Annotated in this window: 50 protein-coding genes (2 of these 50 only partly in view); 21 read left to right on the top strand and 29 right to left on the bottom strand. The window is 59.5% G+C overall.

Translation table 11 applies throughout. The features are described from left to right. From KEHDKFFH_RS07375 to KEHDKFFH_RS07345, 7 genes are all read left to right on the top strand, one after another. Positions 1–1,002, top strand: partial view of a flavin-containing monooxygenase gene (locus KEHDKFFH_RS07375; protein ID WP_104321319.1) — the 3' portion only. The gene continues 582 nt to the left of window position 1, outside the view; only the last 1,002 of its 1,584 coding nucleotides appear in the window; the start codon falls outside the window, past its left edge; its stop codon occupies positions 1,000–1,002. A 116-nt stretch (positions 1,003–1,118) separates the two neighbouring features. Beyond that, positions 1,119–2,180: a zinc-binding metallopeptidase family protein gene (locus KEHDKFFH_RS07370; RefSeq protein WP_104321318.1), complete on the top strand. Its 1,062-nt coding sequence runs from the start codon at positions 1,119–1,121 to the stop codon at positions 2,178–2,180. Positions 2,181–2,194: 14 nt separating this feature from the next. Then, positions 2,195–3,655 (top strand): circularly permuted type 2 ATP-grasp protein, encoded by a 1,461-nt coding sequence (locus KEHDKFFH_RS07365; protein ID WP_104321317.1) that lies wholly within the window; start codon positions 2,195–2,197, stop codon positions 3,653–3,655. Position 3,656: 1 nt separating this feature from the next. Then, the gene (locus KEHDKFFH_RS07360; RefSeq protein ID WP_064229547.1) at positions 3,657–4,595 is read left to right on the top strand and encodes an alpha-E domain-containing protein; all 939 of its coding nucleotides are present in this window, start codon (positions 3,657–3,659) and stop codon (positions 4,593–4,595) included. Positions 4,596–4,630: 35 nt separating this feature from the next. After that, positions 4,631–7,933, top strand: coding sequence for a transglutaminase family protein (locus tag KEHDKFFH_RS07355; protein ID WP_104321316.1), 3,303 nt, complete (start codon positions 4,631–4,633; stop codon positions 7,931–7,933). Positions 7,934–8,022: 89 nt separating this feature from the next. Continuing rightward, complete coding sequence (locus tag KEHDKFFH_RS07350) at positions 8,023–10,527, top strand: circularly permuted type 2 ATP-grasp protein (protein WP_104321315.1); 2,505 nt, start codon at positions 8,023–8,025, stop codon at positions 10,525–10,527. 10 nt (positions 10,528–10,537) lie between these two features. Next, positions 10,538–11,494, top strand: a complete 957-nt coding sequence (locus tag KEHDKFFH_RS07345) for a transglutaminase family protein (RefSeq protein WP_104321314.1) — start codon at positions 10,538–10,540, stop codon at positions 11,492–11,494. Between the two features lie 21 nt (positions 11,495–11,515). Here the strand turns inward: KEHDKFFH_RS07345 and KEHDKFFH_RS07340 are convergent, their stop codons facing one another. Continuing rightward, a complete protein-coding gene (locus KEHDKFFH_RS07340; protein WP_104321313.1) occupies positions 11,516–12,412 on the bottom strand; it encodes an alpha/beta hydrolase in 897 nt (298 codons plus the stop codon). Positions 12,413–12,525: 113 nt separating this feature from the next. Between KEHDKFFH_RS07340 and KEHDKFFH_RS07335 the strand changes: the two genes are divergently transcribed. The 4 genes from KEHDKFFH_RS07335 (at position 12,526) to KEHDKFFH_RS20060 (ending at position 15,472) form a co-directional block, all read left to right on the top strand. Then, positions 12,526–13,530 (top strand): GlxA family transcriptional regulator, encoded by a 1,005-nt coding sequence (locus KEHDKFFH_RS07335; protein ID WP_104321312.1) that lies wholly within the window; start codon positions 12,526–12,528, stop codon positions 13,528–13,530. A gap of 93 nt (positions 13,531–13,623) precedes the next feature. Continuing rightward, entirely contained in the window at positions 13,624–14,247 is a 624-nt protein-coding gene (locus tag KEHDKFFH_RS07330) for a MarC family protein (protein ID WP_104321311.1), read from the top strand. Between the two features lie 36 nt (positions 14,248–14,283). Continuing rightward, positions 14,284–14,868 carry a gamma-glutamylcyclotransferase gene (locus tag KEHDKFFH_RS07325; protein ID WP_104321310.1) on the top strand — a complete coding sequence of 195 codons (585 nt, stop codon included), beginning with the start codon at positions 14,284–14,286 and terminating at the stop codon, positions 14,866–14,868. A 151-nt stretch (positions 14,869–15,019) separates the two neighbouring features. Then, positions 15,020–15,472: a hypothetical protein gene (locus KEHDKFFH_RS20060; protein WP_146084196.1), complete on the top strand. Its 453-nt coding sequence runs from the start codon at positions 15,020–15,022 to the stop codon at positions 15,470–15,472. On the opposite strand, the gene KEHDKFFH_RS07315 is transcribed toward KEHDKFFH_RS20060, so the two are convergent. Next, complete coding sequence (locus tag KEHDKFFH_RS07315; RefSeq protein ID WP_104321308.1) at positions 15,429–16,379, bottom strand: DMT family transporter; 951 nt, start codon at positions 16,377–16,379, stop codon at positions 15,429–15,431. The two genes, KEHDKFFH_RS20060 and KEHDKFFH_RS07315, sit on opposite strands and share 44 nt — an antisense overlap. Positions 16,380–16,607: 228 nt before the next feature. Between KEHDKFFH_RS07315 and KEHDKFFH_RS07310 the strand changes: the two genes are divergently transcribed. Beyond that, on the top strand, positions 16,608–17,567 hold the full coding sequence (locus tag KEHDKFFH_RS07310; protein WP_104321307.1) for a LysR family transcriptional regulator: 960 nt from the start codon (positions 16,608–16,610) through the stop codon (positions 17,565–17,567). 134 nt (positions 17,568–17,701) lie between these two features. Further along, positions 17,702–18,007: a hypothetical protein gene (locus KEHDKFFH_RS07305; RefSeq protein WP_104321306.1), complete on the top strand. Its 306-nt coding sequence runs from the start codon at positions 17,702–17,704 to the stop codon at positions 18,005–18,007. Positions 18,008–18,022: 15 nt separating this feature from the next. Here the strand turns inward: KEHDKFFH_RS07305 and tsaA are convergent, their stop codons facing one another. Together tsaA and KEHDKFFH_RS07295 are read right to left on the bottom strand one after the other, a co-directional pair. Continuing rightward, the gene (tsaA, locus tag KEHDKFFH_RS07300) at positions 18,023–18,508 is read right to left on the bottom strand and encodes a tRNA (N6-threonylcarbamoyladenosine(37)-N6)-methyltransferase TrmO (protein ID WP_104321305.1); all 486 of its coding nucleotides are present in this window, start codon (positions 18,506–18,508) and stop codon (positions 18,023–18,025) included. A 15-nt stretch (positions 18,509–18,523) separates the two neighbouring features. Then, positions 18,524–21,031, bottom strand: a complete 2,508-nt coding sequence (locus KEHDKFFH_RS07295) for an acyl-CoA dehydrogenase (RefSeq protein ID WP_104321304.1) — start codon at positions 21,029–21,031, stop codon at positions 18,524–18,526. Positions 21,032–21,253: 222 nt separating this feature from the next. On the opposite strand from KEHDKFFH_RS07295, the gene KEHDKFFH_RS07290 reads away from it, so the two are divergent. Next, on the top strand, positions 21,254–22,897 hold the full coding sequence (locus tag KEHDKFFH_RS07290; RefSeq protein WP_104321303.1) for a methyl-accepting chemotaxis protein: 1,644 nt from the start codon (positions 21,254–21,256) through the stop codon (positions 22,895–22,897). On the opposite strand, the gene KEHDKFFH_RS07285 is transcribed toward KEHDKFFH_RS07290, so the two are convergent. Then, positions 22,887–23,777 carry a prenyltransferase gene (locus tag KEHDKFFH_RS07285; RefSeq protein ID WP_104321302.1) on the bottom strand — a complete coding sequence of 297 codons (891 nt, stop codon included), beginning with the start codon at positions 23,775–23,777 and terminating at the stop codon, positions 22,887–22,889. The two genes, KEHDKFFH_RS07290 and KEHDKFFH_RS07285, sit on opposite strands and share 11 nt — an antisense overlap. Positions 23,778–23,820: 43 nt before the next feature. After that, on the bottom strand, positions 23,821–24,708 hold the full coding sequence (locus tag KEHDKFFH_RS07280; RefSeq protein ID WP_104321301.1) for an AEC family transporter: 888 nt from the start codon (positions 24,706–24,708) through the stop codon (positions 23,821–23,823). A gap of 212 nt (positions 24,709–24,920) precedes the next feature. On the opposite strand from KEHDKFFH_RS07280, the gene KEHDKFFH_RS07275 reads away from it, so the two are divergent. Beyond that, a complete protein-coding gene (locus KEHDKFFH_RS07275) occupies positions 24,921–26,105 on the top strand; it encodes a MalY/PatB family protein (RefSeq protein ID WP_104321300.1) in 1,185 nt (394 codons plus the stop codon). 17 nt (positions 26,106–26,122) lie between these two features. Here KEHDKFFH_RS07275 and KEHDKFFH_RS07270 read toward each other — a convergent pair whose 3' ends face one another. The 4 genes from KEHDKFFH_RS07270 to KEHDKFFH_RS07255 form a co-directional block, all read right to left on the bottom strand. Further along, positions 26,123–26,668 carry a carbohydrate-binding protein gene (locus KEHDKFFH_RS07270; protein WP_104321299.1) on the bottom strand — a complete coding sequence of 182 codons (546 nt, stop codon included), beginning with the start codon at positions 26,666–26,668 and terminating at the stop codon, positions 26,123–26,125. Then, positions 26,661–27,629 carry a DMT family transporter gene (locus KEHDKFFH_RS07265; RefSeq protein ID WP_104321298.1) on the bottom strand — a complete coding sequence of 323 codons (969 nt, stop codon included), beginning with the start codon at positions 27,627–27,629 and terminating at the stop codon, positions 26,661–26,663. The genes KEHDKFFH_RS07270 and KEHDKFFH_RS07265 overlap by 8 nt, the downstream gene beginning before the upstream one ends. 45 nt (positions 27,630–27,674) lie before the next feature. Then, positions 27,675–29,060, bottom strand: a complete 1,386-nt coding sequence (locus KEHDKFFH_RS07260) for a succinylglutamate desuccinylase/aspartoacylase family protein (RefSeq protein WP_104321297.1) — start codon at positions 29,058–29,060, stop codon at positions 27,675–27,677. Between the two features lie 191 nt (positions 29,061–29,251). After that, positions 29,252–30,889 carry an MBL fold metallo-hydrolase gene (locus tag KEHDKFFH_RS07255; RefSeq protein WP_104321296.1) on the bottom strand — a complete coding sequence of 546 codons (1,638 nt, stop codon included), beginning with the start codon at positions 30,887–30,889 and terminating at the stop codon, positions 29,252–29,254. A 292-nt stretch (positions 30,890–31,181) separates the two neighbouring features. Between KEHDKFFH_RS07255 and KEHDKFFH_RS07250 the strand changes: the two genes are divergently transcribed. After that, positions 31,182–31,607 (top strand): thioesterase family protein, encoded by a 426-nt coding sequence (locus KEHDKFFH_RS07250; protein WP_008172718.1) that lies wholly within the window; start codon positions 31,182–31,184, stop codon positions 31,605–31,607. Here the strand turns inward: KEHDKFFH_RS07250 and KEHDKFFH_RS07245 are convergent. From KEHDKFFH_RS07245 to KEHDKFFH_RS07225, 5 genes are all read right to left on the bottom strand, one after another. After that, positions 31,593–32,930: an MATE family efflux transporter gene (locus KEHDKFFH_RS07245; protein ID WP_241956449.1), complete on the bottom strand. Its 1,338-nt coding sequence runs from the start codon at positions 32,928–32,930 to the stop codon at positions 31,593–31,595. The genes KEHDKFFH_RS07250 and KEHDKFFH_RS07245 overlap by 15 nt on opposite strands. A gap of 224 nt (positions 32,931–33,154) precedes the next feature. Next, positions 33,155–33,652: a thiol peroxidase gene (tpx, locus tag KEHDKFFH_RS07240; protein ID WP_104321295.1), complete on the bottom strand. Its 498-nt coding sequence runs from the start codon at positions 33,650–33,652 to the stop codon at positions 33,155–33,157. Between the two features lie 70 nt (positions 33,653–33,722). Further along, complete coding sequence (locus KEHDKFFH_RS07235) at positions 33,723–34,943, bottom strand: Bcr/CflA family multidrug efflux MFS transporter (RefSeq protein WP_104321294.1); 1,221 nt, start codon at positions 34,941–34,943, stop codon at positions 33,723–33,725. Positions 34,944–35,186: 243 nt separating this feature from the next. After that, positions 35,187–36,098, bottom strand: a complete 912-nt coding sequence (locus tag KEHDKFFH_RS07230) for a LysR family transcriptional regulator (RefSeq protein WP_104321293.1) — start codon at positions 36,096–36,098, stop codon at positions 35,187–35,189. Positions 36,099–36,131: 33 nt separating this feature from the next. Continuing rightward, positions 36,132–37,355 carry an alpha/beta hydrolase gene (locus KEHDKFFH_RS07225; protein ID WP_104321292.1) on the bottom strand — a complete coding sequence of 408 codons (1,224 nt, stop codon included), beginning with the start codon at positions 37,353–37,355 and terminating at the stop codon, positions 36,132–36,134. A 133-nt stretch (positions 37,356–37,488) separates the two neighbouring features. On the opposite strand from KEHDKFFH_RS07225, the gene KEHDKFFH_RS07220 reads away from it, so the two are divergent. Further along, positions 37,489–38,160, top strand: a complete 672-nt coding sequence (locus tag KEHDKFFH_RS07220) for a haloacid dehalogenase type II (protein ID WP_104321291.1) — start codon at positions 37,489–37,491, stop codon at positions 38,158–38,160. Positions 38,161–38,304: 144 nt separating this feature from the next. Here KEHDKFFH_RS07220 and KEHDKFFH_RS07215 read toward each other — a convergent pair whose 3' ends face one another. Continuing rightward, positions 38,305–39,456: an alpha/beta fold hydrolase gene (locus KEHDKFFH_RS07215; RefSeq protein ID WP_104321290.1), complete on the bottom strand. Its 1,152-nt coding sequence runs from the start codon at positions 39,454–39,456 to the stop codon at positions 38,305–38,307. A 227-nt stretch (positions 39,457–39,683) separates the two neighbouring features. Between KEHDKFFH_RS07215 and KEHDKFFH_RS07210 the strand changes: the two genes are divergently transcribed. Next, positions 39,684–40,577 (top strand): acyltransferase, encoded by an 894-nt coding sequence (locus KEHDKFFH_RS07210; protein ID WP_104321289.1) that lies wholly within the window; start codon positions 39,684–39,686, stop codon positions 40,575–40,577. 10 nt (positions 40,578–40,587) lie between these two features. On the opposite strand, the gene KEHDKFFH_RS07205 is transcribed toward KEHDKFFH_RS07210, so the two are convergent. The 11 genes from KEHDKFFH_RS07205 to folE all read right to left on the bottom strand — a co-directional run bounded on the left by KEHDKFFH_RS07205 (position 40,588) and on the right by folE (position 52,721). Further along, complete coding sequence (locus KEHDKFFH_RS07205) at positions 40,588–40,791, bottom strand: hypothetical protein (protein WP_104321288.1); 204 nt, start codon at positions 40,789–40,791, stop codon at positions 40,588–40,590. A gap of 61 nt (positions 40,792–40,852) precedes the next feature. After that, positions 40,853–42,838 (bottom strand): ribonuclease R family protein, encoded by a 1,986-nt coding sequence (locus KEHDKFFH_RS07200; RefSeq protein WP_104321287.1) that lies wholly within the window; start codon positions 42,836–42,838, stop codon positions 40,853–40,855. Between the two features lie 71 nt (positions 42,839–42,909). Further along, entirely contained in the window at positions 42,910–44,628 is a 1,719-nt protein-coding gene (locus tag KEHDKFFH_RS07195; protein ID WP_104321286.1) for a diguanylate cyclase, read from the bottom strand. 156 nt (positions 44,629–44,784) lie between these two features. Further along, on the bottom strand, positions 44,785–45,234 hold the full coding sequence (locus tag KEHDKFFH_RS07190; RefSeq protein WP_104321285.1) for a DUF411 domain-containing protein: 450 nt from the start codon (positions 45,232–45,234) through the stop codon (positions 44,785–44,787). A gap of 126 nt (positions 45,235–45,360) precedes the next feature. Further along, positions 45,361–47,982, bottom strand: coding sequence for a heavy metal translocating P-type ATPase (locus KEHDKFFH_RS07185; RefSeq protein WP_104321284.1), 2,622 nt, complete (start codon positions 47,980–47,982; stop codon positions 45,361–45,363). A gap of 6 nt (positions 47,983–47,988) precedes the next feature. Then, the gene (locus KEHDKFFH_RS07180; protein ID WP_104321345.1) at positions 47,989–48,432 is read right to left on the bottom strand and encodes a MerR family transcriptional regulator; all 444 of its coding nucleotides are present in this window, start codon (positions 48,430–48,432) and stop codon (positions 47,989–47,991) included. Positions 48,433–48,554: 122 nt separating this feature from the next. Then, positions 48,555–48,866, bottom strand: a complete 312-nt coding sequence (locus tag KEHDKFFH_RS07175) for a hypothetical protein (protein WP_104321283.1) — start codon at positions 48,864–48,866, stop codon at positions 48,555–48,557. 50 nt (positions 48,867–48,916) lie between these two features. Then, a complete protein-coding gene (locus tag KEHDKFFH_RS07170; RefSeq protein ID WP_104321282.1) occupies positions 48,917–51,184 on the bottom strand; it encodes a putative bifunctional diguanylate cyclase/phosphodiesterase in 2,268 nt (755 codons plus the stop codon). Between the two features lie 107 nt (positions 51,185–51,291). Next, entirely contained in the window at positions 51,292–51,729 is a 438-nt protein-coding gene (locus KEHDKFFH_RS07165) for a CoA-binding protein (RefSeq protein WP_104321281.1), read from the bottom strand. 23 nt (positions 51,730–51,752) lie between these two features. Next, positions 51,753–52,127 carry a dihydroneopterin triphosphate 2'-epimerase gene (folX, locus tag KEHDKFFH_RS07160; RefSeq protein ID WP_104321280.1) on the bottom strand — a complete coding sequence of 125 codons (375 nt, stop codon included), beginning with the start codon at positions 52,125–52,127 and terminating at the stop codon, positions 51,753–51,755. 24 nt (positions 52,128–52,151) lie between these two features. Beyond that, positions 52,152–52,721 carry a GTP cyclohydrolase I FolE gene (gene folE / locus KEHDKFFH_RS07155; RefSeq protein WP_104321279.1) on the bottom strand — a complete coding sequence of 190 codons (570 nt, stop codon included), beginning with the start codon at positions 52,719–52,721 and terminating at the stop codon, positions 52,152–52,154. A 195-nt stretch (positions 52,722–52,916) separates the two neighbouring features. Here folE and KEHDKFFH_RS07150 point away from each other — a divergent pair, with 195 nt between their 5' ends. Continuing rightward, positions 52,917–53,837: an alpha/beta fold hydrolase gene (locus KEHDKFFH_RS07150; protein ID WP_104321278.1), complete on the top strand. Its 921-nt coding sequence runs from the start codon at positions 52,917–52,919 to the stop codon at positions 53,835–53,837. Between the two features lie 19 nt (positions 53,838–53,856). Here the strand turns inward: KEHDKFFH_RS07150 and KEHDKFFH_RS07145 are convergent, their stop codons facing one another. Further along, on the bottom strand, positions 53,857–54,924 hold the full coding sequence (locus tag KEHDKFFH_RS07145) for a GGDEF domain-containing protein (RefSeq protein WP_104321277.1): 1,068 nt from the start codon (positions 54,922–54,924) through the stop codon (positions 53,857–53,859). Between the two features lie 195 nt (positions 54,925–55,119). Between KEHDKFFH_RS07145 and KEHDKFFH_RS07140 the strand changes: the two genes are divergently transcribed. Together KEHDKFFH_RS07140 and KEHDKFFH_RS07135 are read left to right on the top strand one after the other, a co-directional pair. Next, on the top strand, positions 55,120–56,202 hold the full coding sequence (locus KEHDKFFH_RS07140) for a patatin-like phospholipase family protein (RefSeq protein WP_104321276.1): 1,083 nt from the start codon (positions 55,120–55,122) through the stop codon (positions 56,200–56,202). 63 nt (positions 56,203–56,265) lie between these two features. After that, positions 56,266–56,514: a CDGSH iron-sulfur domain-containing protein gene (locus KEHDKFFH_RS07135; protein WP_104321275.1), complete on the top strand. Its 249-nt coding sequence runs from the start codon at positions 56,266–56,268 to the stop codon at positions 56,512–56,514. On the opposite strand, the gene KEHDKFFH_RS07130 is transcribed toward KEHDKFFH_RS07135, so the two are convergent. Beyond that, positions 56,511–57,225, bottom strand: partial view of a PAS domain-containing protein gene (locus tag KEHDKFFH_RS07130; RefSeq protein WP_104321274.1) — the 3' portion only. Its footprint extends 293 nt past the window's final position; the window shows 715 of its 1,008 coding nt (coding positions 294–1,008); the start codon falls outside the window, past its right edge — the gene reads right to left on this strand; its stop codon occupies positions 56,511–56,513. The two genes, KEHDKFFH_RS07135 and KEHDKFFH_RS07130, sit on opposite strands and share 4 nt — an antisense overlap.

Here is a 57,225-nt window from a genome sequence, read left to right as displayed (position 1 = left end):
GATTTACGCGGCAAGCGGGTGGCGGTGATCGGCACCGGTGCTTCGGCCATCCAGTTTGTTCCGGAAGTGGCAAAGCAGGCCGCAAGGGTGGACCTGTACCAGCGCACACCGCCCTGGATCATGCCCAAACCGGATCGGGCTATCAGGCCGCTGGAAAGGCGGCTGTTCCGGGTGTTCCCGCAAACACTCAATGCCTTTCGGCAGAGTATTTACTGGTCACTCGAGGCCCGGGTGCTGGGCTTTGTGGGTAACCCCCGTATTCTGAAGCTTGGTGAACTGCAGGCCCGCCGGCATATTCGCAACCAGATTCCGGACATGGCGCTGCGCAAAAAAGTTACCCCGGATTTCCACTTTGGCTGCAAGCGGGTGCTGATCTCCGACAACTACTATCCGGCGCTGGCGCAGGATCATGTGGACGTTGTGACTGAGGGTATCCGTGAGGTGCAGGGCAACACCGTGATCGACGGCCAGGGCAATGAGCGGCAGGTGGATTGCATCATCTACGGAACCGGCTTCAGGGCCCAGAATCCGATCCCCGCAGGCATGATCTTTGGCCGCAATGGCCAGGACCTGCTGGATGCCTGGAAGGATGGCGCCGAGGCCTATAAAGGCACCACCGTCAGTGGCTTTCCGAACTTCTTCATGCTGATGGGACCGAACACGGGTCTCGGCCACAGCTCCATGGTGTATATGATCGAAAGTCAGATCCAGTATGTGCTGGATGCCCTGCAACAGATGCGCCGGCAGCAATGGACCAGTGTGGAAGTGAAGTCGGACGCCCAGAGCAGTTACAACGCTTCCATTCACGCCAAGCTGGGTGACTCGGTATGGCAGACCGGTTGCAAGAGTTGGTATGTCAACGAAAACGGCAGGAACACCACCCTGTGGCCGGGTTTTACCTGGCAGTTCCGGCACCAGACGCGGCGCTTCGACGCAGAGCAGTACCTGTGTAAAGGCGCCAGTGACAGCGTTGCCGGAGTTGATCCTGCCATGGCCGTCTAGCATCGAATCAGCGGGGGCATGCAGCCGGGTTTTAACGGTGGATAAGTTGCGTTTTGGCCCGGATGGCCAATACTTGAAGCAACGGTCTTGCCGGTATCGGCCAAGGATGTCCCCCAATGAAGCTGTTTCACTGCGGCCGATGCGCCAATCTGCTTTATTTCGAAAACAGCTGCTGTACTAGTTGCGGAGCGAGCCTTGGCTTCGCACCGGATGTGATGGATCTGGTGGCCATTGATCCGAAGGGTAACAATACCTGGGAAGAGGTCACCGCCGGCGATCAATACCGTCTATGTGGCAACTACCAGAACCAGGGCGCCTGCAACTGGCTGGTGCCTGTCTCTGATTCACACGCCTTCTGCGTTGCCTGCCGTCTTAATCGCACCATTCCCGACCTGAGCACCTTCCGGAACCACGATCTGTGGGTGCGCCTGGAAAAAGAGAAACGTCGCCTGGTCTATTCACTGCTGCGCCTGAAGCTGCCTTGCGAGCCCCGGCAGGAAGACCAATACGGCCTGAACTTCGATTTTCTTGCCGACCAGCCGGCGATTTTTGACGAGCGGTCGAAGGTAAAAACCGGCCACGCCAATGGTGTGATCACCATGAACATTGCCGAGGCCGACCCGGTGGAGCGGGAGCGGATGCGCAGCCAGATGGCAGAACCCTATCGCACTGTTTTGGGGCATTTCCGTCACGAGTCCGGTCATTATTATTGGGATCTGCTGGTGCGGTCCGGGCCCTGGCTGGGGTCGGTTCGGGAGATGTTTGGTGACGACACCAGAGACTACAGGCAGGCGATGGACCAGCATTACCAGTACGGCCCGCCCGGTGACTGGCAAAGCTGGTACATCAGTGCCTATGCCAGCAGCCATGCCTGGGAAGACTGGGCAGAGACCTGGGCACATTACCTGCATATGGTGGATACATTGGAAACAGCCTGGCAGTTCGGGATGCGAGTCAACGCCCGCCAGAGCCCGATGATGAACAGCGAACCAGACCCTGCGTTTGATCCCTACCAGGCCGACGATTTTGATGCACTGATCAAGCACTGGTTGCCCCTGACGCTTGCGCTCAACAGCCTGAACCGAAGCATGGGGCATGACGATGCCTACCCCTTCGTGCTTGCGGCTCCGGTGGTGGAGAAGCTTCGCCTGGTACACCGAATAGCTCACGGTGGTTAACGAAAGGACCCCAAATGAAAAAGAACAAAGCGATAGACTGGAAAAACTACGACCCGAACGACTTCTTCGATGAGCTGATTGCCGCCAAGGGCAAGCCCCGGCCTGTGGCCACGGCGATTACCGACTACCTGGGCAACCTTGGTTCCGAGGAAATCCAGGCGCGCCAGCAAGCGGCTGAACTGGCGATACTGGAGATGGGGATCAGCTTCACCATCTACAGTGAGGGCGAAAATATCGACCGGGCCTGGCCCTTCGACATCATTCCCCGGGTGATCTCGCTTCGGGAGTGGGAAACCATCGAGCAGGGCCTCGCGCAGCGTCTGACGGCCCTCAACATGTTCATCAACGACATCTACAACGACCAGAACATCGTCAAGGACAAGGTCATCCCCAAGTACGTGTTCGCCAACTCCAAGAACTTCCGCGAGCAGTGCCGGGGTTTTACGCCGCCGTTGGGAGTCTGGGCGCACATCTGCGGATCGGACCTGGTGCGGGACAAAGACGGCACCGTGTATGTGCTTGAGGACAACCTGCGGGTTCCCTCGGGCGTCTCCTACATGCTGGAGAACCGCCAGCTGACCAAGCGGGTGTTCCCGGAGCTGTTCGATAACACCAGCATTCTGCCGGTGGATGATTACACCAACCAGTTGTTCGACATGCTGGCGTCGATTTCGCCCCGGCCACAGGACCATCCGAAAATTGCGGTGCTGACCCCGGGTATTTTCAACTCTGCCTATTTCGAGCATTCCTTCCTGGCCCAGCGCATGGGCGCCGAACTGGTGGAAGGGGCCGACCTGGTGGTTGGCGAGGATGACTGTGTCTACATGCGCACGGTTGAGGGGCTTGAGCGGGTGGATGTGATCTACCGGCGCATTGATGACGATTTCCTGGACCCGGAGGAGTTCCGCGCCGATTCCACCCTGGGCGTACCGGGCCTGATGCGGGCCTGGCGCAACGGCAAGGTTGGTCTGGCCAATGCGCCCGGTGCCGGCGTGGCCGACGACAAGGTCATCTATGCGTTCGTCCCGGACATGATTCGCTATTACCTCGATGAAGAGCCCATCATCCCGAACGTGCCCACCTGGATGTGTGTGAACAAGCAGGACCAGGAGTATGTGCTCGAACACCTCGATGAACTGGTGGTCAAACCGGCGAATGAGTCCGGGGGCTACGGCATGCTGGTGGGGCCGCATTCCACCAAGAAGCAGCGCGCCGAGTTTGCCCGCCTGATCAAGAAAAACCCGCGCAACTACATCGCCCAACCCACCCTGAATCTGTCCGTGGCGCCGACCCTGTGCGACGAGGGCCTGGCGCCCCGTCACCTGGATCTCAGGCCCTTCGTCTTGCAGGGCGTCAGAACCTACGTAACGGCCGGTGGGCTTACACGGGTGGCGATGCGCAAAGGCTCCCTGGTGGTGAACTCTTCCCAGGGCGGTGGAAGCAAGGATACCTGGATTGTGGACGAGGAGAACTGATGTGCTGTCACGTGTAGCGGAACGACTGTACTGGATGGCCAGATACCTTGAGCGGGCCGAGAACAACGCCCGGATGATCATGGCCTTCAATTCCCTGGCGCTGGACATGCCCCGGGAAACCCAGCTGTCCTGGAAGGGACTGGTGGCGGTTACCGGCATGGGCGCGTTGTTTGATCAGCACCATCAGAAGGCCGATGAACGCAACTGCGTGAAGTTTCTGATGGCGGATGGTTACAACCCGAGTTCCATAGCCTCCTGTATCAAGGCCGCCCGGGAGAACGTGCGCACAACCCGGGACCAGATCCCCACCGACGCCTGGGAGGTGATCAACGAGCTGTACCGGTACATTCTGGAGCACATAGACCAGGGGATCGGTAAACGGGCGAGATACGAATTTCTGAACGAGATTGTGGGTCGCTGCCAGATGCTCAATGGCTTGCTGGCCGGATGTATGAGTCACGATACGGGGTACGACTTTATCCGGGTTGGGCGCAATCTCGAGCGGGCGGACATGGCCACGCGGCAGATTGAAGTCGGCGCCCTGCAGTTCCTGGATGGCTGGGATGGCACCGAAACCTATGGCGGGCTGTTGTGGACCAGCGTGCTGCGTTATCAGAGTGCTTTCCAGATGTACCGTCACAACGTGCGGCGCAAGGTCAGCGGGCCTCTGGTCATTCGCTTCCTGCTGCAGAACGAGCCGTTTCCGCGGTCAGTGCTGCACAGCCTCAGCGAGGTGGCTGGCGCCCTGGGCCGTCTGCCAAGGAACGAGATTCCGTTACGCACGGCATTGCAGGCAGTACGTCACACCCGGGAGGGCGACGTGGATGCACTGATCCGGAAGGAAGACGTGATCCTGTTCCTGGAAAACCTGCAACTGGAGATCGGTGAGCTTCACGACGACATTGCAGAGACCTGGTTTCCTGTCTACGAGACAGCCTGAAACTCCCAATTCTATTCGCCCGCGAGATAGGTTCCATGTCGATTCATGTTGCCCTGAGCCATACCACCCACTATCGCTATGAGCGCCCGATCACCCTGGGGCCCCAGATCGTTCGTTTGCGCCCCTGTCCGCACGCGAGAACCCGCATCCTCAGCTACTCCCTGAAGGTGGAACCAGAAGGTTACTTCCTTAACTGGCAACAGGACCCGCAGGCCAATTATCTGGCCCGTCTGGTGTTCCCGGAAAAAACGGGCGAGCTGAAGATCACGGTGGATCTTGTTGCCGAGATGGCCGTGATCAACCCGTTCGATTTCTTCCTGGAACCCCGGGCGGAGACCATTCCCTTCGACTACGAAGAATGGCAGACCGCAGAGCTTGCACCCTATTTGCAGAAACTGCCGGAGACACCGGAGTTCCGGAAATGGGTGGCCACTATCGACCGCACGGAAACCCCCAGCGTGGATTTCCTGGTGGGTGTGAACCAGCGTGTTGCCGATCGAATCGACTACCTGATCCGGATGGAGCCGGGTGTACAGACCCCGGAAGAAACCCTGAAAAAAGGCTCCGGCTCCTGTCGGGATTCCACCTGGTTGCTGGTCCAGACGCTCCGGCATCTGGGTCTGGCGGCGCGGTTCGTGTCTGGTTACCTGATTCAGCTCAAAGCGGACCAGAAAGCACTGGATGGTCCCTCGGGCGCTGAGGAAGACTTCACCGATCTGCACGCCTGGTGCGAGGTCTTTCTGCCCGGCGCGGGTTGGGTCGGCCTGGATCCGACCTCCGGCCTGTTTGCCGGGGAAGGGCACATTCCGTTGGCCTGCAGCCCGGATCCCTCTTCCGCGGCACCGATTACCGGCATGGTGGAGGAGTCCGGGGTCGAGTTCGAGCACCAGATGAGTGTCCAGCGTATCTGGGAAGCACCAAGGGTAACCAAGCCCTATACCGAAGCCCAGTGGCAACGCATCGTCGGGCTTGGCCATGACGTCGACCAGCGTTTGACGGAGCTGGATGTGCGTCTGACCCAGGGCGGCGAACCCACGTTCGTGGCCAATCATGACCGGGACGAACCGGAGTGGAACACCGAGGCGATGGGCCCCACCAAGCGCAAGAAGGCCATCGAGCTCTACCACCGGATGCGGGACCGCTACGGCGCTGGCGGGCTGGTGCACTTCGGCCAGGGCAAGTGGTATCCGGGAGAGCCTCTGCCCCGTTGGTCCCTGAACTGTTTCTGGCGCAAGGATGGCGAGCCGATCTGGCACGATGAGCGCTGGCTGGCGGATGAACGCACCGCGGGCAAGGCAACCCCGGAAGCGGCCCACCGGTTTCTGCAGGGATTGGCGAAACAGTTGGGCGTTGATGAAGAGCAACTGTTCCCGGCGTTTGAGGATGCCTTCTATTACCTGTGGCGGGAACGCCGGCTGCCGGTCAACGTCGATCCCTTTGATGCCAAACTCGAGAATGCCCTGGAGCGGAAGCAGCTCCAGCAGATTTTCAGCCGGGGTCTGGATGAGCCCGTTGGCTACGTGCTCCCTCTGCGCATCTCCGAAAAGGAACAGGCGTGGGAGACGGGCCCCTGGTTCCTGCGCAGCGAGCGCTGTTACCTGATTCCGGGCGGCTCTCCCATGGGCCACCGTCTGCCCCTGGATAGCCAGCCCTGGGTGGAAGACGCCGATTACCCCTGGATACACGAGCAGGACCCTTTCGCCCCCCGTGGCCCTTTGCCCGCCAGCGAGGAGATCCGGCAATGGAACAGCCGGGGACAGACCAGGCAGGCATCGCCGGAACTGGAGCCGCCGAAAAAAGGCAAGTCGGCACCGGAGATTGTCCGAACGGCCCTTTGTGTGGAGCCCCGGCATGGCATTCTCCGTATTTTCATGCCGCCGCTGGAGGAGCTTGAGCCCTACCTGGCGTTGGTGTCAGCCATCGAGAAAACCGCTGCCACTCTCAAGCAGCCGGTCTTGCTGGAGGGCTACGAGCCACCCTCGGACCACCGGATCACCCATTTTCGGATCACCCCGGACCCGGGGGTGATCGAAGTGAATGTGCAGCCCGTCCGGACCTGGGACGAAATGGTGGAGCAGACCGAGACCCTGTATGCAGACGCCTACGAATGTCGGCTGACCTCCGAGAAGTTCATGATGGACGGTCGCCACACCGGTACCGGAGGTGGCAACCATTTCGTGCTGGGTTCGCAAAAGGCAGAAGATTCCCCGTTCCTGAGGCGTCCGGATCTGTTGCGAAGCCTGATCAGCTACTGGCATAACCATCCGAGCCTGTCCTACCTGTTCTCCGGCCTGTTTATCGGTCCCAGCTCCCAGGCGCCGAGAATCGATGAAGCCCGAAACGATCACGTATTCGAGATGGAGCTGGCGTTCAGGGAGATGGAGCGGCTATGCCCGGTGGGCAAGAAAGTCGCGCCCTGGGTGGTGGACCGGCTGCTCCGGGACTTGCTCACGGATGTGACCGGCAATACCCACCGGGCGGAGTTCTGTATCGACAAGCTCTATTCCCCGGACAGCCCCGGTGGGCGCCACGGGTTGCTGGAATTGCGGGCCTTCGAGATGCCGCCCCATGCCCGGATGAGCCTGACCCAGCAACTGCTGTTGCGGGCACTGGTGGCCCGATTCTGGGAGCAACCCTACAAGCCGCCCGGGCTGGTACGCTGGGGCACCGAACTGCACGACCGGTTCCTGCTGCCGCACTATGTCTGGCAGGATTTCGAGGACGTCATCGACGATATGAAGGCGCAGGGCTATCCGCTTGAGAGCGAATGGTTCGCGCCCCATTTCGAGTTCCGGTTCCCCCGGATCGGCGACTACAAGGTCAAGGGCATCACCCTTGAGCTGCGCTCGGCCCTGGAGCCCTGGCACGTCACGGGCGAGCACGGCGCCATTGGCGGCACGGCCCGATACGTGGACTCCTCGCTGGAGCGTTTGCAGGTGAAGGTTCGTGGCGCTGCGCCGGATCGTTACCAGATCACTTGTAATCAGGTGCCATTGCCGCTGCAGGCCACCGGCATGGTGGGGGAGTTCGTTGCAGGCGTGCGCTACCGGGCCTGGCAGCCGTCCCAGTGCATGCATCCAACCATTGGTGTGGATGGGCCGCTGGTGTTCGATATCGTGGATACCTGGAACGAACGCAGTCTGGGCGGGTGTGAATACCATGTAACCCATCCCGGTGGCCGGAACTTCGAGACTCTGCCGGTGAATTCGTTCGAGGCCGAAGGCCGGCGTATGGCGCGTTTCTTCCGGATGGGACACAGCTCCGGACAGCAGCCCCTTCGCCCCGTTCCGGAGCATCGGGAATTCCCGTTTACCCTGGATCTGCGATATCACAAATAACATGCATGGCCGTGTGGTTTGATGCTGGCTCCGGAGAGTAGAAAGCGGCTATGCTTCCAGCTCACTGACCAAGGGAGCCTGAATTCAAGGTGGCGAAGCAGCGCGCAGTAACTGACATCCTCCGCCAGTACCACCCGGTGCCGGATCGGTTCGATGAGCTTGGCTCCATGGGCTCCGGACCGAAGTCCCACTGGCGGCCATTGCTGCAGCAGCTCAACCTTGAGTCGGTGGACAGTCTCAATATCAGGGCCCAGGCTGTTTCCAATGCCATTGCCGAAGACGGCGTAACCTACAACGTCTACGAGGACCCTCGTGGAGATTCCCGGCCCTGGGAAGTGGATCTGCTTCCCCTGGTCCTGGGCGCCGATGAGTGGCAGTGGCTATCGAAAGCCGTCGCCCAGCGTGCAGAACTTCTGGACAGCGTTCTGGCCGATCTGTACGGCGAGCAGTCGCTGTTAAAAGAAGGTTTCATGCCCCCGGCCCTGGTTTATGGCCAGGCCGGTTTCCAGTGGCCCTGTCAGGGTATTGAGCCAGCCGGTGGCCGGTTCCTGCACCTGTACGCCGTGGATCTGGCGCGGGCGCCGGACGGAGGCTGGTGGGTAATGGCGGACAGAACCCAGGCGCCTTCGGGAGCGGGCTATGCACTGCAGAACCGGCTGGTGATTTCCCGGGCCTTCCCGGCGCCATTCCACAACCTTCCGGTGACCAACCTCTCGGAATTCTTCCAGGGTTTCCAGAACAGCCTGGCGGGCATGTCGCCAGCCGGAACCGAGTCGCCGCTGTGTGTGCTTCTGACCCCCGGCCGTTTCAACGAAACCTATTTCGAACATGTGTTCCTTGCCCGCTACCTGGGCTTGCCCCTGGTTGAAGGCCAGGATCTGACCGTGCGTGATGACACGGTGTACCTGAAAACGCTCCAGGGTCTGCGGCGGGTACACGCCATTTATCGCCGGCTGGACGATGGTTTCTGTGACCCCCTGGAGCTGCGCGCCGATTCCGTGCTTGGCATTCCCGGGCTGCTGGGGGCGGTGCGGGCAGGCAAGGTTCTGATGGCCAATGCCCTGGGTTCCGGGGTTCTTGAGAGTGCGGCGTTATTCGGCTTTTTGCCGGAGATTTCCAAGAAATTGCTGGGCTCGCCTCTGGCCATGCCGTCGGTGGCATCCTGGTGGTGTGGCGAGAAGCCGGCCCTGGACTATGTCATCGAGCACCTGGACGAACTGGTGATCAAGCCGGCGTTCGCGAGCATGCGAATGGAGCCGGTGTTCGGTTATCAGGTGAAGGGTGCAGAGCGGGATGCCCTGATCAAGAAGATGCATGCCCACCCCCATGCCTTTGTCGGCCAGGAGCTGGTGCACCTTTCCCAGGCGCCGGTCTGGAAGGGCGAGCGGGACCAGCCGCTGGCAACCCGGTCCATTGGTCTGCGGCTGTTCGCTGCGGCCACGCCTTCCGGCTGGCGGGTTATGCCCGGGGGCCTGACCCGGGTCGCCATGGACGAGGGCGTGGAGGTGATCTCCATGCAACGGGGTGGCTTGTCGAAGGACACCTGGGTACAGGCCCGCTACACGGCTCCCTCCAAGTCACTGATCAAGAAACGCCTGCAGGTCTCTGACCTGCTCGACGGGGAGCGGGACACCCCCTCCCGGGTGGGAGAAAACCTGTTCTGGATGGGCCGGCACTCGGAGCGGGCCGAGGCGACTGCCCGGCTATTGCGAGCCGCCTTCAACCGTCTGTCGGGCCACGACCAGGCCAGTGAAGAAGCCCTGCTTGGGCTGCAACAGGCAGCCGAGCAGTTCGGGACGCTTCCGGAACCGGAAGAAGATGCGGTGCCGGAGCCGCTTCCCGGAATGTTGCTCAGGGCGGTCAGCGATCTCAAGTTTCCGGGCTCGATCGCGTCCATTCTTCAGGCCCTGTTGTTCAATGCCAGTCAGGTCCGGGACCGGCTGTCCTCCGACAACTGGCACACGCTCAATCGAGTGGGCAAGCCCCTGAGCCCGGCGCCAACCACGCCGGACCAGTCGATCCGGGCGTTGAATCTGGTGTTGCTGGACTGCATCTCACTGGCAGGCTTTGCCATGGATGACATCACCCGGGACGCCAGTTGGGTTTTCCTGGTCATTGGCCGGCGTCTGGAGCGCCTTGCCAATCTCTGCACCCTGATCTGCGTGCCACTGTTCAGCGACCGCTTCAGCCGCCACGCCATGCTTGAGTGGCTGCTGGAGGTGGCGAACTCGGAAGTGACCTACCGCACCCGATACCGCCGGACACCGGAGCTTCTGGGCGTAGTCCATACCCTTGTGATCGACGCGAGCAACCCCCATTCGGTGATGTTCCAGCTGCGGCAGCTGCAGAAGGATCTGCCGGAGATGGGCCGGAAAACCGGGCAACTGTTTCCCCCGGATCTGGGCGAATCCCTGCAGCGGCTGCAAGCCCTGGATTTGCATCCGTTTGAACGCAAACGCCCGGACAAAGCCTGTGAGGCCCTGGCGGAGCTGTTGTGCGACATCCGGTCCGAGGTCTATCGTGTATCGGATGAAATCCAGAGGCAGTGTTTTATTCACACCCGGTATTCCGACCGGTCTGTGAACCCGGATTGAGGCGCCTGTCATGACATTTATCCGTTACCATGTGCGTCATGAGACCCTCTACCAGTACGATCAGGTGGTGGGGGAGTCCCACCATTTGCTGAGGCTTACGCCACGGGCGTTGCCCTGGCAGAGGAATCTTGAGCATCACTTGGCGATCTCACCGGAGCCCTCGGCAAGGCGTTCCTTCCTGGACTGCTTTGGCAACCGGATTACCAAGATTCATTTCACCGCCGACCACGAGTATCTGGAGATAATCAGTGAGTTCTGGGTGGAGCTTCGTGCACGGCCGAAACCTTCGGCATCCGCTGCAAAAGTCCCCTGGGAAACTGTGCGCGACAGCCTGCGGTACCGGGCGGACAGGACGTTTCCGCCGGACCATCTTCAGGCCACGGCCTTCCGGTTTGTCTCCACCAATGTGCCCATTGATTCCCAGTACGCCGCCTATGCCCGCGAGGCGTTTCTGCCGGGCCGGCCCCTGGTGGAGGCGGCGGAGGACCTGATGCGGATGATTCATCGCGATTTCCGCTTCGATGCGACGGCAACGGAAACCTTCACCCCAGTGGAGCAGGCGTTCAAGGCCCGTCGTGGGGTCTGCCAGGATTTCTCCCACATCATGATTGCCTGCCTGCGCTCGGTTGGGCTGGCGGCCTGTTACATGAGCGGTTATATCCTCACCCATCCGCCCGAGGGCAAGGAGCGGCTGGTCGGCGCCGATGCCACCCATGCCTGGGTAGCTGTGTTCGTGCCGGATTTCGGCTGGCTGGAGCTGGATCCCACCAATGCCCTGAGGCCGGATCTGGAACACATCACCCTCGGCTGGGGCCGGGACTTCTCCGATATCACACCGATGCGGGGCGTGCTGCTCGGCGGCGGCGAGCATGAACCGGAGATTGCGGTCACCGTGGTGCCCGAGGAGGAGTTCGCCTCGCTGTACGAGGATGGCGAAACCTACCTGGAAGAACTGTCACCAGGATGACCGCGGCTTTCTGGCACGGCATCACCCCCGGCCCAGACTTTTCAGCACCGTTTCCATGACCATGGGACTTGAGAGAATCCGATGATGGCCAAGACCACTGGTGCGCAGAAGATCTGCCTTGGCCCAGGTTTCAGCCACGCGTTGGCTCTCATCCGGTGAAATGGACGTGTCGGTGTCGTCAATGGCAACCAGGCCGGGCTGGTTCAGCCCGCGGCACAGCGTCTCAAGATTCAGCTTCTCCCAAATGGAGGGGCCGAACCGGTCTTCCATGAGTTCGAGGTGAACGGCCAGCACTTCGGGACTGAGGGTCAGCTGCCTGCCAAGGTTCTCCATAGCGGCCTTCAGGCTGACTGGTGGTGCCAGCATAGCCAGGTAGTCGGTGTGAAGCCCGTTGGTGATGGCCCTTGCTGCTGCGATACATCCGAGGGAATGCGCCAGTACACCCCGGACACCGCCCACGCTGGCAGACACGTGAGCTGTCACGTCTGCCATTTCCAGCAGATCTGTGCTCTCCCCCTGTGCCCGGCCATGGGCCGGGGCATCGAAGAGAACCACCCGATAACCGGCTTCAACCAGCGGTTCAATCCAGGCGCCGAACTGAACGCCCGCACCTCCCCAGCCGTGGACCCCCAGAATCACCGGGCCTTCTCCCCAGGAATAGACTGGAATGGTTCGGGCGCCGTGTTGAAGCTGGGTATAGCTGTCGGTGTTGTCCAGCCAGTGCTCGTAGCGAACGGGCAGAGACAGACGGGACGGCCTGAAGGCCATGCGGTTCACCAGTTTTCCGGCTTTTTGCGGCGATACCCGGGCATAGAGTTGCAGCGCCAGACGAGTCGCGGAAAGCCCCGCAGTGGCGGGTTTCCCGGCTTGGCTTGAGTGGCGTGGGATCTGTGTCTGTGTATTCAGTTGTGAGGTCATGGAGAAAGTCCTTCTTCGTGCTGTGGTGGATGACAGTTTCAGGTTAGGGCTTGCCGGCTGTCAGCAGGAGTGTCATATTTGACATATAAAGTGCAGAAAGGGCCATTTCCCTCATGATGAATATTGCAATCGTTGCCTTGCCCAACTGCCATGCATCCGGTGTACACGGTGTGATGGATTTCTTCACCGTGGCGAACTATTGCGCTCGCGTGCCAGGCGTTCACAGTGATCCCCTGTTCAACTGTCAGGTGGTGACCGTGGATAATCAGCCGGTCCGTGGTTACAGCGGTGCTCTGGTCACACCAACGGTGTGTCGTGAAAGCTTTCGGCCAGATCTGATTGTGGTTGGCTCGTCCGTTGAAGCTGCTGTCAGCGCGGAGCTTCTGGAACGAACCCTGGAGCCAGCCATACCCCTGTATGGCTGGCTGAGGGAGGCCTTTGAGCAGGATGTTGTGGTGGCAAGTGTGTGCACGGGCAGTTTTGTGCTCGCGGAGGCCGGCTTGCTGGGCGATCAGGTGGCCACCACGCACTGGCGGGCAGCACCGCTCTTTCGCGGCCGTTATCCGGATATTCGGCTGGATGAAGATCAACTGCTGGTGGATAACGGCCAGATTATCTGTGCCGGTGGTGCGACGGCGTTTGTGGATCTTTGCCTTTACCTGGTGGAACGTTTTGCCTCTCCCTCGGTCTCCCTGGCTTGTAGCAAGATGCTGGTTCTGGATGGTCGCCGGGCGGAACAGACGCCGTATATGGCCTTCTACAGCCGGAAGGCCCATCAGGACGATGCCATCCGCAAGGCTCAAACCTGGCTGGAGCATCATTACTCCGACCCGGTCAGCATTGATGATGTTGCCGATGTCGCCGGCTTGGGTACGCGCACCTTCAAGCGCCGATTCAAGGAGGCGACCGGGGAGACGCCCATCGGCTATCTCCAGCATCTGCGAATTGAAGCCGCCAAACACAAACTGGAATCCAGTCGTGAGCAGACGGCCCGCATTATCTGGAGCGTGGGCTATGAGGATGCCAGCTCGTTCCGGCGTTTATTCAAGCGAACGGTGGGCTGCACCATGGAACAGTATCGTAAGCGCTTCAGTTATGTGACACCGTTGGCCGTGTAATTCGAAAGGCCGCCATACGTCCACTTCCTTACGGCAGAAAACGTGGTAGCAAGCTATGCTTGCCCGCTTTCATTGACCGCTGGAATACCCGGAATGCTTGAAACCTTTTTCTCCACCTACATCAGCAGCACCATTCGCTTTCTGTTCCTGCTGGCGCCGTTTTTCGTGGTGACCATGTTCCTGGCGCTGACCCGGGGCCTGCCGGCAACCGAGAAGACATCGATTATCCGCCGTGCCTGCGTTTCGGCATTTTTGATGGGCGTGATTCTGTTCTTTGCCGGCCCGCTGCTGTTCAGCGCTATTGGTATCACGCTTAATTCGTTTCGAATTGGTGCTGGCTGCCTGCTGTTCCTGACCGCCATCAGCCTGGTGACCAGTGGTACCCGCAATCACGCCACCGGGTTGCCCGATGAGGATCGCGATGACATTGCCGTTGTGCCTCTGGCCATTCCGGTGATGATTGGCCCGGCCACCATTGGTGCGATCATGGTGTACGGTGCCGAACTCAACCGGGTATCCGAAGTGGCCGGCGGGCTCCTGGGGCTGGTATCGAGCCTGTTGATCCTGGCTGTGCTGCTGCATCTGTCAGGCTACCTTGAGAAGGTGCTGGGCAAGACTGGCCTGAACATCATGTCCAAGATCAGTGGTCTGATCCTTTCGGCCATGGCGGCTGAAATCGTGCTGACGGGCATTGCGGGTTTTATCGCGTCCACCTAGAGTATTCCCCGTTCCGTTCTTGCTGCAGGGTGTCTGATGTCTGCCAATACCATTGAGCACAATCGCAAACGATACGATTTCGCGGGCGTCGAGTCGGTCTGGCTGTTTGGTTATGGCTCCCTGATCCACAAGGTCGATTTTCCCTTCCTGGAGCAGCGCCCGGCGTCGATTCGGGGCTGGGAGCGGAGGTTCTGGCAGGGGTCGCACGATCACCGGGGAACCCCCGAGTCGCCGGGCCGGGTGGTCACCCTCATAGAAAACCCGGATGCTGTCTGCAAGGGCATGGCGTTCCGGGTGTCACCCAAGGTGTTCGAACACTTGGATGTCCGGGAAAAGAACGGCTATCTGCGCCTGAGCACCAGGCTCACCTTCGACGATGGCAGCCATGCCGAGGGCCTGGTTTACATTGCCACCGAAGACAACGAAGCCTTTCTGGGCCATGCGCCGGATGCTGATATTGCCCGCCAGATCGCCTCTGCCTCGGGTCCCAGCGGTCCCAATGCCGAGTATTTGCTGAGGCTGGCGGAATCCCTCCGCGCGCTTGGTGCCGATTGCCCCCACACCTTTGCCATTGAATCCCACCTGAAGTATGCCGTTAAAAACGACACGCAGGGACGCTAGAACGTCAAGCAGACCGGGCGTTTCGTAAAGATCCTGCAAAGCCCGCTTCGGGGCGCTGACATTCTCTCCCGGTTCGATAATCTGGGCGCAGAGGCATCCGGCACTGGGTCCGGATGCGAGATCTGTCTCTGAACAGAACGGGAGAATCATCATGAAGCGATTGTTGATCGGAAGCCTGGTAACGGCATTCCTGATGTCGTCTGCTCCGGTGATGGCTGATGACGACCGCCGGGGTCATGGCTGGCAACAGCAGCATGAGCGGGGGAAGACCCTACCTCCAGGCCAGCAGAAAAAGTTCCTGCAGGCCCATTACCGCGACGACCGTTATGATCGGCACCATCATAAGCCCCGGCACTACAAGCAGCATAAATGGGATCGAAACCACCACGATCGCCATCGCTACCATGGCGACAAGCGCCATTGGGGCAAGAAGCATAAGCGCGATGTCTATCGCGACAGGTATGACCGCCGGCGTGACTGGCATCGCCACCATTCAGGCCATTACCGCATCAAACTGGGTTACGGTGACGGATTGCCACCGGAGGCCCGGATTGGTCGGATTATTCACGACACTCACGTGCTAATTGACTCTTCCCGGCGCTGAGTAGGCCACCCCGGTTCCGGAGCGCCTGCTGCTCCGGAGCCGGATTGAATCCCCTCGCCGGTTCCCTGCGCCGGTGCTTCAGGCCGATCAGCAGCAAAGGCACCACAATCATCAGGCTGCCGGCCAGGAACCACAGGTCAGGCACTTCTCCGAACCAGATCCAGCCAATCCCGACGGCCCAGATCAAGCCAGTGTATTCGGCGCTGGTGACCTGGTTGGCGTCCACCTGACGGTAGGCCAGCAGGACGGTAATGTTGTAGCCCAGAATGAACAGGGCTGAACCCATGGCGCCGATCAGGATGCCCGAATCCCATTGCGCACCTTCCCACCAGGCCAGGGCCCCGGCTGCTGGCAGAATCAGCAGGTAGTTCAGGAACAGTTTGTGGACGGTGCTCTGCTGTTTTGGCAGTTTCCGAACCAGCACGGCGTTGATGGCCAGGGCAAAGGCCGAGCCAAGGGCTGCCACGGCCGCCCAGTTGAATTCCACCGGCCGCAGGATGAGCACAATGCCGGCAAAGCCGCTGAAGACGGCGGTGACGCTCAGGGGTGTCAGCTTTTCCCGGAACAGGAACACCGAGAGCACCATCACCAGGATGGGCGCAGCATAGAAGACGGCGTTGGCGGTTGCCAGCGGCAGGTTACCCAGGGCTATCACCATGCACAGGATGCCGGCCAGGTGGATGTGGGCCCGGAAGGTGTGGATTTTCAGGCCGGCGAACAGGTTTTTCCGGTCCAGCTGTTTTACCAGTGGCAGCAGAAAGGCCAGGGTGATCAGGCAGCGCAGGAAGGCGAACTGGAACACCGGGGCGCCGGGCTCCAGGAGTTTGATGAACACGTCAGAGATCAACGCCATGGCGTTGCCGATCACCAGCAGCAGGATGGCGCTGTTTACGGTTTTTCCTGACATGTTCTTTCCCCTTTTTAGTCTTCCAGTTCTGGTGCAAGAGCAAATCGCGCGGCTCCCTCCGAAAACCGCTGTGAATACGTCCCTGTACGCTTGCTCTCCGCCATCCATGGCTCCGAGCATTTTCGGAGGGAGCCACCCGATCTGCTCCCATAACATGGAGGGCAGTCTAAGGGGGTGTTAATATCCGATAAAATGATCTTTATTCGATAGCCATTAGAAAATTAGATAATGAAACTGCCACCCCTGAAAGCCCTGCCCGTATTCGAAGCCGTTGCCCGTCTCAACAGCTTTTCACTCGCTGCCGAAGAGCTGGCGGTGAGCCAGAGTGCAGTGAGCCACCAGATCAAACAGCTGGAAACTTACCTTGGGGAGCAGCTGTTCTGGCGTAGCGGGCGGACGCTGTCGCTGACCGACGAGGGACGGCAGTACCTGGATGCGGTCAGCTCAGCGCTGTTGCAGATTGAGCGGGCCAGTGAGCAGGTTCTGGGGCATGAGGAGTCGATGCTGCGGCTCTCGGTGTTCAGCTCGTTTGCTGTGCGATGGCTGGTACCACGGTTGCCGGATCTGAAGCGGTTGCATCCACAGTTGGATCTTGCGCTGGAAATGAGCAGCGGCAATCCGGTGTTGTCGGATCGGGTGGCGGATTGTTTTATTACCGTCAAACCCACGTCGCCAGCGTTCAGCTATGAGCTGCTGTACGAAGAACGTCTGTTCCCGGTGTGCAGTCAGGATTATTGGCAGAAGATTCGCCGGGAGCTCGCGCTGGAAGAGGTTGCCGGCGACCCGGACTCGGTGTTGTTGACGCCGGCAATGGTGGCGGAGTTTCCGTTGCTGTCGACTTACAGCATCTATGACCGGCAGGGTGGGGACTGGGAGGCCTGGTACCGTGAAGCGGGCCTGGCGCTGCCCGGGTCGTGCCGCTTGCTGCATTCGAGTCATATGCTGTTGTCGTTGGAAGCAGCGAGATTTCACCAGGGAATCGCGCTGACCAACGACTACATGCTCAGTACCCGCAAGGATTCCAGCGACTTCGTGCGCCTACCCTGCCATTCCGTCATGACGGGCGACATTTTTTACTTTGCGTGGAAAACCAGCCGTCGTCGTGAACGAGGCATTCAGCTTCTGCGCCGTTGGCTTGTCTCGGAAGCGATCAGTTCAGGGCTGCGTCCGGAAGCGGTATCTGAGTAAATTGCCCAGCGAACAGGGCTTTTATGCTGTAAGGGAACGCAAGTCGAAAGCTGGGCGTTTATACACAAAGTTTTCAAATGCCGGCTATCGGTTAATCATGCCCGGAACCTATGTCCAAGAGGAGCAAACTATCCATGTTTAAAACACTATCTGCTATCGCAATCGTGCTGCTGTTCGGTGCGACCTTGCCCGTCAACGCTGGCAACCATAGCGATGCATTGCCGCCCGGGCTGCAGAAGAAGTTGGAGCAAGGTAAGCCACTGCCCCCTGGCTGGCAGAAAAAAGTGGATATTGGCCGCGGCGACCGTTTGCATCGTGAGCTGTACGATTACGGCGATGTTCGTGACATCGGCGATGGCCGGGAAGAGGTCAGAGTGGAAGACCGCATCTATACCGTTATCAAGGATACTCGGGAAATCATTGATATCCTTGACCAGTAACGGAGTTCGCCCCCGTCATCTTCCACTGCCCATTTTGGGCGGCGCCTTCGGGCTGAAGGCGCAGCGGTCTGGTTTTATGTCTAGCAGTGGCGTTCCGTCCAGACAGTCCAGGCCGCGCACGATCAGGGTCCCTTTTTCCATACGAACCAGTTTGACCATGGACGTGCCAATCGGATTGGGCCGAACTGGCGAGCGCAGGGCAAAGGTGCCGAAGGTCTGGCCGTCGCTTCTGGGGCTTTGCCGGACCAGATCCCGGCGGCTCTGGTCCAGCCAGTAGAGCACCTCGATGGTGTCGTAGTCTTCGAGCCCCTTCAGCGCGTCGTGCCAGACAGGATCCAGAACCAGCTGGCATTCCGGCCCGTCCAGGTCGCCCTGGCGCGGGCAATTCTTGCGATCATGCCAGGGGGTGCGAATGGCGCCGATGAATCGCAACGTGGCGTCAGAGGCGGGTTCCAGTTCCACGGCCTCCTCATTGGGACGCAAATCTGCAAGATCGCTCATCGACCGGCCTGTACCTTATTTCTCATCTCTGGGTGGGCGTTCGACCACCTTGCGCTTGCCTTTGGCGCACCGCGAGAGTGCTTTCAGGCCATCGGCATCGAAGGCATCCACGCGGATCACATCGTAAAGCGCTTCCAGTGCTTCCAGCAGTTTGTCGCACTCGTCTGCTTTCACCACGCCCTGGGCACAGGCCCAGTCCACCAGTTCCTTGCGCTGATGGCCCATCAGCAGGTCTATGCCGCCCAGTTCGTCTTCATCCCGGTTACGCATGGCGTCATGCAGCCGGTTGCGCATGTCCGCGGTCTCGTTGGCGAGTTTGTAGGCATTGAGGACCCGCCCGAGTGGGTCTTCCGGATCCATGGTGGTGTAGGCACCGCGACTGATGCGCTGGCGCACCGGGGTGTCCTTGACGATGGATTCCGCGACCTTCGCGCCCAGCTTGTCGTCCGGACCGTTAAGACCGGTGGCACCTAGCGGGAACACCAACAGGCGCAAGGGCCAGCGCAGAGCCGGTACCGGGAAGTTGATGATCGCCTCGCGCATAGAGCCCTGTAGATCATGCAGACAGGTCTTCAGGCACCATTCCACCAGCGGCCGCTGATCATCCGGGTAACCTTCTTCATGCCATTGTTTGATCACGGCGGTGGCGTAGTACAGCTGCACCAGGCAGTCGGCCATGCGGCCGGAGAGCCGCTGACGGGCCTTGAGGCCCCCACCGACCGTTAGCAGGGTGACATCGGTCATCAGGGCGAAAGCCGCGGAGAAGCGTGCCAGCTGACGGTAACAGGGTTTGATATCGCCCTGCCGTGGCACAGATTCAATCCAGCCACGGGTCAGCCCCAGAAGAAGCGCCCGAAGCGCGTTGCGGGTGGTGTGGGCCAGATGGCGGTAGAAAATGCCGTCGAACTTTTTCGCGGCTTTGTCTTCATCTTCCATACCCGCGGCTTCGATTTCCTCAACAATAAACGGATGGCAGCGAATAGACCCCTGGCCGAAGATCATCAGGCTGCGGGTGAGGATATTGGCGCCCTCGACGGTGATACCGATGGGCACCGCCTGGTAGGCCCGGGCCAGGAAGTTCCGGGGACCGGTGATGACGCCCCGGCCAGCGACTACGTCCATGGCGTGGTTGATGACTTCCCGCATCAGATCGGTGTTGCGGTATTTCAGAACGGCGGAGGGTACCGAGGGCCTTACGCCACGGTCCAGCATGCCGGAGGTCAGCAGCCGGGCTGCGTCCATCATGTAGGTGTAACCGGCGATGGGCTCCAGGGCTTCCTGAACCCCTTCAAACTGGCTGATGGTGCGGCCGAACTGTTCCCGGGTGTAGGCGTAGGAGCCGGTAGCCAGGCTCGCCACCTTGCCGGCGCCGGTGCCCAGGGCCGGCAGGGAAATGGAGCGGCCGATGGACAGGCATTCCAGCAGCATGGTCCAGCCCTTGCCGAGCATATCCTGGCCGCCAATGACCTGTTCCATGGGGATGAACACGTCGTTGCCCCAGGTGGGACCATTCATGAACACGGTGTTCATGGGCAGGTGGCGGGCACCGGCGTTGACGCCATCGGTGTCCTTCGGCACCAGCACGCAGGTCACACCGATCTCATCGGCGTCGCCCAGCAGCTTGTCCGGATCATAGACCTTTATGGCCAGGCCGATCAGTGTCGCCACCGGTGCGAGGGTGATGTAACGCTTGTTCCAGGTGACTTTCAGGCCCAGCACTTCCTTGCCGTTCCACTGGCCTTTGCAGACGATACCTTTGTCCGGAATGGCGCCGGCGTCCGAGCCGGCTACCGGGGAGGTAAGGGCAAAACAGGGAATCTCATCGCCGCCGGCGAGTCTGGGCAGATAGTGCTGTTTCTGCTCATCGGTGCCGTAGTGCATCAGCAACTCGCCGGGGCCGAGGGAGTTGGGCACCATCACGGTGACCGCGGCCGACACGCTGCGGGTGGAAATCTTCATGACGATTTCAGAATGGGCGGTGTTGGAAAACCCCAGGCCGCCGTCTTCTTTGGGAATCACCAGCCCGAAAAAGCCGTTCTCACGGATAAACTTCCAGACCTTGTCCGGCAGGTCGTACTGCTCGTGGGTGATTTTCCAGTCGTCGAGCATGGCGCACAGCTTTTCCACCGGACCGTCCAGGAAGGCCTGCTCCTCGCTGGTGAGGTGCGCCGGTTTGGCGTCCAGCAACTTGTTCCATTTGGGCTTGCCGGAGAACAGTTCGCCGTCCCAGTCCACCGAGCCGGATTTCAGGGCTTCGGCTTCGGTATCCGAGAGTTTCGGCAGCCGGCTGCGCACCCAGCCAAGCAGGGGGCGGCTGAGCTTGTCGAGGCGCAAGTCGCCGGGAATAACAAGGATTAACGCCAGCGCCAGCAGTACACCGCCACAAAGAATGCTGATCAGGTGCCATTCATCCTGGAACAGACCCACAACGGTCGCAATGGACATGACGGCAGCGGCTGTGGTGCCGCCTATACCCAGGTAGATCAGCACCAGGGCACTGATCAGCAGAAGTAGAACACTCATGTGAAGACCTCCGTATCGTGAATGCAATCAGCGAGAAACTGACCTTTACCATCGGTCAAAGCCTGACCAGTTGCAAGAGGCGTGGGGGCGGGATGTAAAGATTGATTGCAGTAATGAAAAGCATTGTCAAAAACCCGCAAGTTTCTCTCCATTGATTGATCCAGGCTGCAACTTTCGGAGAACACATAGCCTCATTCAATAAAAAGTACCCGGAGCCTAATGATGTTTAGCCAGCTCACCGTTGCGAAACGCCTTGCCCTTGGCTTTGGTCTGATTCTGTCGCTGATGATTGCCATAAGTCTGGTTGGTAATCATCGGGTCGGTTTTATCGACAGGACCCTGACCGACGTGGGTGATGGCGCCGCCGTGAAGCAGCGCTACGCCATTAACTTTCGGGGCAGTGTCCATGACCGGGCAATAGCCATTCGCGATGCAGTACTGGTTGAGAACGACCGGGAGTTGCAACGGCACCTCGCGGACATTGAGCGTCTTAAGGGGTTCTACCGGGATTCCGCCGGCCCGATGGATACGATGTTCCGGGAAGAAGGCGCTAACAGCCGGGAAAGGGAACTGTTGGCAGCGATCAAAGAGATCGAGCGCAGGGCCCTGACGCTGACCGACGACCTCCTCGAGCTTCGCCTGGCGGGAGAGATCGACCAGGCCCGGGCATTTCTGCTCAGCGATGTCTCTGGCGCTTACTCGGAGTGGCTGAAACGGGTAAATGCCTTTATTGATTACCAGGAAGAGGTGGTTACAGGCGGCGTGGATGAGGTTCGCGAGGCAGCGAGTACATTCAATGCGTTGAATCTGGCCGTCACCGGTCTTGCGGTGGTTCTGGGTGCCCTGGTGGCTCTGGTGATCATTCGCCGATTGAAGAAGATTCTTGGCGGTGAGCCCGAAGACGTTGCCCGGGCCATTCGTCAGCTGGCCGATGGTGAGTTGGATCAGGAGCTTCAGACACGGTACCCGGATAGCGTGATGGGCGCGCTGCAGGACACTGTGGAGCGATTGGGCGGCATTATCCGGGAAGTAGGGTCTGCCGCTGAAGAGCTCTCCAATGCGTCCTCTGAGCTGGAAAGTACTTCGGACAATAACAGCCGACAGATACGCCTCCAGGCGACCGAGGCGGAGCAAATGGCCACGGCCGTGAACCAGATGGCTGCCACGGTGAGCGAAGTGGCCGGCTTTGCGGCCAGCGCCGCAACCGCCACCCAGAAAGCCGACACCGAAGTGGAGAGCGGCAATCGCGTGGTGCAGGAAACCGCGGCCTCCATCGGGGAGCTGGCGGAAACCCTGGAACAGGCAACCCAGACTGTACACCGGGTGTCCGAGGACAGCGCCAATATCGAAAAGATCATTGAGGTGATCAATGCCATTGCCGAGCAGACCAACCTGCTGGCGCTGAATGCCGCGATCGAGGCGGCCCGGGCCGGCACCTATGGTCGAGGATTCGCTGTAGTGGCCGACGAAGTACGGTCGCTGGCATCGCGGACCCAGGATTCCACACGGGAAATTCAGGAGATGATTGGAAACCTGCAGGCGGGCGCCGGCCAGGCGACCGAGGTTATGGAAAGCAGTCGGGAGCTCGCCCGCACCACGGTGGACAAGACCAGCGAGGCGGAGGCTGCTCTGGCCCGAATCCGGAACGAGGTGGGTGCCATCAACGACATGAATGCCCAGATCGCCAGCGCCTCGGAAGAGCAGAGTTCCGTTGCAGAAGAAGTTAACCGCAATATCAGCCGCATCCACGACGCCACAGTGGAGACCTCAGCCGGTTCCGAGCAGGTGGCCGGGGCCAGCCGGGATCTGGCCGTGCTTGCCGGTCAGCTGCGTTCCAGGGTCAGTGTGTTCCGGTTCAAAGGCTGAGTCCGCAGATCAATAGCGCCAGGGTCGCCAGCAGCACCGCGACGTTGGTGCCAAGGAGTGTGTTGAGCTGTACCGGGTTGGTGAGCCCGCCGGGCAGCTTGACGCTTACCCAGATTGCTGCCGGCAAAGGCGCAAACGCGAGAGCGGTCCACAACGGCAACCAGCCGATCCAGATCGCCGCTCCCAGAAGCCCAAAGCTGCCTAGCAGTAAAAGCGCAACCAGGCGGGCGGCGACCGTCTTCCCAAGGGTAATGACCAGGTGTCGGCGCCCGACTTTCCGGTCAGCTTCGGCATCCGGTATCTGATTGATCAGCAACAACTCACTGACCAGCAGCAGGCCGATGACGGAAACGGTAAGAGCCGTTGCGTCCAGCCGGGCCCCCAGGGCAATCAGACTGCCAAGAATCATCACCGGTCCGAATCCCAGCCCCGGAGCCAGCAGGCAAATCACCGGTGAGCGGGTAATCCAGCGGGTATAGGTGAGCACCAGAACCACGCCGGCGGCGCCAAGTACCAGCATGGGCAGGCCCCGGAGCCAGAGAAAGTAGAGACCTATGGCAACAACCAGACCCAGGGTGCCAAAGGCGGCCAGCAGGACCTGCCGGGCGGCGGCGGGAACCTCTGGCAAGGCGCCACTGCCGCCGGAGAATGGCGTACGGCGGGTAATCAGATCCAGCCCGGAGGCAAAGTCCTCGTATTCGTTGAGCAAATTGACGGCAGCGTGGGCGAGCAGGGCGCCAATCAGGACCAGCAGGGTATTGAGCAGGGCCGGAGGCTCGCCCTGGTGCCAGGCTACCGCTACGCCAAGGCCGGCACACAGCGGTGCGAGTACCAGGAAATTGGGTCGGGAGGCGCGCACCACCGCAACGGTTTCAGACATCGGGTCCTTCCTCGGCTAACAGAGCGGGTACTGGGGCAGATGCTCAGACGTAGCCGGCGGCAAACACCAGCCCGAGCACAACCGGCATGACCACAAGACTGCCCAGATTGCTCAATAATACCAGTGAGGCGACCTTGTGTGGCTCCTGCCGATACTGTTCCGCCACCATGTAATTGAGCACGGCCGGCGGCAAGGCCGCGAATACCCACAGCGCCGCAACCTGCATTCCGGGAAGATCGAGTACCGCAATCATCGGCCACGCCAGTATCAGGCCGCTCGCGGGGCAGGCGATGGCGCCGAGCATACCCAGTTTCCAGTCACTGAAATCGATATCAAGCATGCGCACGCCAAGGGCAAAGAGCATCAGCGGGATGCACACACCGCCGAGCATGTTCAGGGTTTCCAGCAGCCACTCTGGCAGGGGCACGCCCCCGAGATTGACCGACAGCCCGGCAATACTGGCGAATACGATGGGTAGCTTCAGGCGTTTTACGATGGAGGTATGAGGGTCGAGCATGTACAGCCCTACCGAAAAGTGCAGCAGCATTTCCACGATGAACAGCACAATGGCCGCCGGCAGGGCCTCATCGCCGAAAGCCAGCACCAGCAGCGGAATGCCCATGTTGCCGGAATTGTTGAACATCATGGGCGGCAGGAAGGTCTTCAGGTTCAGCTTCAGAACCCTGGCCAGCGGGTACAGCACAATGCCCGATCCGAGCACAACCACCGTGGCGGCCAGTGCAAGCCTGGCATACTCCTGCAGCGGAGCCTGCTGGTCAGCAAGAACGGCGAAGACCAGCATGGGCACGAACAGCTCCATGTTAAGAACGTTCAGTCCCTGGATGTCGGGCGTCCGGTAGCGGCCATAGAGTGCGCCGCAACCGGCGATCAGAAACACCGGCAACATGGTGGACAGAATCTGGCCAATCATTGAACAGGCTCCAGGGAATTGTTTGGAAGTTTTTATTGGATAAACCGTTAGGTTCGCAAGTATCGCCCTGCTTGGGCAAGTGTTTATCGCCGATGTTCGACCAAAGCCGGATATGAACACGGTGGCGACACCATGAGTCGACGGTTGCGATGGCCCTTCGGGCCCACCACAATACCGTTTCCCAATGTTGTTATCCGCCCTGGAGAGTCCCTGTGTCCAGCCCGTTTGATCAACCGGTTTCCCGGGAACACACCTGTTCCGTCAAATTTGATGCCCGCAAGGCGGTTTTTGGCACCGAGGAAGTTATCCCGGTCTGGGTGGCCGATATGGATTTCGCGGCACCGGAGGCTGTCACCCGTGCGTTAAAGAAGCGGGCCGAACATCCGGTTTACGGCTACACCCTGTTTCCGGACAGTCTTTACCAGTCGATGATCCACTGGTTTGCCAGTCGCCATCGCTGGGAGATCCGGCGCGAGTGGATACTGATGGCGCCCGGCGTAGTGCCATCGATCAACGCCGCGTGCATGGCCTATGCCGGACCCGGTGAGGGTGTCATCATCCAGCCGCCGGTCTATCCGCCGTTTTTCAGTTCGGTGCGGCACAGCGGCCGTGTGGTGATCGAAAACCCCTTGGTGCCGGAGGATCCGGCCACCGGAGACCCGGGCCATTACCGCATGGATCTGGATCACCTGGAGCAGTGCGCGGCCCGGCCGGATGCCCGAATTCTGCTGTTGTGTTCGCCCCACAACCCGGTGGGTCGCGTCTGGTCGGAGGAGGAACTGAGGGAGGTGCTGGCTATTGCTCGCCGGCACCGGCTGGTGGTGGTGTCCGACGAGATCCATTGCGATCTGACGTTCCCGGATAAACCCCGCCACACGATGCTGGCGAACCTGGCTGGCCCCGACGACGCCCTGGTAACAGCGGTGGCCCCCAGCAAGAGTTTCAACATGCCCGGCCTCGGCCTGTCAGCCCTGGTGATCCCCGATGCCGACCGACGCAAGGCCATGAAGGCGGTGTTCGAATCCATGCATCTGCCCCAGTGCAATCCGTTCAGTAGTGTCGGGTTTGAGGCTGGCTACCGCCATGGCGGTCCCTGGCTGGATGAACTGATGGCCTATCTGCAGGCAAACCGGGACTTTGTGGTGGAGGCGGTTGGCCAGCGCCTGCCCGGAATCCGGGTGGCAGCCCCCGAAGGCACCTACCTGATGTGGCTGGATTGCCGCGAACTGGGCCTGGACGATGCGGGCCTGAAACGTTTTTTCGTACAGGACGCTGGCGTGGGGATGAATCCCGGACTCTCCTTTGGCACCTCGGGCAGTGGCTTTATGCGCCTGAACATCGGCTGCCCCAGATCGGTTCTGGAAGAGGTCATTGGCCGCATCGAAGCGGCTCTCTGATCGTTGTACGGGCTGGGTTACTGTCCTTTCAAGGCACAGTGATCCTCCACCACCTTCCAGCGTGGTGGCTTGTTCATGCCCGGCATATCACCGTTGGTTTCCCGGATAGCCTCCCAGATCTGACCGCCATGGGTGGCGAGGCTTCCAACCGTGTAGCTCCTGGAGAATAGCCACGGGTCAGGGCGAACACACATGCCTGAGGCCGTCTCTCCCCGCTTGCTCTTGCCGGTTTTTTGGCCGTCTCCGGTCTGGGATCCTTTCCCTTCTCCCTCGGTCCGGGGTTGATCAAGCTTTTGTTTCCGGCCCTGGCAGTCGGGTACAGAGTTCAGTTTTTTCCAATCGAACGTAATACCTGGCTCCATGCCCTCGTGCAGTTCACGGGACTCATACCAACTGCCTTTATGGAAGACCGCAGCACCGGCTGGATAATAGCGGGTGGGTACCCACTTGGACTCTTCGGGATCACAGGGTTCCGCTGCAGCGTGCGCCGACAGGCCAGCGGTCAACAGGACCAGAACCAGGCAAAAGAAGCGGTGAGAGTTTCCTGGGATAGGTTTAATCATGGGTGTCTCCTTTTGCTGACTGCTCCGGGGTCGGGTAGTCGGTGCGTTTACGGGTCTGCGTGGCCAATACCAGCCCGGCCAGGATCAGCGCCCCGCCCATAACATGAAACAGGCCGAGGGATTCGGCGAGGAAAATGCCGGCCAGAATCGAGGCAAAGACAGGCGTCAGATACATAAAGATGGCCGCCCTGGCCGGGCCAATTTTATGCACACCGTGGTTCCAGAATCCATAGGCCAGGATCCCCGGGAAGATCGCGAAATACAGTAACGGCATGGCCGTGCTTTCCGAAAGCTCGAAGCCTCCGGAGAAGAAAATCAGATCGGTCAGGTAGAACGGCAGCACAACCAGGGTTCCCAGCAGGATCTGCGTGGTGAGAAAGGTCAACGCAGGCAGGGGCACAGCCTGGCGCCGCAATAGCACCGAAAACAAACCCCAACTGAATACCGCCGCCACCATAATCAGATCCCCCGGCTGGGCCTGAAGGCTGGTTAGCACCGATAGATCGCCGCGGGCAATCACGGTAACGATGCCGGTAATAGCCAGCACGATACCCAGCACCTGAATCGGCCGGGTGCGGTCGCCGAGGAGAATCCAGGCCAGCAGTGCCACGAAAATGGGAATGGTGGCATTGATCAGGGCAATGTTGGTAGCGGTGGTTGTGGTGGCCGCCAGATACAGCAGGGTATTGAACGCGCCCACGCTGAAGGTCGCCAGCGCCAGCATGGAACCGAACCGCTGGCGGATAATCTGGCGGTGGCGCCAGATACCCGGGAGCCCGAAAGGCAGCAGGATGGCCAGGGCGATTACCCAGCGCCAGAACGACATGGAGAGCGGCGGAATGTTCTCTACCGTGCCCCGGGCCACAACGGCATTACCTGCCCAGAACAGAGGTGTAAGAACCAGACCAATGTAGGCCAGGCCGGGAATTCGTGACAAGACTCCGGCGTTCTCGGAAGACACAAAGGCTCCTGTGGGGTTGGTGATGCCCGAAAAAAGCCTAGCATACTACTCTCCGGGAACTTCTGCCTCCGTACCAATGTGGTAGGCGGCAAAACCGGCCATCACTACCTGGTCTACGGCCATACCGATAACCCGGCCATCGGTGGTGGACCGGATAGGGTGCTGGGCATTGGTGATCGGATCGGAGACATAACCAAGAATTTCCCCTTCTGACACCTTGGCCCCAAGCTCAATTTCGCTGAACAGGATCCCGCCGTGGTCCGCGCGGATCCAGTCGGAATCGTAGTAGACCGGCTCCGGATCGCCCCAGACGAACATACGCGAGATCATGCCCTGGCGTTCCATCAGGCTGGTGAGGCTGTTCACGCCGGCGCTGATCTGGTGTTGCTGTATGCGGTGGGACTCGCCGGCTTCCAGCGTGACCGTTCGAATACCGGCTTCCACTGCGGCCGTGCGCAACATGCCGGCAGAACCGGAGCTGTGCACCACCGCCATGCGATCAAAGCCCCGGGTGAATTCCGCCACGTCCGGGTTGTTCATGTCGGCCCGAAGTTGCGGCAGGTTGGTACGCTTCAGGGAGCCGGTGTGGATGTCCACCAGCATGTCGCATTTGCGAATCACGTTCTCGAACAGTGAGTGGGCGATGCGGTCGGCCAGGCTGCCATTGGGGCTGCCCGGGAAATGCCGGTTGAGATCGCGACGATCGGGAAGATATCGACTTCCCTGCTGGAATCCGGGCAGGTTCACAATCGGTACACCCACGACCGTGCCCGACAGCTTCTCCGGGTTCAGGTCATACATGGTCTGGCGGATGATCTCGATGCCGTTCAACTCATCCCCGTGAATAGCACCGGTGAGGCACAGCGTCGGGCCGGCGTTGATACCGTTGACCACCAGAACCGGGGTTGTCTGGGACAGACCGGCAATCTGAATGCGGGGCGTCCAGGCCAGGCGGGTAGAGGTGCCGGGCATGACATCATTGTCGAGCAGTGTGAAAACCTTGCCCTCGCGAATCTCGGGTTGCGGCTCGGGTTCGGCTACCGCTTCTGTGGCCATGGCCTCGGATTCTGCGGCATCCGCATCGGTATCAGTGGGCGCTGAAACCTGTGCCTCTGGTGGCGGCGCAACCTGCTTCAGATCGATGTTCGGGGCTACCTTGCGGGAACCGGCTGAGGGTGTATCGATACCGGCTCCGCCCTGTGGCGTTTCCGGCTTACGGGCTTTGTTGTCCTTCCCTTTGGTCTGCAGAGGGGCCGACTGCTCAACGTCTTCGACACTCTCGTCCTCGGCCAGCTCCGCGATCAGCACTTCGGATTGTTTACTGGCCTTTGCCGAATCGGTTTCGGCCAGAACAGGCGCAGACAGCCAGGGCATGACCAGGCCAATCAGCAGGATTCGGTGGGACGGTTTTCGAAGCCGCTCAAACAGCATATTTCCTCACGGTTCGTCAGTGTGCGCTCAAGGATAGAGTGCCTCTGGCGGTCATGAATACTGCCGTGACAAAGGTTTAATGCCACTTTCATGAAATCCGGGCAAGTTATATCGAAAACAGTTATACGCCCGAAAAGTGATTAACAATATGGGTGTTTTGCGAAATCCCGTGTGCTTTCGTTACTCCCGCGTTAGCTGTCGTGTACGGCATGCCACAGATCGTGCTCCCGGAACGCCCTGTGCTCGGCCTCCAGTTTCAGCAAATGCGCCAAGGCCGATCGCGCCGCAAGGCCGTGGATGGCCGCCGGCACATCCTCATAGGCTTTGGCTGTGAGGGCTTTGAGATCCACCGGAGCCAGGGCTTCCAGCGCACGGGCCACCTTGTGCTCACGGGACAGACGGTGGGTGATCAGGAAATCGATGACGGCCTCGGGATGCCCCATCAGGAAGCCGTGTGCCGGCGCAATGTAGCGGATGGATTCGGCCAGCAGCTCGTAGAGCGACTCGATGTAGGCCTTCATGTCGCCGTCCGGCGGATTAATGACCACCGTCGAGCCCTGCATGATGTGGTCACCGGAAAACAGCAGCTTCTGATCGACCAGCAGAAAACAAAGATGATTCGAGGCATGGCCCGGGGTATGCAGCACCTTCAGGACCCCGGCTTCGGTCACAATCAGATCACCGTGCTCCGGTTCATCATCGGCCCGGAAGGTCTGGTCCTGGCCGGCACCCGGGGGCGCCGGCCAACCGAACACCCGGCAACCGGTACGCTCCTTAAGGGCGGCTACGGCCGGCGAATGATCCTGGTGCGTGTGGGTCACCAGAACCTGATCAATCACCCCGCCGGTCACCTCCAGAATCCGCTCGATATGGGCCTCGTTGGCGGGGCCGGGGTCAATCACCGTGAAGCGTTCCTGGCCCAGAATATAGGTGTTGGTCCCGGGCCCGGTCATCATCCCCGGGTTGGGCGCTGTCAGCCGGGTAACCCGGGCCGCAACCTCAACCGGCTCACCGGGAATAATCTCCGCATGGGTCGAGCCTTCGCCTTCGGGATCCAGCGTGGCCGCCTCATCATAGGCCGGCGCACCCGGTTCCAGCGTCACCGGCTTGCCCTTTTTGACCGCCGGCCAGGGCTTGCTCGGGTAAGGTTCCGGAGGATTGGCGTGGGCATAGCGCATCAGCGCCTCGGTGGAATCGAAATCACTGAGCACCCGCAACGTCCGAATCGTCGGCAACCCCAGCAACCGCTGGCCATTGCGATGGTCCTCCAGCGCCTGCTCGGGACGGATCCAGACATGATCAATGGTTTCCACCCCGTCATGACTGGCCAGTTGGCCTTCCGGAGCCGGCGTCACAAAAAACCGCGTATCGAAACGCCGTGGCGGTCCCGGCGGCGTAATCCAGTGGCCCAGGTAGGCCAGTCGGTCGAGTGGAATCGCCAACCCGTGCTTTTTACACAGACCGGCCAAAGACAGATCGCCATCGAACACCGACTTTCGATCAGCATGGACCGGATGATCCCCGGATATCGGGTTGCCCTGCTTATCCACCGCAACCAGAACCCCGGACTCCTCAAAACACTCCCGAACCGCCGCCAACATATAGTCGGCGCCACCTTCATCGACACTCATGGTCTGACTGATCTCGGCGTCTACGGTCCCGATAATATGGTCCTGGCCGTGAGTCTCGTTCTCCTCGACCCTCCCACCGGGGAACACAAAATAGCCGGGCATAAACACGGCGTCCCAGGTGCGTTGCAGCAGCAAGACTTCAAGGCCCTCGGCAGTATCACGAACCAGAACCAGTGTAGCGGCAGGGCGAATATCCATAGGACTCCAGATACGTTCGTTATTATTCAGCGCGCGAACAAGGTACGAACGATGGCTGGGAAAGGCCTTCCAAAACTGTCTGTCGCCATGGATGGCGACAGTCAAGCGTCACATGGACGTGCCGCCAGGAGCGTGTTTTGGAAGGCCTTTCCCAGCCGTCGCCCCGCCAAAGCTCAACGCGCAGGTGGATAGAACCAAGATAACCGATTTGAAGGGCAAGATCCCAAGATGAACACTAAAGTCGAACAGCGTATGATTTGCCCCAAGATACCCAGTGAAAACAGGAACCCCCGTGGCCCGAATCAAGCTCTCCTTCCCGGACGACGTCTTCTGCTTCGAAACCAGAATGCCCGTCAGAATCACCGACATCAACGGCGCCAACCACCTCGGCAACGACGCCCTGATCTCCATGCTCTCCGAAGCCCGGGCCCAGTTCCTGGTCAGCTATGGCATCCAGGAAGCGAGCAAAGACGGCACCGGCATTATCGTGACCGACCTGGCCACCATGTACCAGTCAGAATCCTTCTTCCCGGAAATGCTGCGTTTTGAAGTCGGCCTGATGGACTTCAACAAGTATGGCGGGGATTTCGTGTTCCGGGTCACCAAGGCCGAAAGCGGCCAGCCGGTGGCACTGGCCAAATACGGATTCGTCTTCTTCAACTACCACCGCAAAGAAGTCGTGCCGGTACCCGAGAGCTTCCGCTCACGCTTTGCCTGAGGATATCTCGGCCTTCAAACGCGTCATGCCGGCACGATAAAAGCTGTAAGCCATGGCGCCGGCAAACAGATTGCCCACCAGCGCACCACTCATGAGCCCATAGACCCCGTTGATATGGCTACCGATCCAAAGCAAGGGCAGGAAGCACAGGAACAGGCGCAGGGTGGACACCAGCAGTGCCCGCATCGCCAGGCCCAGGGCATTGCACACCGACACCATCAGCATACAGACGCCCAGACCGCTGTAACTCAGCGGCACCCGCACCAGATAGCCGGCCAGAATCTCCTGCACATCACTGTCGCTGGAGAAGAGCTCCGACACCAATCCGGAAGCGACCACCCAGGTAAGCCCGATCGCCAACTGCCAGACCACCACAAACCGTACCGCAAGGCGCACAAGTTTCCGGATCTGCTCGATATCCCCGGCACCCAGCATGCGACCAATCATCGGCGGCATCGACATGGTCAGGGCCAGCACCACCACAATGGAGAAAAATTCCAGACGGGTGCCCAGGCCCCAGGCGGCGACGGCGGCGGAGCCAAAGCCGGCCACCAAGGCTGTCGCCAACATGGCCGAGACAGCCGGCATCAGTTGGCTGACCATGGCCGGGGCCATGATGCCATTGAGCTGTTTAAGAGCCTTCCAGAGGGCAAGCTCGCGCAGATCGAAACGGACCCAGTGGCGTTTCAGGAGTTTCGGGTAGATCACCAGGCAGCCGATACCAAAAGAGGTAACGGTGGCCCAGGCGGCACCGGGCAGTCCCCAGCCGAAAACAAAGATATAGAGTGGGTCCAGGGCAATGTTGGTCAGGCTCGTGGCCACCATCATGTACCCCGGCAATTTGGTGTCACCGTGGGAGCGACACACACTGTAGCCGAAGTACAGGAACGCCCCGGTCCAGGCAGCCATCAGCCAGGGAACCCAGTACTGCCGGATCAGCGGCAGGAGTGAGTCTTCCGCGCCAAGCGCGGTCATGATGGGCCCCTGCAAAAACCACAGAGCCACGCAGATGACAAAAACGAGGCTGCCGCCAACGGTAATGATCAGGCCGCCCAGACGGTAGGCGCGCAGTTCATCGCCGGCACCCAGCGTGCGGGAGACGATCGCGGTGGTCGCAATCCCCAGCCCTACCTGAAGACCGATGATCAGCTGCTGCATCGGCAGGGTGAAGCCCAGTGCTGCCAGCGGGTCCCGGCCAAGCTGACCGACGAAGGCACTGTCGGCCAGTTGGAAGGTCATCAGGGAAAGCACGCCGAACAGCATGGGCCAGGTCATGCTGTAGAGCTGGCGGGCCAGGGATGAGTTCTGGGTGGTGGTCTGCACGGGTTGTTGTGGGCCTTCGGTTTGGCTTGGGGGCGAGATTCTAACAGGTCTGGCTTTTGGTGTTAGCAAAGGTGCCGGAACGACTTACCAGGAGACGCCGTGAACCCATCCCTGGGGGCTTGGCATTGCCATCCCTGGCAATGCACATTCCTGGTAAGTCGTTCCGGCACCTTTGCCCAGACCGTTGGTGGTGATTCCAACTGCCAGGTTTTGAATTTGAGCGCTTACAGCGCCTTCAACGCCGCATCGTAATCCGGCTCGTCCTTGATCTCACCAACCAGCTGGCTGTGGAGAACCTTGTTGTTCTCATCCAGTACAACCACCGCCCGGGCGCAGAGACCGGCCAGAGGGCCGTCCTGGATGGCGACGCCGTAGTCCTGCTGGAAGCTGTAGTTCCGGAAGGTGGACAGGGTTTCGACGTTTTTCAGGCCTTCGGCACCGCAGAATCGGGCGGCGGCAAAGGGCAGGTCAGCGGACACGACCAGGACCACGGTGTTGTCCAGGCTGCCGGCCTTTTCGTTGAACTTCCGGGTGGAGGCGGCGCAGACGCCGGTGTCGATGCTGGGGATGATGTTCAGGATTTTGCGTTTGCCGTCCCAGCTTTCAAGCTTGACTTCTTCCAGGCCGCTGTTGGTGAGGGTAAAAGGAGGCGCGTTGTCGCCTGTCTCAGGAAATTTGCCGCTCAATTCAATGGGATTGCCGTCCAGGTTAACGCTGCTCATGGTATTTGCTCCTTGGTGTCTGGTTTAGAGTCTTACGTACTCTGTGTAGACCACTTTGGATGATTTTGCCTTAATTGCCAGTGGCACTTTGTGGTTCGAAACCTTTCGCAGGATAACGCTGAACCAGCACCAGATAACAGGCCATCGCGAGTGCTGCGCAGGCAGCGATGATCAAGGCCATGACCAGGGAGGTGCCGTCGTGCAGGTGGCCGACCAGCATGCCGGAAACAGCGGCGACGGCCATCTGGGTGAAGCCGAACAGGGCAGAGGCGGAGCCGGCCATGGTGGGGAAGTTCGCCAGGGCGCCGGCCATGGTCTGGGGCAGGACCATCCCGGTTCCGATCATGAACAGGGCCTGGGGCAGGATCACCGCCCAGACGTTGAACACTTCACTCAGTGCCAGCACGGCCATCAGACTGCCGCCAGCCACGGCAATGATCAGGCCGCGAACCAGGATCTGATCCGGCACCAGGCGACGGCCGAGACGGACGGCGGTCAGGTTGCCAACAATGTAGCCGGCCACCATGCAGGCAAAGTACAGACCGAACTGTTCTGTCGGCACGCCCAGGAAATCAATCAGCACGAACGAAGAGCCGGACAGGAACGCGAACAGCCCGGAGAAGATCAGGGCATTGGTCAGGGTGTAGCCCAGGAAGCTGATGTCCTTCGCGATGATCCGATAGTTCCGCAGCAGGTTGCAGATTTTCAGGGATTGGCGATGTTCCGGGCGCATGGGCTCGGGAATACCAAAAGCCACCACCACGGCCATCACCAGTGCATAGCCACCCAGGGCCAGGAACACCGAAGCCCAGCCCAGGCTGGCCGTCAACAGGCCGCCAATGGTTGGCGCCACTGCAGGGGCCAGGGCCATGATGCTGGCCAGAATCGCCAGGATCTTGGCGGCCTCACGGGGCGTATAGATATCCCGAATGGCCGCCCGACCCAGAACCGGGCCAGCCGAACCGCCAAGAGCCTGGAGGAAACGGCACAGAATCAGCGTTTCGATGTTCGTCGCCAGGGCACAGCCAATACTGGCAATGGCGAAAAGCACGAAACCACCAATCATGATCGGTTTGCGACCAAAGCGGTCCGCCAGGGGGCCGCAAATCAGCTGAGCAATAGCAAAACCGACCAAATACAGACTCAATGTCAGCTGAACCTGATCGGTGCCGGTGCCAAAATCCGAACCAATTTGAGGCAGTGCCGGCAAATACATATCAGTCGCCAGCGGCCCAAGGGCCACAGCGGCGGCGAGAAGTACCGTTGTCCAGACACTGGTCAAAGTCAGCATGGATTTCCTAATGCGTTGTCAGAGAGTTACCAAAAGAGTTACGACAGGTCAGGTTGGGAAAGGCTTTCCAAAACTGTAGAGGGCCAAGGATGGCCCGAAACAAGCGCACATGGATGTGCTCGTAGCGTGTTTTGGAAAGCCTTTCCCAACCTGGCCGACCGCCGAGTAATGGCAGTCTAGGTGAGAGGCAACAAGAAGATAACGCCAGCAAAGCTCATACAACCTATGAGCAAAACTAATTGATTAACTTTTCAGGCTGTTGAGCGAAGCGGCAACGGCATTCACCTGATTGCGCAGCCACTTGTGGGCGGGGTCATTCTGGTTGCGGCGGTGCCACAACATCAGCAGGGTAAAGGGTTTGAAATCAAAGGGCAGGGGAACCCACGCGAAGTCGCGGAGTAAGTGTTTGCTCATGCCCTCCGGGGCCGTGGCAAGCATATCGGTTCCGCGGAGGAACTCCGGCAGGCCGGAAAAGTTGGAGACCGTTACCACGTTGCGACGCACCAGCCCACGGGTGTCCATGGCGGTCTCCACCGTTGGCTTCTCGCCGGTGGCAAACAACAGGGCAATGTGGTCTGCCTTCAGGTATTCCGGCAGATCCGCTGGCGGTTTCCGGTATTCGGGATCGTAGAACACCACCATCCGATCGGCCATCAGACCCCGCTGCATAATGTCCGTCGCCTCCGGCGCGTGGGGAGAAATCACCAGATCACAGACATCCTTTCGCAACAGATCGGCCCGGGGAATGCCGGACGGAATCACCTGGAGACTGATGCCCGGAGCCTCTTGCCGCAACGTGAGCACCAGACCGGGTAACAGCAGGTCCCGCTGGTAGTCATTGGCCGCAATGGTGAACGTGAACTCGGCCGTGGCGGGACTGAAGGGCGGGCCCGAGGACAGCGACTGCAGGTCATCCAGAATCTGGCGGATATGGGGCCCGGCCTGAAGCGCGTAGCGCGTTGGCACAATGCCGCGCCCGGACTTCACGAACAGGGGATCTCCCAGGGCCTGGCGCAGACGTACCAGGGTGTGACTCACCGCGGACTGGGTAACACCAAGCCTCAGTGCGGCACGGGACACGCTGCCTTCATCAAGCACCGCCAAAAAAGTACTCAGGGCCCGGAAATCCAGGTTGAATGTATCAATCGGGTTCATGAATGGCAGTGTAACCCGATGCCTTCGGTGGCGCTACGGCGCCTCGGGCGATTCATTTTCCTGAATGAATGTCCCAACAGCCTCTGCCAGAACGTCGAACCAGGGGTTGTAGGTCAGCCGGCTGGTGAACACCGAGCGCTCCGTGTCGTGCCAGGCACTGAACCAGAGATCCTCCTCCGGTAACTGCCGGCAACCTTCCAGGGAAATGTTATTCGGTTCCAGGCATCGCTGCAGTGGCGCGCCCAGGCCATAGAGTTCGTTATCCGGCTCAATCAGCAGCGACTGGTGAGAGAACTCCAGGATATGGGCGTCAGGAAGATAGCTGTTCAGGAAACGGATGCGCTCATCGGCCTGCGCGTCGGGCCAGGGTGTGCGGGTATCCCGAAATATCACCATGGCGTTCCCGGAGTTGCTGAACCGTTCCCGGAACTGCGTGACGAGATAGTCGAGATTGATCACCGAGTCCGCCTCCGTGGCGGCCAGGAACAAAGGCATATCGATATTTTCTTGCTGAACTATCCGGCCCTGGGCCGCCGATATGACGTCGCCGATCTGACTGCCGGCGTTAAAGGAGAACGACTCATACTTCACCGGATTTAGCTCGGGCTCTTTCTCTACAAAATCCCCGAAAATGTCAGCGATGGGCGCCAGCCAGAGGTAGTCCCGCAAACCGTTAAGCTGCCAGGCCGGTGCAACCGCAATCAGACCCGCCGGTCGAGGACCAGTCTCTGAAAGCGCGTAATCTGTAGCCAGTGCCCCGCCCAGAGAAAAACCGCCAATAAACGCCCGGTCCACGTCTTGTGACAGGGCGATAAAGTGATTGCGTACCTGATCGCGCCAGACCTCGGCGGTGGCAGTTACCATGTCGCCGGGCCGGGTGCCGTGTCCCTGAAGCAACAGCGTCCGGACCTCAACGCAGCGATCCGCCAGATAACGGGCCAGATCCCGGAACACAAAGGGCGAATCGCTCAAGCCGTGAACCAATAAAAGCCCGGTGCGATCTCCGGAGCTGCACTCTGCCGCCGGTGCCAGCCTGTACGGAAGGTTCCACTGCACCTGCTGCTCCCGCTCAAACCCGTCCACTGGAACAAGGTTGGTATCGACATAGGCTTTGACAGACTCGAGGTAACGGTCGAAGTCGGTCACCGGTTCGGCGCCCAGGGTTGATGGCCCGGGGTTGTAGAGTTGAGTGCTGGTGGCGCAGGCGGCCGTGGCGGCCAGCACCAGTAAAACGAGCAAAGTCCTGAGGATAGTCATAGCTGGCGAGTGGGTTTCGCTCCTTTGGTCATTACTGTCGTCATTGCTGACTGTGTTGAGTGATCGTTCAAATCCCGATACTGTGACTCCAGTATACGACCCCTAACCCCCTTCCGGATGAGGAGCCCCACAGATGAACATGACCCTCGCTTTCGACGTCTACGGAACCCTGGTCGACCCCATGGGCATGTCCCGCCTGCTGGCGGAAAACGCGGGCGACAGGGCAGAAGCCGTGGCCGCGCTGTGGCGGGAGAAGCAACTGGAGTTCTCGTTTCGCAAGGGCCTGATGAAAGTCTACGAAGACTTCGGTGTCTGCACCCGACAAGCCCTGCGCTACGCCATGGCCACCCATAAACTGACCCTGTCTGAAGAACGCGAAAACGCCCTGATGGCGGCCTACCTGTCTTTGCCCGCGTTCGATGATGCCTTGCCGGCACTGAAAACACTGAAAGGGCAGTATCCGCTATTCGCGTTTTCCAATGGAAGCTACCCGGCGTTGGAAAAGGTGTTGGGGCACAACGACCTGTTGGACCAATTTGAAGGCCTGGTATCGGTAGACGATATCAAGAGTTTCAAACCTGATCCTGCCGTTTACACCTATGCCCGCCGTGCAACCGGTTCCTGGGAAAAACCCCTGTGCCTTGTCTCCAGTAACGCCTGGGATGTGATTGGGGCCCGAGCTGCGGGATTACTCGCAATCTGGGTACAGAGGGATCGGAACAAGGTGTTTGAAGACTGGGGGATTCAGCCCTCAGCAGTGATCAACAGTCTTTCAGAACTAGAGGCAACCCTGAAAAACCTCTAAAGCCAGCGGAGGCAGGTGTTGGGGTAGGCTTTCCAAAACTGTAGAGGGCCAAGGATGGCCCGAAACAAGCGCACATGGATGTGCTCGTAGCGTGTTTTGGAAAGCCTAGCCCAACACCTGCCGGCAATCTCAAAGCTCAAAGAATCAGTCCGACCGCAAAGCCAACCAATCCGCCAACTCCAGCCAACTCTGACGCGGAGCCTTGCTCCCCGCAAGAATGCCCATATGCCCACCCGGCACAACCCGGAACGTCTTGTCCGTAGAGCTCACATGATCCATCACCCGCTTGGCCGCACCCGGTGTCACGAGCGTATCCTCGCCGCCGGCGATGGCCAGTAAGTTGGCACTCACATTGTCCAGTCTGGCAACGTCTTCACCGATCTGGATTTCCCCTTTGGACAACTGGTTGTCGATCCAGACGCGAACCACCGTGTCCTGAATGATCCCGCCGGGATAGGCCACCATACGATCCAGAAACGCCGACGTGGTGGCGTGACTGGTGACAAACTCCCGGTCACCCAGCCGGATGATCAGCTCCCAGTAACTCATCACGCTGGCAATCGGATTGGTCAGCTTGAATCCGATGGTATTGGCCCAGCCGGGAGTGTGAAACCAGTGAGGTTTCACATCGTGTAGCCGGAACCCAGTGCGTTTCCGCACAAACCCGGCCACATCCGCCATGCGCTGATTCACAAGCCCCAGGATCCCGGATGCATGACTGTCGATCGGCGAGCCCAGCACAATGGCATTGCGCACGTGCTGATCGTTGCTGAGCGCGGAATAAAACAGCGTGAACATGCCACCCATACTCCAGCCGTGCAGCGACAACTCCTGTTCACCGCTGTGCTCCCGAACCCGGTTCAGGTAGGCCGGCAGCAACTCGGCCACATAGGTATGCAGGTTGTAGTGACTGTGCTCCCGCGTGGGCATGCCCCAGTCGATCAGATATACCTCGAACCCCTTGGCACGCAGAAACCGAACCAGGCTGCGCTGGGGGAACAGATCGTAGATCAGCATATTCACCGCCAGGGGCGGAACGATCACAATCGGTGTCTTATGGGCTGTGCGCTCAACCGGAATGGTCTCACCTTCCAGCTCGATGAAATCCTCGGCCAGTGGCGGATAGTAACGCAGGCTGACCAGTCCATCGGTATACAGAGTCTCAAACGGCGTCTGCCCGGCCTGAACCAGACTGGCGGCCCGGAAGACCCGGTCGAAGGCGTTGCCGGCATAAAGGGCCGTTTGCCGGGTAACGCCTGCCGCCCGGTCAGCGGCGGATTTGAAGAGATTGGGCATGGGAATGTCCATGGAGAATGTGACGCTCACTATACGGATTACCGAACTTCTACTGTCCCGTCTCGCAGGCCAGAAATCCAGATTATCCATGGTGAGGCGAAAATCACCATGGCAGAAGTGTCCAAACCGGAGGGCAAACTGGTCACTTCAGGCCACTGCCCAACGAGGCCTGTGGTTGATATCATTAGGTCCCATTTGGAAAGAATAACCAGAAAAACAGGACCGCCATGCTCAGCTTTCTCCCTGCCCCCGTGATCGGTGTACTCAACTCCATCCTGCTGGGAATCAACACCCTGTTCTGGTGCATACTGCTTTATATACCGGCCATCCTGAAACTGATCATCCCTGTGACCGGCTTCCGGGTACTCTGCACCCGAGTCATTATCTGGATAGCTGAGGCCTGGGTCGCCTGCAACACCGGCTGGATGAAGCTGACCCATGGTACGAAATGGGACGTGAAAGGTGCCGAAAACCTCAAGCGGGAAAGCTGGTACCTGGTGCTGGCCAATCACCAGAGCTGGGTGGATATCTTCGCCATGCAGCGGGTCTTCAATCACCGGGCGCCGTTCCTGAAGTTTTTCCTCAAGCAGCAACTGATCTGGGTACCCGTTATAGGCCTGGCCTGGTGGGGCCTCGATTTCCCGTTCATGAAGCGTTACACGAGGGAGTACCTGATCAAACACCCGGAGAAACGCGGTGAAGATTTGCGGGCAACGCGTCGGGCCTGCGAGCAGTTCCGCCATACCCCGGTCAGTGTGATGAACTTTGTGGAAGGCACCCGGTTTACCCAGGCCAAACACGACAAACAGAAGTCGGCCTACAGGCATCTGCTGACACCCAAGGCCGGCGGTGCCGCCTTTGTACTCGACGCCATGGGCGATTCGATCCAGACCCTGGTGGACGTGACCATCGCCTATCCGGACGGAGCACCCACCTTCTGGGAGTTTATCTCTGGTCGGGTCAAGGAAGTCAAAATGGAAATCCACACCGTTGATATCCCGGAGCATCTGAAAGGCCGGGACTACTCAACGGATGCTGAGCATCGCCGTAACGTGAAAAACTGGCTGGGGGATCAGTGGCAGGCCAAGGATGAACGGCTGGAGCGGATGCTGGCCCGGTAATTACCGGGCATCAGCTGTCGGAGTCGTCCTCCACTTCGTCCGGATGTTCCTGCTTGTAGCGCTCCCACTCTTCCCAGTCGTGGGGCGTTCCCGCATGGGGCCGGCGCAGGTGCTTGGCGTGCTCCATCGCGTTGTGGCGGAGGCTGTGGTCTCGTTCTTCCTCTTCCTTGTCGAAACCGTACTTTCTGAGAAACTCGTCAGGGGTGATGGGCATGGCGCACCTCCATCATCGGATCATGTCCTGATTGATACGATGCGCCTGCCGACGTGGTTTTTCAACCGTCGTCGGAACTGGCACCGGTGGGTATTTCCTGCGCTTCCACCAGCTTGAAATTGATCTGCCTGCGTTCCTCGTCTACCCCTGCAAAGCTGACCGTCACCGGCTGTTCCAGCTGGAAGATGCGGCCGTTCTTGTTGTGGATCAGGCGAAGCGTGACCGGGTCAAAACTGTATTTGCCATCCAGATCCTTGCAGCTGACGAACCCTTCCAGACCGTTGGCATCCAGCCGTACAAAGAAACCGGCGGGCACGGTGCGGCTGATTACGCCGCTCATGGGTTCTTCGCCGAGTGTTTTGGCAAAGTCACTCTTGAGCCAGGTTTCCAGACTGTTTGCCGCCTGACGGGCACGAATCTGTGCTGCCTGCAGGGCCTCGAGCTGATCCTCGGTCAAGGCTTTCATGGGAGTATCCCACAGTGCCGACTTGATCAGCCGGTGCACATAGAAGTCCGAGAACTTGCGCAGTGGCGAAGTAAACGTGGTGTAGGCGTCCAGGCCCATTCCCTGGTGCGGAGCGGGCCTGAAGCTCAGCTCGGCCCGGGCCAGCTGGCGGGACAGTATGGCTTTTACCGGTACTTCGGCTTCGAGGCTGTCGGTTTCCTTCATCAGTTTGCGGAAGCCCTCGGCCTGATGGGCATCAACCCCCGACAGATGCGGTGCGTGGCTGTCGATCAGTGCCCGGATGTTATCGGCGCGATCATCCCGTAGCCCGGGATGCTGGATAAACAAACCGGCAGATTGATTGGTCAGGAAGTCTGCGGCGCAGCGGTTAGCGGCGACCATACACTCTTCCACCAGGCGATGGGCTTCATTCTGGACGGACGGTTCAATCAGCCGGATGCGTTTGTTTTCATCCAGCCGGAGGCGGAATTCCGGCCGGTCTCCACTCAACAGCGCATGCTCGCTGCGCCATTTCCTGAGTGCTGTCGCTGCCTGGTGCAATTGGTCCAGGCTGTTGGCGACGGCGTCCGGAAGCGCCTTGATCTCGTCGTCTTCCCGGCCTTCGATCAGGTTGGAGACGAGCTCATAGCTGAGTTTGCCCTTGGACTGGATAACCGCCTGGTGAAAGCTGTAGTCGCCAAGGCTGCCATCGTTGTTGACCTGGAGATCGCACACCAGAGCCAGGCGCTTGGCTTCTGGCATCAGCGAGCACAGGCGGGTGCTGATGCTGTCAGGCAGCATGGGTAGCGGTTCGCCCGGGAAGTAAATGGCGGTGGCGCGATTGAACGCTTCCTGCTCCGCCGGGCTGTCGGTGTCGATCATGGCGGTCGGATCGGCAATGGCAATCGACAGGGTCCAGCCGGTGGCGTTGGGCTCGGCCAGCAGGGCATCGTCCATGTCCTGGGTACCCGGGCTGTCGATGGTGACATACGGGCGGTCCGTGCGGTCTTCTCGCCCGGCTTCCCGTGATTCGATATCGCTTTCACCAAGGCTGTCGGCCTGTGTACGCACCGCGTCTGGCCAGGTGTCCGCCAGGTCAAAGGTTGCGAGGGTGAAGGAACGCTCGATGCCAGGCTCCCCGGCCTTGCCGATGACCCGCAACACCTTGGCCTGGCCCTTGCCGTCCTTGATCGGATGTTTGTGGATCTGGCAGTAGATGTAATCATCCTGCTGGGCGTTCATTCGCTCCTTGGGGGGAATGAAGATCCAGCGGTTGATGCCCGGGGTCTCGGGCACCACGAAATGGCCTTTGCCTTTCACCAGGTAACGACCAACAAAAGTATTCAGGCGGGTTTCCAGCAGTTCGTCCACCACGCCCTGGGTTTTGCCTTTCTCAACTTCCTGCTCGGTGACATTCACCCGGTCTCCGGGCAGCACTTTCTGCATTTCCTCGGGTGGCAGGAACACATCCCGGCCCTCGTCGAGCGCAACAAATCCGAAGCGGCCATTGGTGGCTTTGACAGTTCCGGGAAAAACCACCTTGTTGTCCTTGATATCCGATTTCAGCTGGCGCAACTGGCTGAGGGCGTCGGCATTGAGCATGAAGTAACCTGGCTGGTAAAAATGAATGATGGAGCGGAGTATAACGGTTATGGCGGTATGAGTCAGACCCGTTACGCCGGGTTAATCTCCGGGTCTTCCGAGGTGGTGATACAGACCCGGTTCCGCCCCTCATGCTTGGCCTGATAGAGGGCCCGGTCCGCGTGACGAAGAATGGTGTCACTGTTGTCGCCGGGCAAGGCAAAGTAGCCGCCAACACTCACAGTGACCGCTGTTCCGGTTTTTCGGCTTTCCTGTTCCACGGATTCCCGGATGCGACGAGCGATACGGCCCAGGGTCTCCGGGTCGCAGGGTGACAGCAGTACCACGAATTCGTCGCCGCCCCAGCGTCCCGGATGATCGTAGGGGCGAACGCCGGCTTTCAGCCAGAGGGCGACCCGGCACAGGATCTGATCCCCCGCCTGATGGCCCAGGTTGTCGTTGATGCTCTTGAAATGGTCAATGTCCAGCCAGATCACACCAAAACCGGTCTCCTGGCGGCGGGCCCGCTGGATTTCCTCATCCAGCACCTCGTCCAGGCCACGACGGTTTTTCAGACCGGTGAGGGGGTCAATCCGGGCCAGCCGGTTCAGTTCATCCGTTCTTTGCGCGACTTTTTCTTCGAGCTCCCGGGTAGAGTGACCCAGGCTCTGGGTCATTTTCTCGAAGTGATCGGCCAGCCAGCCGATCTCATTATCCGGTTTATCCAGCCGCGGCAGATCGAAGCTGCCTTCCCGGACTTTTTCCACGGCGTGTTCCAGGCTCATGATGGGCTTGAGAATTCGGGACTGGATGATCAGGTGGAACAGCACCAGTGTGACCAGCAGTGTGCCCAGGAACACCGTCACCAGCGGCCACAGATAGCTGGTCGGCAGGAGTGTATGAAGGTCAAGCAGGGTGATCTCGAACCAGCCAATCGCCGGCAGGAAGGCAACCCCGGCCAGATGCTTGCGGCCATCCACCGTCACGAAGCCGCTTTCTACCTGGCCCGCCTGGTCACTCCGCTTCTTGAGAAGCTGCAGCATACCGAGAATTTGCTGCTTGTCCTGGGGATCATCGAACAGCAGGTCGACGGTGTTCTTCTGGCCTTCGGGTTTGATGATGCTGGCGAAGTCGATGTAGTTCCGGTCGCGGTAAAGCTGAATGGCGCCATTGTAATCCACGAACAGGGTGGTGATGCCTTCCTGGCCGATGTCGACAATATCCTGCAGGAAAGCGTCCAGGCTTAGACCAGTACCGACCATGCCGACGATCTCGCCGGTCTCGTTGCGCATCAGCACATCGATCCAGAGTTTGGTAACACCGAGCTCGGTATCCGGGTTTACGTTGAGGTGGAAGTCCCGACCTTCCTCAATCAGCTGGAAAAACCAGGCGTCATCGGGCTTGTCTTTGTCCAGCACGTACCGGAACTGGTTACCGGCGTATTCGTTTTCCTCGTTGTTGTAGTAATAATGGCCATTGTTGGCGAGGGCAACGAAGTAATTGCTGTCCCGGAAATTGGAACGAAAACTTTCCATCTGGCGAATGGCTTCAGATTCGAGTGCGGCGTCATCCGGATTGGCGGCCCAGTTGATCAGGGCGGAGGAACTGGCCATTTGTTTGGCCAACCCGATTTCCCGTTCCAGGGACTGCAGCAGGCGGGCGCTGTCGTAGCGCACCTGTATTTCTGCTACTTGTTGGCCCCAGCGCTCGATGATGCTCTCGGAGAGCTCCCGGTAGGCCAGCCACGAAGCGAGGGAGGCCACGATGATGAGACCGGCGGCCAGGCCAAGGATGCGGGTTTTAAGGCTCAACGAGTTTCCCTCTCGGATTTTTCTGGGTTTCTGGGCGCCAATAATAGAACACTGGTTGACCAGAGTGTAGAAAAAACAGACAGGGATTGGCAGGAAGCGGGAGGAAAAAGCGGTCGCAAGGGCCGGTAAATGGCGGCCCTTGCGCAGTGATTGGCGTTAATTGTGCTGCGAAAAGATCCGGGTCTGCCCGGCCTCGTTAAACAGGATGACCTTGTAATGATCTTTCCGATCGCCCATTTCCATGCCGGGTGACCCGATGGGCATGCCTGGCACGCTCAGGCCGGTGGCCTTTGGTGCTTCGCTGATCAGGCGTTTGATGTCGTCGGCCGGCACGTGGCCTTCGATGACGTAATCACCCACGAATGCGGTATGGCAACTACCCAGACCGGCGATCAGGCCTGCTTCGGCCTTGATCCTGCCCATATCGTTGGTGTTGGTCGCCTCCACCTCGAAGCCGTTTTCTTCCAGGTGATCAATCCAGTCACCACAGCAGCCGCAGGTCGGGGATTTGTAGACGTGGATGCTCTGGGCTGCGCCGGCTGCCAGAGCCGTGGTGCTGAATCCCAGGGCTGCCATCAGGCCAAAAGCCAGGGTGTGTTTTTTCATGGCAAGTACCTCAGTGGTGATGTTGATGTTCACTTGAGCCTGTGTTGTCAGAACCGGAAAGCCAGAACCACCAGACGATGGCTGCCATCAGGGCAAGGCCTCCGACGTTGACCAGCATTGTTTCCATCAGTTCCGCTCCTGTTGCTGTTTCGGATCACTGTTGCTGTCGTTCCGTTCCGGACGGTGACTGGTTCGGAACAACCTCAGACGGTTGGCGTTGGAGACCACGGTGACCGAAGACAGGGACATGGCAGCGCCGGCCAGTATCGGGCTCATCAGTATTCCCCAGACAGGGTAGAGCAGGCCGGCGGCCACCGGAATACCCATTGTGTTGTACACAAACGCGCCAAACAGGTTCTGGTGAATATTTTTCACCGTGGCCCGGGAAATCTCGATGGCATCGGGTACGCCGTGGAGCGACCCACGCATAAGGGTGATGCCGGCACTCTCAATGGCCACATCCGTGCCGGTGCCGATGGCAAAACCGACGTCCGCCGCCGCCAGGGCCGGAGCATCGTTGATGCCGTCGCCGACCATGGCGACGGTGTAGCCCTTGCCGCGCATTTCGCTAACCACCTCGGCCTTGTCTTCAGGCAGCACTTCCGCGCGATAGTCATCGATGCCGGCTTTTTTCGCGATGGCCTTTGCGGTGGCGTCGACATCGCCGGTGACCATCATCACCTTGATACCAGCCTCGTGGAGGCGCTGGATGGCAGCCTTGGAGTCCGGTTTGATGGCATCGGCAACACCAATGACGCCCATAGCCTCGGTGCCCAATGCCAGGAACAGGGGCGTGCCGGCTTCTTCGGTGATCGAATGGGCGGCATCGTCCAGTTCGCCCAGAGCAATGCCCTGGTCTTCCAGCCAGCGACGGTTGCCCAGACGCACGGGCTTGCCGTCGAGTTCACCTTGCACGCCTTTACCATTCAGGGCCTCGAAACCGGTCACCTTCTCCAGCTGAACGCTTTCTTCTTTGGCCTTAGCCAGAATCGCCTCAGCCAGAGGGTGTTCGGAGTGTTGTTCCAGCCCGGCGGCGAGGGCCAGCAGGCGTTGCTCATCTTTGTCGTTGGCATGAACCCGGGTAACTGCCGGATGGCCTTCCGTGATGGTGCCGGTTTTATCCAGTATCACCAGATCCAGCTTGCCAGCGGTCTGCAAGGCATCGCCCTGGCGGATCAGCGCGCCGTATTCCGCGGCCTTGCCGACCCCGACCATTACCGACATGGGCGTAGCCAGACCCAGGGCACAGGGGCAGGCAATGATCAGCACCGTGGTGGCCGCCACCATCATATGAACCACCGCCGGTTCCGGCCCGACGTTGTACCAGACCAGCGCTGCCACCACGGCAATCAGCATGACGGAGGGCACGAACACCGACGAAATCCTGTCCGCAAGCCGTCCAATGGCAGGCTTCGAGCCCTGGGCCTTCTTCACAAGCTTGATGATCTGAGCCAGCGCGGTTTCACTGCCGACCCGGGTGGCCTCGTAGACAATCGAGCCATGGGTATTCAGGGTGCCGGCAGACACCTCATCGCCTTCCGATTTGCTGACCGGCATGGGCTCACCGGTGAGCATGCTCTCATCAATGCGGGTGGCGCCTTCGGCAATCACGCCATCGACCGGCAGTTTCTCACCGGGCCTGACCCGGATTTGGTCGCCCTTGCGAACTTCCTCTACCGGAACGTCCTGTTCTTCACCATTGCGAATCACCCGAGCCGTTTTCGCCCGCAGGTCCAGCAGCCGGCGCACCGCTTCTGAGGTCTTGCCTTTGGCCCGAAGCTCCAGTGCCTGACCCAGGTTGATCAGACCGATGATCATCGCCGAGGCTTCAAAGTAGACATGGCGGGCCATCTCCGGCAACGCGCCGGGAATACTGGCGACGACAATGGAATAAAGCCAGGCGGTGCCGGTTCCCAGGGCAATCAGGGTATCCATGTTGGCATTGTGGTGCCGGAACGCCTTCCACGCCCCGGTGTAGAAATGCCCGCCGGTGGCGGCCATCACGACCAGTGTCAGCACACCCAGCCCGAGCCAGGTGCCCTGGTTGGCGTCGGTCACCATCATGGTGCCGAAGCCCATGCCCCAGGCCATCAGCCCAAGACCCAGGCCCAGACTCACCGCCATCTTCACCAGCAGCGTCTTATACTGCTTGCGGTCTTCCTCCTGCTTGCGATCGTCGGCTTCGTCCTCGTCCTCAATCACGCTGGCGCCATAACCGGCACTCTCAACCGCCTTCACCAGCGCCTCAGGATCCGCATCACCCGTGGCCGTGGCGGTATTGTCTGCCAGGTTCATATGGGCATGGCTGATACCGGAGACCGACATCAGGGCCTTCTCAATGGTGTTTACACAGGACGCACAGGTGGCACCTGTGACCGACAGATGAATTTGCCCGTCCGCACCGTCTGCTCCCCCTGAACCAGTCGGAGCAGAATCTGCCTCGGTTGCCTCACCTTCAGAGTCGCCGCCGGTGTGGGCTTCACTCTTATTCTCGGAAGCACAGCAACTGGCCGGCTCGGCTTCTTCCTGGAAAGGCTCAGCCGGGTAGCCAGTCTCGGTAACAATACGCGCCGCCTCGGCGGCATCCACGCCCTCCGGCAGCGCCACGGTCTGCTTTTCCAGATCGACTTCAACCAGCTCGGCATCACCAGTCAACGTCTCCAGCGCGTTGCGAATCTTCTTCGCACAGCCCTGGCAGGAAGCCCCGGAAATGCTGAGAGTGGTTTGTAAAACAGGTGTGTCAGTCATCCAGAATCACTCCTCGTTCTGTTCGCTTGCCCCGCAACAGGGCGCCGGATCATCCCAGTGTTCGATCAACCGGCAAATGGTGTGGCCATCGGGCGTACCATCCGGCATGTCCTGCCAGGCAGCCAGCGCAGCGGTCATCCGCTTGCGTAACTGCTGCAGCTCCCGAATCTCCCGCTCAACCTCCGCCAATCGGTGTTGAAACACATCCCGAACCATCGGACACGGCGAATGATGATCGTCCGCCTGATCCAGAATCTGCCGTATCTCCGGTAACGAAAATCCCAGCTGGCGGGCCTTACGGGCAAACCGAAGCCGTCGAAGATCCTCGGCATCAAACTGCTGGTAGTTGTTGTCAGGGTTACGGGTTGGTTTGAGCAGGTTCTCGCGTGTGTAGAACCGAACCGTATCCGGGTTGACGCCGGCGGCTTCTGCAATCTCTTTTACTTTCATCGTTTTGTTCTCAATCTGGTCCTGCCTCAACACGGCAGAATCCTTTACATTGAGAATAGCCTAAAACCTGTGAGCAACTCACAGGTCAAAGGTTTTTTGGGGAAGAAGTCTGGGGAGGGCTATTAATCCCGGGAGCGTAGGAATGTACCGCAGGTCTTGCACTGGTCCGGCGCCATCAGCTTGGCCTGCCAACCAATCTTGTGGCCGCAGGCCGGACAGGCCAGCTTCAACTGTAGAACAACGATGGGTGTGATCAGGGCAGCGATCAGAACACCCAAGGGGCCCCAGCTTTCACCGCTGGACAGCCCCAGTTGACTGCTGAACACCAGAATGATGGTCAGCGCCACAAACGCAAAAATGAAATAGTTCCGGTTCCAGCGTTCCCACTGGCGAATCTTCTCGTCCTGTTCCGGAGTCAGGTATTGCGCAGCCATAGAATCTCACCTGGCGAATTTAACCGTATTTTGGGGACGGGCCGCGGCAATTACAATCCGGAATCGGCCGTAATGCCCGCCACCAGAACGCCCGAGGCCAGAGCCTTCTCAAGGTCGGAGACCGGAATCGGTCGGCTGATCAGATAACCCTGGGCGAAGTTACATCGGTGATTCTTCAGGAAACTCAACTGCTCTTCGGTTTCCACTCCCTCGGCCACCACCTCAATACCCAAATTGTGGGCCAGATTGATCACCGCCCGGGTGATCACCGCATCGTCATGTCGCTCCGTGACTTCCGTGATAAACGAGCGGTCGATTTTCAGCAGGTCGACCGGGAAATCCCGCAGGTAACCGAGCGACGAATAGCCCACCCCGAAGTCATCAATGGCCAGGTGAACACCCAGCTGGTGCAGACGGGAAAGCTGATTCAGGTTGTGCTCGATATTCTGGATGAAGATCTCTTCGGTGAGCTCGACCTCCAGGCGATCCGCCGGCACATTCTCCGCCGCCAGAGCTTCCCGAATGTGGTCCACCAGATCTTCGTCGTCCAGCTCCCGGCCCGAGAGATTGACCGCTATGCGCAGGCCCTCCTGGGCAGTGCCTTTCCAGGCCGCCAGCTGCCGACAGGCCGCCATAACCACCCAGCGCCCGATATCGGTGATGCGGCCGCTTTCCTCCGCCAGAGGGATGAATTCCACCGGCGGCAGAAGACCGCGGCGGGGATGGCGCCAGCGGATCAGCGCCTCGACACTCTGGATTTCACCGGTGTCCAGGTTCAGCTGAGGCTGATAGAAGAGCACGAATTCGTTGTTGGCCAGGGCCTGGCTCAGATCCTTGTCCAGCTCCAGGCGCATGACTTCCCGTTCCTGCATGCCCTCGGTGTAGAACTGGTAGGTATTCCGGCCCTGTTCCTTGGCCCGGTAGAGAGCAATATCGGCATTGCGCAACAGAGTATCCGCGTCCAGACCGCTCTGCGGGTACACCGCTACGCCCATGGTGGCGGTAATGCTGTGGGACTGGCCCTGAACATCGAAGGGCTGATCAAAGCACTGTTTGATCTGGCCCAGCAGGTGAATGATGTCGTCAATGTCGTCCACCTGTTGCTGGCAGAACATGAACTCATCACCCCCGGAGTAAGCGACCAGCAGTCTTTCATTGCTGAGACTGTTCAGCCGCTCGGACACCTTGATCAGCAGTTCGTCCCCGAACTGGTGGCCGAGGGAGTCGTTGAGGGTCTGGAAACGGTCCAGGTCCAGCATCACCAGGGCAACCTGGCGCATCTGGCGATCGGCAATGTTCAGGGTATGGGACAGGTCTTCCATGAAGAACCGTCGGTTTGCCAGGCCGGTGAGGGTGTCAGTGGACTCAAGCCGAGCCAGGTCTTTCTGAATGGCGGTTCGTTGCTCGATTTCCTGGTCCAGTTCCCGCCGCGTCTTCAGCAACGCCCGGTTGCGTTTCAGGATGAGCTGCACCAGCAGCGTGGTCAGGCTGGTTAGCAGGCCCATCAGCACAAAAGTGGCGAAGGTCATCCCGGGCCAGTGGCTGTATTGGCTATCCACCCATTCGGTGGACGGGCGCAGGGTTAACGTCCAATCGAGTGTCGGAAGATCAACGGCCTGGGTATGGAAAAAGTCGCTACTGACCGGCTGTGAGACGTTCAGCTCATAGCTCACCGCGCCCGCTTCGCGGATCTCGATCCGGAATGATTCCAGTACCCGTTTGGTGAGAAGCTGGCGTGCCAGCACTTCCATTTTGAATACACCGGCCATAAAGCCGTTGTTATCCGCGCCGGCACCCACTGGTGCGTAGATCACCATGCCCTGACCGCCCTGGCGCAATTCGATCACACCGGAAAGATCCCAGGTGCCGGACTGCCTTGCCAGTTCCAATGCCTGGCGGCGTTCCTCGTTGAAGGCGACGTTGTAGCCGATGACCTCTTCGTTGTCGGTTATCGGCTCCAGCCAGCGGATAATGAAATCGGAGTCAATCCATTCGATGGCCTGATAAACGCCAAAGTCGTCGAGGTAGTTGCGGGCATCCCGTCGCCATTCCAGTTCGGTTGTGACCGGGTCCGCCTCAAGGCGTTTGGCCATGCGCCGGATTGCCTCGGCGTGGACCAGGAATTCCCGCTCCAGGTGGTTGGCCATGGCCCGGGCTTCGTTGGCCAGATTTGCCTGGATCTGACTTTTGTCCTGTTGAACCAGTCCATAGCGCAGGCCGGCGGCCAGGCCCAGGAAAACCAGGAAAATCACCACCGGAAACGCCGGGCTCAAGAGGCCCGAAATAACAGCTTTAGGGGGTGATGCAGGTTGATCCACAGGGCTCTTCCAGTCTTCTGTTGGTGTTCGGTGATTATGTCAGACCTGACAGACCGGTAACAGAAGAGTGCCTGAAGTGTGACGCAGTGCCTGATTCAGATCAGGTTTCAGCGGCGTTCAGAAGCCCTGGGAATACCCAGGCGGGGAATTTCCTGCTTGGGACAACGATCCATCACTACCGTCAGTCCGGCAGCCTCTGCCCTGGCAGCACCATCCTCATTGATAACACCAATCTGGAGCCAGACCACCGGGATGTTCAGATCGATGGCCTGATCAATGATCGCATCGGTGCGCTCCGGCGCCAGGAACAGCTCAACCATTTCCACCGGTTCCGGCAGGCTATGCAGATCGGCGTAAACGGTTTCGCCAAGTACTTTCTGCCCTGCCAGGCGTGGATTTACCGGGAGGATTCGGTAGCCGTGGGCCTGAAGATATTCCATAACCTCGTGGGAGGGTCGATTGGTCTTCTCACTGGCGCCCACAAGGGCAATGGTCCTGACTGTCGTCAGGATGTCACGCATCTGGTCCGGGCTATTGCTGGGCATGGTACTTGGGAAACCTCGCTGAATTAACGGTGTGCCTGAAGACAGACAGACACGGATTCCGCGTAGCGTAGCGCGTGAGGCTTGTCGATTTCCACTTCGGCCCACGTCACCGCCTCATGCTCCATCACGATGGTCAGGACCTCGTGGGTCAGGCGTTCGAGCAGGGCAAACCGGTTGCCATCCACATGATGAATAATCTGCTTGGTGATGGTGCGATAGTTCAAGGCGGCAGAAATTTCATTCCGGTTTACCGCTTCAGAAGCATCGTAGGTCAGCGCAACGTTGATCAACACGTCCTGCTGGTTGTTGATTTCCTCTTCCTTGATGCCGATGTAGGCTCTCAGCAGAAGATCCTTGATCCGGACTTTTGCCAGGTGATTCCCGTGGACGTCTGTCATGCGGCCTCCCTAGGGTCAGGTGCTTCAGCGATTGGTACTGATCAGAGTCAGAAACTCGGTGCGAGTGGCCTGGGATTTACGGAACTGTCCCAGCATCATCGACGTCTTCATGCGCGAATTCTGTTTCTCCACGCCTCTCATCATCATGCACATATGTTGGGCCTCAATAACCACCGCCACGCCCTTCGCGCCGGTAACACTCTCGACGGCTTCGGCAATCTGCCGGGTCAGGTTTTCCTGGATTTGCAGGCGGCGGGCATACATGTCGACGATGCGGGCGAATTTGGATAGACCCAGCACCTTGCCCTGGGGCAGGTAGGCGATGTGGCACTTGCCGATAAACGGCAACATATGGTGCTCACACATGCTGTATAGCTCAATGTCCTGTACCACGACCATTTCGTCCATGGCCGACTCGAATACCGCATTGTTCACCAGGTCGCCCAGGTCCTGCTTATACCCGCATGTGAGGAACTGCATGGCCTTGGCGGCGCGCATTGGAGTGTCTTGCAGACCCTCGCGGTCCGGGTCTTCGCCCAGGCCATCGATAATGGCACGAAAGTGCCCGGAGAGGTCGTCAAGGAGTTTGCTCATAGTCTTATCCGGTTAGCAGTGTCTTACGAGGGCCAAAGCTTAAGGCAATTTGGCCACCATCTCTACGTTTACGGAGTCATTGCCGGAAAAGACCACTTTGGCTTCCTCGCCCTGTGGTTTGGGCGACAGGGCTATGGCAGCGGGAGCTGCTTTGTTCTAAAGTTTCGGGCTGTAAATGTTCGCCGGGGACAATACATGGAAGAGGTGATGCCTACCGTCGGTGGGATTTCCGCCGCAGGGCGCGATGAAGGCACCCTTGAAGGGTGGCAACAGGGAGGTAAGTGGTTCAGTTTCGAGGGGCATGCCATTTTCAGCCGGATGGCAGGCACGGGTGAACCGCTGGTCCTGATTCACGGTTTTCCTACCGCCAGCTGGGACTGGAATCGGCTCTGGCCGATGCTGGTCCAGCAGCACAATGTGCTGACGCTGGATATGCTGGGCTTCGGTTTTTCAGATAAGCCTTCCAATTACGATTACAGCATCGAAGACCAGGCTGATCTGTTCCAGGGCTGGATTGAGGGGCTGGGCCTGCCGTCGGTGCACCTGCTGGTCCATGACTATGGTTGCAGTGTGGCCCAGGAACTTCTGGCCAGGGAGCAGGAAGGCGGGCTGCCTTTCCGGATTGCCAGTGTCTGCTTTCTCAACGGTGCCCTTTTCCCGGAAGTCCACAATCCGTTGCTGATTCAGAAGCTGTTGAGAAGCCCCTTTGGCGGTTTGATCAGCCGAGGTCTCACACGACGCAGTTTCGAGCGCAGCTTCCGCCGGTTATTCGGCAGCCAGAATCCACCGGACCGTCAGGACATGGAGGACTTCTGGCATCTGCTGACCTACAACAACGGGCGAGGCATCCTGCACCACCTTATCCAGTTCATGGAAGAGCGCCGTTGTCACCGGAACCGTTGGGTTGGCGCGTTGCAGAAGGCGACTCAACCGATGCGACTGATATCCGGTACGGCCGATCCTGTCTCCGGAGCCGGCATGGCGCGTCGGTACCGGGAGCTGATACCCGATGGCGATGTAGTGACTCTGAGGAACATCGGGCACTACCCGCATTTCGAGTGCCCCTGGGAGGTTTTCAGCGCCTACCGGGAGTTTCGTAAACGCTGCGATCAGTAAACCTGGCAGGTACTGCGCTTCAGCCCGACGCGGAATCGGGCATGTTTTCGGCGCCCCGACCCACAACCGGAAGTGGTCGGGCGGCATTGACCACCTGGTTGCGACCCCGGGACTTCGCTTCATACAGCGCCTGATCCGCCCGGTTCAGCCAGACCGACCAGGTTTCCCCCTTGCTGACTTCCGCGACACTGGCGCTGGCCGTCACCTTGATATCTTCAAGGAAAGGCCGGGCGCTGATGCTGGTCAAAAGCTGGTGGGCCAACGCATCGGCATCTTTCTGGCGGGTTTCCGGCAGGACGATCATGAACTCCTCGCCGCCGATCCGGAACAGCTGATCACTTTCCCGCAGTCGTTTGCGCAAACGCAGCGCCATTTCCGTGAGCACCTTGTCACCGGCCAGATGGCCCCACTGATCGTTGATGGTCTTGAAGTAGTCCAGATCCAGCAAAATCAGGCTGGACACCCGTTCATACCGTTCCCGCATCTGAATCTGGCCGTTGAGAATATCGGCAAGCTGTGAGCGGTTCAGGCAACCGGTCAATGGATCCGTGGTGGCCAGGCGTGTGAGCTCCTGTTGGAGTTTGCCCACCAGAAAGGCAAAAATCATGGCAAACAGGCAGGTCAGGCCAAGGGAAAAAGTGATTCGCCAAAAGTCGGCTTCAGGAAAGCGCAGGAAGGACACGACAGCCATAACCACCACAAAGATAATGTTGCTGCCAATGGCTTCCCTCAGGGGCAGCAGGAAAAACAGGGCCGTGGCGGCAGGGTAGGCCCAGTAGAGACCGGCATGGCCATTGATGTGCGTGGAATAGGCGGCACTGACCACCGCGAGCAGGGGGAACAGTCGGCCTTTGAGAAAATAGGTGCCACGGAACCTCAGAAAAGCGATGACCAGAAGGGCGTTGACACAGAACAGGACCAGTACCGCGGATAGCAGGTAATGGGCTTGCTGCCATTGCACCATCACCAGGGGAGCCACCGCGATGAACGCCCAGAAATGCAGGTGATAGACCAACTGGCGTTTGAAACCCAGCACCGCGATGGTCGGGTTGGTTGCAAGGGTAGAGGGTGGTACCGAAAAATTCACAGCATACTCCCGCTGTCTGAGTCGTATCCGCCCGCGTCCGGTGCCGGGACTGTCGTGAAGTCTAGCATGGCCATTGCTCTAATTAAGCAGATAGCGTCGTTTATGACCACCATTAGTTTTGTTCAGTTGGCCGGGCCTTGTCCACTTCGCTAAACTCCGCGAGAACAATTCAGGGACACGCCCAGGGACCATCCTATGACTGCTATTCACACCCGAGAACCGGCCCTGACTATCCGGGCCGGCCGTCGCGCGTTGCAGCGCTTCAAGGAAAAACCGCTGTCACCGGAAGACGTACACGTGATTCCGGGCGCTGCCGGTGGCCCCAAGGCTCTGGGAATAAGCGGGTTGGACAAGGCCATATTCGGCGACTGGCTGCCGCGGGTTCCGCAGGAACGATCGCTGATCGGCTCTTCGATCGGAAGCTGGCGGTTTGCCGCCGTGGCTTCCTCCGATGACCCGAAAAGTCAGCTCGGTCGGCTGGCTGAGCTTTACACCGCGCAGCGATTCGCCAAAGGCGTCAGTGCGGCGGAAGTGAGCCGCAAGAGTGTGCTGTTCCTGGAAGAGCTGCTTGGTGGCCGGGAAGATGCCATTCTGAACCACCCCTGGTACCGGCTTAACGTCGTGGTTGTTCGCAGCCTTGGCATGCTCGCGGAGGACGCGCGTGGGCGATTGGGGCTTGGCCTGATGAGCGCCATCAGCGCCAATATGGTCAGTCGCCGGCACCTCAGCCGGTTTATGGAGCGGGGCATCATCCACGATGCCCGCCTGAAAGCGCCTGTGGCGAAGCTGGTGGATTTTCCCAGCCACGAAGTGGCGCTGACCCGCGAGAACCTGATGCCCGCCCTTCTGGCTTCTGCCTCCATTCCGCTGGTGATGTCCGGTGTCCGGAATATTCCCGGTGCGCCGGAAGGGGTCTATCGTGACGGTGGCCTTCTGGACTATCACCTGGACCTGCCCTACCAGCAGCCGGGCGTGGTGTTATACCCGCACTTCACCGATAAGGTGGTGCCCGGCTGGTTCGACAAGTCTTTGCCCTGGCGGCGGGGCGACGCCACCCGGTTGCAGGATGTACTGCTGGTGGCGCCCTCAAAAACCTATCTGGAATCCCTGCCTGACCGAAAACTCCCGGACCGGAAGGATTTTGAGCGCTATGTCGGTGATGATGCCGGCCGGGAGCGGGCCTGGCGATCGGCCATTGCCGAAAGTGACCGCCTGGGTGACGAGTTTCTGGAGCTTATCGAAACCGGGCGTCTGGCGGATGTCGTCAGGCCCCTCTAAAAGCGGTGTTTCTTCAGGAGTGTCTATACTGGTGCAGTACAGTCATGACTTGGGGAACAGAATATGTCCGATGAAAAACCGGTGGTTGCCAGCAAGACGCCCTTTTCTGTGATGGTGGAGGCAGGAAAGAACTACCTCTGGTGTGCCTGTGGCCGCAGTGGCAGCCAGCCCTTCTGTGACGGCTCCCATAAGGGAACCGGTATAAGCCCGGTGAAGTACGAGGCGGAAAAGAAAGAGTGGGTCTGGTTCTGCGGTTGCAAGCAGACGGGCAACGCGCCCTTGTGCGACGGCACTCACAAGACCCTCGACTAGACCGCCAAACGTTGCAGTGTACTTATCCTGAAGCCTGACAGGCCGTGGACCGGGTCTTTCAGCGCCCGGACCCTGAGCACTACCGGAACCTCTGCTTCCTGATTGCGGTGGAGGAGAGGAAGATCAATTCGCTCAATGGAGCGCTCACTGCGAGCGGTCGTCAGGGCCAGTCGGTAATTGGACTGAAAGGCGGGTGCCACCAGTTCCTCCAGGGGCTGCCCGACGAGGTCAGCGGGCGCCCGATCCAGAAGTTCGGCAATCTGTGGAGAAACAAAACCGATCCTGCCATTTTCATCCAGTTCCCAGATCACGGCTCCGGACAGAGCCACCAGGTCACGACTTCGCTGTTCGCTATCATTCAGCGCCTGACGCAATATCGACTTCTCAACCTGAAAGTTGGCGATCTGATGGTCAGCGCCGACTTCCCTCTGTTCCAGGCCCCGGATGCGGAGCGTCTGCAAATCAAGCCGACGATTGAGTAACAGGGCAAGAGCGGCAGCGAAGACAGACAGGGCAAAACCGGCGATCCAGACCGTTTGCTCGGCTGCACGGGCGACCTCTTCCAGCCCTTCGGGCGAGGGAACGGTGGTGAGTATCCAATGCTGGTCCAGTGGAGACACTTCAGTGCGCAGCGCCCGAGTTGGGTCCACCGAACCGTTGGTTCCTATCTGCAGCAGTGGCATCTTGGTGTGTCGTTCGAGGGTATCGATG

This window comes from Marinobacter maroccanus (genome assembly GCF_002933275.1).
Lineage (GTDB): Bacteria > Pseudomonadota > Gammaproteobacteria > Pseudomonadales > Oleiphilaceae > Marinobacter > Marinobacter maroccanus.
Note: the sequence above shows the minus strand (reverse complement) of the source record. Positions and strands in the feature narration are given on the sequence as shown.

Bases quoted from the DNA above. Each gene is read 5' to 3' on its own strand.
- KEHDKFFH_RS07280 (WP_104321301.1), bottom strand. From the start codon at position 24,708: ATGATTGGCCAGATTCTGTCCACCATGTTGCCGGTGTTTCTGATCGCC.
- KEHDKFFH_RS07215 (WP_104321290.1), bottom strand. From the start codon at position 39,456: ATGCCCAATCTCTTCAAATCCGCCGCTGACCGGGCGGCAGGCGTTACC.
- KEHDKFFH_RS07140 (WP_104321276.1), top strand. From the start codon at position 55,120: ATGACTGCTATTCACACCCGAGAACCGGCCCTGACTATCCGGGCCGGC.
- KEHDKFFH_RS07315 (WP_104321308.1), bottom strand. From the start codon at position 16,379: ATGTCAGGAAAAACCGTAAACAGCGCCATCCTGCTGCTGGTGATCGGC.
- KEHDKFFH_RS07175 (WP_104321283.1), bottom strand. From the start codon at position 48,866: ATGGCTGCGCAATACCTGACTCCGGAACAGGACGAGAAGATTCGCCAG.
- KEHDKFFH_RS07290 (WP_104321303.1), top strand. From the start codon at position 21,254: ATGTTTAGCCAGCTCACCGTTGCGAAACGCCTTGCCCTTGGCTTTGGT.
- KEHDKFFH_RS07260 (WP_104321297.1), bottom strand. From the start codon at position 29,060: ATGCTGTTTGAGCGGCTTCGAAAACCGTCCCACCGAATCCTGCTGATT.
- KEHDKFFH_RS07255 (WP_104321296.1), bottom strand. From the start codon at position 30,889: ATGGATATTCGCCCTGCCGCTACACTGGTTCTGGTTCGTGATACTGCC.
- KEHDKFFH_RS07340 (WP_104321313.1), bottom strand. From the start codon at position 12,412: ATGACCTCACAACTGAATACACAGACACAGATCCCACGCCACTCAAGC.
- tsaA (WP_104321305.1), bottom strand. From the start codon at position 18,508: ATGAGCGATCTTGCAGATTTGCGTCCCAATGAGGAGGCCGTGGAACTG.
- KEHDKFFH_RS07220 (WP_104321291.1), top strand. From the start codon at position 37,489: ATGAACATGACCCTCGCTTTCGACGTCTACGGAACCCTGGTCGACCCC.
- KEHDKFFH_RS07185 (WP_104321284.1), bottom strand. From the start codon at position 47,982: ATGACTGACACACCTGTTTTACAAACCACTCTCAGCATTTCCGGGGCT.
- KEHDKFFH_RS07310 (WP_104321307.1), top strand. From the start codon at position 16,608: ATGAAACTGCCACCCCTGAAAGCCCTGCCCGTATTCGAAGCCGTTGCC.
- KEHDKFFH_RS07370 (WP_104321318.1), top strand. From the start codon at position 1,119: ATGAAGCTGTTTCACTGCGGCCGATGCGCCAATCTGCTTTATTTCGAA.
- KEHDKFFH_RS07235 (WP_104321294.1), bottom strand. From the start codon at position 34,943: ATGCTGACTTTGACCAGTGTCTGGACAACGGTACTTCTCGCCGCCGCT.
- folE (WP_104321279.1), bottom strand. From the start codon at position 52,721: ATGAGCAAACTCCTTGACGACCTCTCCGGGCACTTTCGTGCCATTATC.
- KEHDKFFH_RS07270 (WP_104321299.1), bottom strand. From the start codon at position 26,668: ATGATTAAACCTATCCCAGGAAACTCTCACCGCTTCTTTTGCCTGGTT.
- KEHDKFFH_RS07225 (WP_104321292.1), bottom strand. From the start codon at position 37,355: ATGACTATCCTCAGGACTTTGCTCGTTTTACTGGTGCTGGCCGCCACG.
- KEHDKFFH_RS07190 (WP_104321285.1), bottom strand. From the start codon at position 45,234: ATGAAAAAACACACCCTGGCTTTTGGCCTGATGGCAGCCCTGGGATTC.
- KEHDKFFH_RS07165 (WP_104321281.1), bottom strand. From the start codon at position 51,729: ATGCCCAGCAATAGCCCGGACCAGATGCGTGACATCCTGACGACAGTC.
- KEHDKFFH_RS07330 (WP_104321311.1), top strand. From the start codon at position 13,624: ATGCTTGAAACCTTTTTCTCCACCTACATCAGCAGCACCATTCGCTTT.
- KEHDKFFH_RS07230 (WP_104321293.1), bottom strand. From the start codon at position 36,098: ATGAACCCGATTGATACATTCAACCTGGATTTCCGGGCCCTGAGTACT.
- KEHDKFFH_RS07355 (WP_104321316.1), top strand. From the start codon at position 4,631: ATGTCGATTCATGTTGCCCTGAGCCATACCACCCACTATCGCTATGAG.
- KEHDKFFH_RS07345 (WP_104321314.1), top strand. From the start codon at position 10,538: ATGACATTTATCCGTTACCATGTGCGTCATGAGACCCTCTACCAGTAC.
- KEHDKFFH_RS07295 (WP_104321304.1), bottom strand. From the start codon at position 21,031: ATGAGTGTTCTACTTCTGCTGATCAGTGCCCTGGTGCTGATCTACCTG.
- KEHDKFFH_RS07135 (WP_104321275.1), top strand. From the start codon at position 56,266: ATGTCCGATGAAAAACCGGTGGTTGCCAGCAAGACGCCCTTTTCTGTG.
- KEHDKFFH_RS07305 (WP_104321306.1), top strand. From the start codon at position 17,702: ATGTTTAAAACACTATCTGCTATCGCAATCGTGCTGCTGTTCGGTGCG.
- KEHDKFFH_RS20060 (WP_146084196.1), top strand. From the start codon at position 15,020: ATGAAGCGATTGTTGATCGGAAGCCTGGTAACGGCATTCCTGATGTCG.
- folX (WP_104321280.1), bottom strand. From the start codon at position 52,127: ATGACAGACGTCCACGGGAATCACCTGGCAAAAGTCCGGATCAAGGAT.
- KEHDKFFH_RS07205 (WP_104321288.1), bottom strand. From the start codon at position 40,791: ATGCCCATCACCCCTGACGAGTTTCTCAGAAAGTACGGTTTCGACAAG.
- KEHDKFFH_RS07210 (WP_104321289.1), top strand. From the start codon at position 39,684: ATGCTCAGCTTTCTCCCTGCCCCCGTGATCGGTGTACTCAACTCCATC.
- KEHDKFFH_RS07180 (WP_104321345.1), bottom strand. From the start codon at position 48,432: ATGAAAGTAAAAGAGATTGCAGAAGCCGCCGGCGTCAACCCGGATACG.
- tpx (WP_104321295.1), bottom strand. From the start codon at position 33,652: ATGAGCAGCGTTAACCTGGACGGCAATCCCATTGAATTGAGCGGCAAA.
- KEHDKFFH_RS07285 (WP_104321302.1), bottom strand. From the start codon at position 23,777: ATGTCTGAAACCGTTGCGGTGGTGCGCGCCTCCCGACCCAATTTCCTG.
- KEHDKFFH_RS07335 (WP_104321312.1), top strand. From the start codon at position 12,526: ATGATGAATATTGCAATCGTTGCCTTGCCCAACTGCCATGCATCCGGT.
- KEHDKFFH_RS07150 (WP_104321278.1), top strand. From the start codon at position 52,917: ATGGAAGAGGTGATGCCTACCGTCGGTGGGATTTCCGCCGCAGGGCGC.
- KEHDKFFH_RS07200 (WP_104321287.1), bottom strand. From the start codon at position 42,838: ATGCTCAATGCCGACGCCCTCAGCCAGTTGCGCCAGCTGAAATCGGAT.
- KEHDKFFH_RS07365 (WP_104321317.1), top strand. From the start codon at position 2,195: ATGAAAAAGAACAAAGCGATAGACTGGAAAAACTACGACCCGAACGAC.
- KEHDKFFH_RS07325 (WP_104321310.1), top strand. From the start codon at position 14,284: ATGTCTGCCAATACCATTGAGCACAATCGCAAACGATACGATTTCGCG.